The organism is Nonomuraea ceibae (genome assembly GCF_019396325.1).
GTDB lineage: Bacteria > Actinomycetota > Actinomycetes > Streptosporangiales > Streptosporangiaceae > Nonomuraea > Nonomuraea ceibae.
This window is the reverse complement of record NZ_JAHKRO010000011.1, coordinates 1-57,070: the sequence shown is the minus strand read 5'-3', so window position 1 is coordinate 57,070 and position 57,070 is coordinate 1. Positions and strand designations below refer to the sequence as shown.

Annotated in this window: 48 protein-coding genes (1 of these 48 cut by a window edge); 24 read left to right on the top strand and 24 right to left on the bottom strand. The window is 72.8% G+C overall.

The features are described from left to right. Both KME80_RS10415 and KME80_RS10410 read left to right on the top strand, forming a co-directional pair. On the top strand, positions 1-367 hold the end of the coding sequence (locus KME80_RS10415; protein WP_219503343.1) for a LacI family DNA-binding transcriptional regulator. The gene continues 605 nt to the left of window position 1, outside the view; 367 of the gene's 972 nt are visible here — the last part of the coding sequence; the start codon falls outside the window, past its left edge; its stop codon occupies positions 365-367. After that, positions 364-1,305, top strand: a complete 942-nt coding sequence (locus tag KME80_RS10410) for an aldose epimerase family protein (RefSeq protein WP_219503340.1) — start codon at positions 364-366, stop codon at positions 1,303-1,305. The genes KME80_RS10415 and KME80_RS10410 overlap by 4 nt, the downstream gene beginning before the upstream one ends. Here the strand turns inward: KME80_RS10410 and KME80_RS10405 are convergent. Further along, entirely contained in the window at positions 1,287-3,725 is a 2,439-nt protein-coding gene (locus tag KME80_RS10405; protein WP_219503336.1) for a SpoIIE family protein phosphatase, read from the bottom strand. The two genes, KME80_RS10410 and KME80_RS10405, sit on opposite strands and share 19 nt — an antisense overlap. Before the next feature lie 154 nt (positions 3,726-3,879). Between KME80_RS10405 and KME80_RS10400 the strand changes: the two genes are divergently transcribed. From KME80_RS10400 to KME80_RS10375, 6 genes are all read left to right on the top strand, one after another. Continuing rightward, a complete protein-coding gene (locus tag KME80_RS10400) occupies positions 3,880-6,384 on the top strand; it encodes an FtsK/SpoIIIE family DNA translocase (RefSeq protein ID WP_219503332.1) in 2,505 nt (834 codons plus the stop codon). A gap of 77 nt (positions 6,385-6,461) precedes the next feature. Next, complete coding sequence (locus tag KME80_RS10395; protein WP_219503330.1) at positions 6,462-7,226, top strand: helix-turn-helix domain-containing protein; 765 nt, start codon at positions 6,462-6,464, stop codon at positions 7,224-7,226. A gap of 46 nt (positions 7,227-7,272) precedes the next feature. After that, entirely contained in the window at positions 7,273-8,679 is a 1,407-nt protein-coding gene (rimO, locus tag KME80_RS10390) for a 30S ribosomal protein S12 methylthiotransferase RimO (RefSeq protein ID WP_219503328.1), read from the top strand. Continuing rightward, the gene (gene pgsA, locus KME80_RS10385) at positions 8,676-9,248 is read left to right on the top strand and encodes a CDP-diacylglycerol--glycerol-3-phosphate 3-phosphatidyltransferase (protein ID WP_219503325.1); all 573 of its coding nucleotides are present in this window, start codon (positions 8,676-8,678) and stop codon (positions 9,246-9,248) included. Before rimO ends, pgsA begins: the two co-directional genes overlap by 4 nt. A 4-nt stretch (positions 9,249-9,252) precedes the next feature. Beyond that, on the top strand, positions 9,253-9,744 hold the full coding sequence (locus KME80_RS10380; RefSeq protein WP_219503322.1) for a CinA family protein: 492 nt from the start codon (positions 9,253-9,255) through the stop codon (positions 9,742-9,744). A 226-nt stretch (positions 9,745-9,970) separates the two neighbouring features. Beyond that, complete coding sequence (locus tag KME80_RS10375; protein WP_219503598.1) at positions 9,971-10,327, top strand: helix-turn-helix domain-containing protein; 357 nt, start codon at positions 9,971-9,973, stop codon at positions 10,325-10,327. On the opposite strand, the gene KME80_RS10370 is transcribed toward KME80_RS10375, so the two are convergent. After that, positions 10,324-11,103: a DNA-formamidopyrimidine glycosylase family protein gene (locus KME80_RS10370; protein ID WP_219503319.1), complete on the bottom strand. Its 780-nt coding sequence runs from the start codon at positions 11,101-11,103 to the stop codon at positions 10,324-10,326. The two genes, KME80_RS10375 and KME80_RS10370, sit on opposite strands and share 4 nt — an antisense overlap. Positions 11,104-11,112: 9 nt before the next feature. Next, positions 11,113-11,712: a TetR/AcrR family transcriptional regulator gene (locus KME80_RS10365; RefSeq protein WP_219503314.1), complete on the bottom strand. Its 600-nt coding sequence runs from the start codon at positions 11,710-11,712 to the stop codon at positions 11,113-11,115. An 86-nt stretch (positions 11,713-11,798) separates the two neighbouring features. Here KME80_RS10365 and KME80_RS10360 point away from each other — a divergent pair, with 86 nt between their 5' ends. Beyond that, positions 11,799-13,229: an MFS transporter gene (locus tag KME80_RS10360; protein WP_308125695.1), complete on the top strand. Its 1,431-nt coding sequence runs from the start codon at positions 11,799-11,801 to the stop codon at positions 13,227-13,229. 19 nt (positions 13,230-13,248) lie between these two features. Here KME80_RS10360 and KME80_RS10355 read toward each other — a convergent pair whose 3' ends face one another. Further along, positions 13,249-13,698, bottom strand: coding sequence for an RrF2 family transcriptional regulator (locus KME80_RS10355; protein WP_219503311.1), 450 nt, complete (start codon positions 13,696-13,698; stop codon positions 13,249-13,251). Positions 13,699-13,910: 212 nt separating this feature from the next. Here KME80_RS10355 and KME80_RS10350 point away from each other — a divergent pair, with 212 nt between their 5' ends. Beyond that, entirely contained in the window at positions 13,911-15,089 is a 1,179-nt protein-coding gene (locus KME80_RS10350) for an ROK family transcriptional regulator (RefSeq protein WP_219503308.1), read from the top strand. Here KME80_RS10350 and KME80_RS10345 read toward each other — a convergent pair. After that, positions 15,079-16,797 (bottom strand): glycoside hydrolase family 3 protein, encoded by a 1,719-nt coding sequence (locus KME80_RS10345; RefSeq protein WP_219503306.1) that lies wholly within the window; start codon positions 16,795-16,797, stop codon positions 15,079-15,081. The genes KME80_RS10350 and KME80_RS10345 overlap by 11 nt on opposite strands. Positions 16,798-16,959: 162 nt before the next feature. On the opposite strand from KME80_RS10345, the gene KME80_RS10340 reads away from it, so the two are divergent. The 5 genes from KME80_RS10340 to KME80_RS10320 are packed head-to-tail and all read left to right on the top strand — an operon-like array spanning position 16,960 to position 25,392. Then, positions 16,960-21,126 (top strand): non-ribosomal peptide synthetase, encoded by a 4,167-nt coding sequence (locus tag KME80_RS10340; protein ID WP_219503304.1) that lies wholly within the window; start codon positions 16,960-16,962, stop codon positions 21,124-21,126. Next, positions 21,119-22,429: an MFS transporter gene (locus KME80_RS10335; RefSeq protein WP_219503301.1), complete on the top strand. Its 1,311-nt coding sequence runs from the start codon at positions 21,119-21,121 to the stop codon at positions 22,427-22,429. The genes KME80_RS10340 and KME80_RS10335 overlap by 8 nt, the downstream gene beginning before the upstream one ends. Further along, positions 22,407-23,471, top strand: coding sequence for a methyltransferase (locus tag KME80_RS10330; RefSeq protein ID WP_219503298.1), 1,065 nt, complete (start codon positions 22,407-22,409; stop codon positions 23,469-23,471). Before KME80_RS10335 ends, KME80_RS10330 begins: the two co-directional genes overlap by 23 nt. Continuing rightward, positions 23,468-24,739, top strand: a complete 1,272-nt coding sequence (locus KME80_RS10325; protein ID WP_219503295.1) for an FAD-dependent oxidoreductase — start codon at positions 23,468-23,470, stop codon at positions 24,737-24,739. The genes KME80_RS10330 and KME80_RS10325 overlap by 4 nt, the downstream gene beginning before the upstream one ends. Then, positions 24,739-25,392 (top strand): DUF6875 domain-containing protein, encoded by a 654-nt coding sequence (locus KME80_RS10320; protein WP_219503293.1) that lies wholly within the window; start codon positions 24,739-24,741, stop codon positions 25,390-25,392. The genes KME80_RS10325 and KME80_RS10320 overlap by 1 nt, the downstream gene beginning before the upstream one ends. On the opposite strand, the gene KME80_RS10315 is transcribed toward KME80_RS10320, so the two are convergent. The 4 genes from KME80_RS10315 to KME80_RS10300 all read right to left on the bottom strand — a co-directional run bounded on the left by KME80_RS10315 (position 25,393) and on the right by KME80_RS10300 (position 30,119). Further along, entirely contained in the window at positions 25,393-26,835 is a 1,443-nt protein-coding gene (locus tag KME80_RS10315) for a glycoside hydrolase family 3 protein (RefSeq protein ID WP_219503290.1), read from the bottom strand. Positions 26,836-26,926: 91 nt separating this feature from the next. Further along, on the bottom strand, positions 26,927-27,778 hold the full coding sequence (locus tag KME80_RS10310) for a carbohydrate ABC transporter permease (protein WP_219503286.1): 852 nt from the start codon (positions 27,776-27,778) through the stop codon (positions 26,927-26,929). After that, positions 27,775-28,695, bottom strand: a complete 921-nt coding sequence (locus KME80_RS10305; RefSeq protein ID WP_246644444.1) for a carbohydrate ABC transporter permease — start codon at positions 28,693-28,695, stop codon at positions 27,775-27,777. The genes KME80_RS10310 and KME80_RS10305 overlap by 4 nt, the downstream gene beginning before the upstream one ends. Positions 28,696-28,793: 98 nt before the next feature. Next, entirely contained in the window at positions 28,794-30,119 is a 1,326-nt protein-coding gene (locus KME80_RS10300; protein ID WP_219503277.1) for an extracellular solute-binding protein, read from the bottom strand. A gap of 167 nt (positions 30,120-30,286) precedes the next feature. Between KME80_RS10300 and KME80_RS10295 the strand changes: the two genes are divergently transcribed. Together KME80_RS10295 and KME80_RS10290 are read left to right on the top strand one after the other, a co-directional pair. Continuing rightward, positions 30,287-31,456: an ROK family transcriptional regulator gene (locus KME80_RS10295; protein WP_219503272.1), complete on the top strand. Its 1,170-nt coding sequence runs from the start codon at positions 30,287-30,289 to the stop codon at positions 31,454-31,456. A 12-nt stretch (positions 31,457-31,468) separates the two neighbouring features. Then, positions 31,469-32,119 (top strand): M15 family metallopeptidase, encoded by a 651-nt coding sequence (locus KME80_RS10290; RefSeq protein WP_219503269.1) that lies wholly within the window; start codon positions 31,469-31,471, stop codon positions 32,117-32,119. Here the strand turns inward: KME80_RS10290 and KME80_RS10285 are convergent. The 3 genes from KME80_RS10285 to KME80_RS10275 are packed head-to-tail and all read right to left on the bottom strand — an operon-like array spanning position 32,082 to position 35,706. Next, on the bottom strand, positions 32,082-34,214 hold the full coding sequence (locus tag KME80_RS10285; protein ID WP_219503623.1) for a N,N-dimethylformamidase beta subunit family domain-containing protein: 2,133 nt from the start codon (positions 34,212-34,214) through the stop codon (positions 32,082-32,084). The genes KME80_RS10290 and KME80_RS10285 overlap by 38 nt on opposite strands. Continuing rightward, positions 34,211-35,473 carry a condensation domain-containing protein gene (locus tag KME80_RS51760; RefSeq protein WP_219503266.1) on the bottom strand — a complete coding sequence of 421 codons (1,263 nt, stop codon included), beginning with the start codon at positions 35,471-35,473 and terminating at the stop codon, positions 34,211-34,213. The genes KME80_RS10285 and KME80_RS51760 overlap by 4 nt, the downstream gene beginning before the upstream one ends. After that, positions 35,470-35,706, bottom strand: coding sequence for an acyl carrier protein (locus KME80_RS10275; RefSeq protein WP_246644443.1), 237 nt, complete (start codon positions 35,704-35,706; stop codon positions 35,470-35,472). The genes KME80_RS51760 and KME80_RS10275 overlap by 4 nt, the downstream gene beginning before the upstream one ends. A gap of 185 nt (positions 35,707-35,891) precedes the next feature. On the opposite strand from KME80_RS10275, the gene KME80_RS10270 reads away from it, so the two are divergent. The 6 genes from KME80_RS10270 to KME80_RS10245 all read left to right on the top strand — a co-directional run bounded on the left by KME80_RS10270 (position 35,892) and on the right by KME80_RS10245 (position 42,768). Continuing rightward, a complete protein-coding gene (locus KME80_RS10270; protein ID WP_308125694.1) occupies positions 35,892-37,286 on the top strand; it encodes a class I adenylate-forming enzyme family protein in 1,395 nt (464 codons plus the stop codon). 68 nt (positions 37,287-37,354) lie between these two features. After that, on the top strand, positions 37,355-38,698 hold the full coding sequence (locus KME80_RS10265) for a phosphopantetheine-binding protein (protein WP_219503261.1): 1,344 nt from the start codon (positions 37,355-37,357) through the stop codon (positions 38,696-38,698). Continuing rightward, positions 38,695-39,612 carry a thiamine pyrophosphate-dependent dehydrogenase E1 component subunit alpha gene (locus KME80_RS10260; protein ID WP_308125693.1) on the top strand — a complete coding sequence of 306 codons (918 nt, stop codon included), beginning with the start codon at positions 38,695-38,697 and terminating at the stop codon, positions 39,610-39,612. The genes KME80_RS10265 and KME80_RS10260 overlap by 4 nt, the downstream gene beginning before the upstream one ends. Further along, positions 39,609-40,574: an alpha-ketoacid dehydrogenase subunit beta gene (locus KME80_RS10255; protein ID WP_219503258.1), complete on the top strand. Its 966-nt coding sequence runs from the start codon at positions 39,609-39,611 to the stop codon at positions 40,572-40,574. The genes KME80_RS10260 and KME80_RS10255 overlap by 4 nt, the downstream gene beginning before the upstream one ends. Beyond that, entirely contained in the window at positions 40,567-41,601 is a 1,035-nt protein-coding gene (locus KME80_RS10250) for a 2-oxo acid dehydrogenase subunit E2 (RefSeq protein WP_219503255.1), read from the top strand. The genes KME80_RS10255 and KME80_RS10250 overlap by 8 nt, the downstream gene beginning before the upstream one ends. Positions 41,602-41,682: 81 nt before the next feature. Continuing rightward, a complete protein-coding gene (locus tag KME80_RS10245; protein WP_219503252.1) occupies positions 41,683-42,768 on the top strand; it encodes a carboxylate-amine ligase in 1,086 nt (361 codons plus the stop codon). 25 nt (positions 42,769-42,793) lie between these two features. Here the strand turns inward: KME80_RS10245 and KME80_RS10240 are convergent, their stop codons facing one another. From KME80_RS10240 to KME80_RS10190, 12 genes are all read right to left on the bottom strand, one after another. Then, complete coding sequence (locus KME80_RS10240) at positions 42,794-43,543, bottom strand: sulfite exporter TauE/SafE family protein (RefSeq protein WP_219503250.1); 750 nt, start codon at positions 43,541-43,543, stop codon at positions 42,794-42,796. A gap of 65 nt (positions 43,544-43,608) precedes the next feature. Then, entirely contained in the window at positions 43,609-45,456 is a 1,848-nt protein-coding gene (locus tag KME80_RS10235) for a gamma-glutamyltransferase family protein (protein ID WP_219503248.1), read from the bottom strand. Continuing rightward, on the bottom strand, positions 45,453-46,430 hold the full coding sequence (locus tag KME80_RS50175) for an ABC transporter ATP-binding protein (protein ID WP_246644442.1): 978 nt from the start codon (positions 46,428-46,430) through the stop codon (positions 45,453-45,455). The genes KME80_RS10235 and KME80_RS50175 overlap by 4 nt, the downstream gene beginning before the upstream one ends. Next, positions 46,427-47,392: an ABC transporter ATP-binding protein gene (locus KME80_RS50170; protein WP_246644441.1), complete on the bottom strand. Its 966-nt coding sequence runs from the start codon at positions 47,390-47,392 to the stop codon at positions 46,427-46,429. Before KME80_RS50170 ends, KME80_RS50175 begins: the two co-directional genes overlap by 4 nt. Next, the gene (locus KME80_RS10225) at positions 47,389-48,264 is read right to left on the bottom strand and encodes an ABC transporter permease (protein ID WP_219503245.1); all 876 of its coding nucleotides are present in this window, start codon (positions 48,262-48,264) and stop codon (positions 47,389-47,391) included. Before KME80_RS10225 ends, KME80_RS50170 begins: the two co-directional genes overlap by 4 nt. Beyond that, complete coding sequence (locus KME80_RS10220) at positions 48,257-49,216, bottom strand: ABC transporter permease (protein WP_219503243.1); 960 nt, start codon at positions 49,214-49,216, stop codon at positions 48,257-48,259. The genes KME80_RS10225 and KME80_RS10220 overlap by 8 nt, the downstream gene beginning before the upstream one ends. After that, positions 49,216-50,727: an ABC transporter substrate-binding protein gene (locus KME80_RS10215; RefSeq protein ID WP_219503240.1), complete on the bottom strand. Its 1,512-nt coding sequence runs from the start codon at positions 50,725-50,727 to the stop codon at positions 49,216-49,218. The genes KME80_RS10220 and KME80_RS10215 overlap by 1 nt, the downstream gene beginning before the upstream one ends. 197 nt (positions 50,728-50,924) lie before the next feature. After that, positions 50,925-51,608, bottom strand: a complete 684-nt coding sequence (locus KME80_RS10210) for a GntR family transcriptional regulator (protein ID WP_219503237.1) — start codon at positions 51,606-51,608, stop codon at positions 50,925-50,927. Beyond that, a complete protein-coding gene (locus KME80_RS10205) occupies positions 51,601-53,370 on the bottom strand; it encodes a hypothetical protein (protein ID WP_219503234.1) in 1,770 nt (589 codons plus the stop codon). Before KME80_RS10205 ends, KME80_RS10210 begins: the two co-directional genes overlap by 8 nt. Further along, on the bottom strand, positions 53,361-54,110 hold the full coding sequence (locus KME80_RS10200; RefSeq protein WP_219503230.1) for an ABC transporter ATP-binding protein: 750 nt from the start codon (positions 54,108-54,110) through the stop codon (positions 53,361-53,363). Before KME80_RS10200 ends, KME80_RS10205 begins: the two co-directional genes overlap by 10 nt. Continuing rightward, positions 54,107-54,715 carry a TetR/AcrR family transcriptional regulator gene (locus KME80_RS10195; RefSeq protein WP_219503227.1) on the bottom strand — a complete coding sequence of 203 codons (609 nt, stop codon included), beginning with the start codon at positions 54,713-54,715 and terminating at the stop codon, positions 54,107-54,109. The genes KME80_RS10200 and KME80_RS10195 overlap by 4 nt, the downstream gene beginning before the upstream one ends. A 54-nt stretch (positions 54,716-54,769) precedes the next feature. Then, positions 54,770-55,225: an NUDIX hydrolase gene (locus KME80_RS10190; RefSeq protein ID WP_219503224.1), complete on the bottom strand. Its 456-nt coding sequence runs from the start codon at positions 55,223-55,225 to the stop codon at positions 54,770-54,772. A gap of 275 nt (positions 55,226-55,500) precedes the next feature. On the opposite strand from KME80_RS10190, the gene KME80_RS50165 reads away from it, so the two are divergent. Further along, positions 55,501-57,009, top strand: a complete 1,509-nt coding sequence (locus KME80_RS50165; protein WP_246644440.1) for a PQQ-dependent sugar dehydrogenase — start codon at positions 55,501-55,503, stop codon at positions 57,007-57,009. Positions 57,010-57,070 lie beyond the last annotated feature (61 nt).

Sequence of the window (57,070 nt, the reverse complement as noted above, 5' to 3'; positions counted from 1 at the left end):
CGTCACCTTCCTCGGCCCCAACCCACCCACCGAGCTCGGCGGCCTCGCCGCGGTCACCGACGTGATCGCCTCCGGCGCGACCGGCGTGCTCGCCTACAACGACCTGGTCGCGATCGGGCTCATGGAGGGCCTGGCCGAGCGCGGGATCGCCGTGCCGGGCGACATCAGCGTGATCGGCGTCGACGACATCGTCCCCGGCCGGCTGAGCCGCCCCAAGCTCACCACGATCGCCATGCCCACCGCCGCAGCGGGCCGGATCGCCGTGGACATGCTGCTCCAGTCGGTCGACTCCGACTCGACCGGCGGCGTCACCGTGCTGGAGACCAGCCTGATCGTCCGCGAGTCAACGGGAGAGACCCACTCATGATCTTCGGAACGCTGCCGTCGGGGGAGCCCGTCGAGCGCCACGAGCTGTCGTCGGGGCGCCTGCGCGCGGCGGTGCTCAGCTACGGCGCGATTCTGCAAACGCTTGAGGTGTCGGGCGTCAACGTGGTGCTCGGCCTCCCGTCGCTCGACGACTACCTGACCCGCAGCCGCTACTTCGGCGCCGTCGTGGGCCGCTACGGCAACCGCATCGCCCGCGGCCGGTTCACCCTCGACGGCACCGAGCACACGCTGCCCGTCAACAACGGCCCCAACAGCCTGCACGGCGGCGCCGACGGCTTCGACCGCCGGGCCTGGACCGTCGCCGACGTCACCGGCTCGTCCATCACGCTCACGCTGACCAGCCCCGACGGCGACCAGGGCTACCCCGGCACGCTGACCGTCTCGGTCACCTACACGCTCGACGGCGACGCGCTCCGCCTCGACTACGCGGCCGAGACCGACGCCCCCACGGTGCTCAACCTGACCAACCACTCCTACTTCAACCTCGCGGGCGGCGGCGACGTGCTCGGCCACGTGGTGCGCATCGCCGCGGACCACTACCTGCCGGTCGACGACGGCAAGATCCCCACCGGCGAGCGGGCCACGGTCAAGGGCACCGTCTTCGACTTCACCACGCCCCACGCGGTGGGGGAGCGGTTCGGCGGCGCGTACGACCACTGCTACGTCCTCGACGGCGGCGTCACCGTGGTCGAGCCGGTCAGCGGGCGCACGATGGAGGTCACCACCACCGAGCCGGGCGTGCAGTTCTACGCGGGCGGCATGCTCGACGGCGTCGCCACCCCGTTCGGCCCGCACGCCGGGCTGTGCCTGGAGACCCAGCACTTCCCCGACTCGCCCAACCAGCCGGGCTTCCCCTCGACCGTGCTCAGACCGGGCGAGCGCCACGCCTCCTCCACCACCTACGCCTTCCCCGCCTGACGCGCGGGCAGCGCCCGCAGCACGAGCAGCGCCACGTCGTCGCGCGACGGGTGGTCGGCGAAGGACTCGACCGCCTGCCGCACCCGGTCGGCCACCGCGTGCGCGCTCAGCCCCGCGCAGCCCGCCAGCAGCCGCGCCAGGCCGTCGTCGTCGTCCAGCAGCCGCAGGCCGCTGCGACGCTCGGTCACGCCGTCGGTGACGCACAGCAGCACCTCGCCGGGCGCCAGCTCGAACGACTCCACGCTGAACCGGGCGCCGTCCTCGACCCCCAGCAGGAGCTGCGGCGTCGCCACCGTCTCGACCCGGCCGTCGGCGCGCAGCAGCAGCGGCGGCACGTGCCCGGCCGAGGCGACCGTGCACAGCGCGCCGCCGCCCGGCAGCGGCGTCAGCTCGCCGCACAGCAGGCTGAGGAAACGGCCGTCCTCGCCCTCCTCCAGCACCCGCTGGTTGAGCCGGTCGAGGATGTCGGCCACCGTGTAGTTCTCCTTGGCCAGCAGCCGCACCGCGTGCCGGGCCAGCCCCGTCACCGCGGCGGCCTCCGGCCCGCTGCCGCACACGTCGCCCAGCGCGAAGCACCAGTGGCCGGCCACCGTGAACAGGTCGTAGAAGTCGCCGCCGACGTCCGCGCCCTCCTCGGCGGGCTCGTAGACGATGGCCGACTCCAGGCCCGGCATCGGCGCCACCCGCATCGGCAGCAGGCTGCGCTGCAGCACCCGCGACGTGGTCGCCTGCCGGGTGTAGAGCATGGCCGTGTGCAGGTTGAGCGCGATCAGCCGGCACAGGTCGGCCAGCAGGTCGGCCAGCTCCAGCGGCAGCGTCGGCTCCTGGCGCCCGATCACCAGCGCGCCGTGCGCGTTGCCCTGCGTCATCAGCGGGAACGACAGTACCGCCTCCTGGCCGACCGGCCAGGCCACCTCGGCCAGCGGCGTGCCGGGGATGGCCGGCAGCGACTTGCGCAGGCCGGCGTTGTGCCGCTCCTCGCTGTGCCACACGTGGGCCAGCCGCGTCATCCCGGCCAGGTCCGTCAGGTAGACCGCCGCCCAGGTGGCGATCTTCGGCACCACGAGCTGCGCGGACAGCGCCGCGATCACCTCCTCGTCGTGCACGCCCGCCAGCAGCTCGCCCGCCTCGGCCAGGAAGGCGAGGCGGCCCCGGTGCGCCCGGTCCTGCTCGGCCAGCCGCTCGCGCTGCACGGTGACCGCCACCTGGTCGGCGATGTGGCGCAGGCTGACAGTGAGGTCGTGGTCGAAGCGGCCGGGGGCGGCCGAGGTCACCGCCAGGTGCCCGATCACCTCGCCCCCGGCCACCAGCGGCGCGCACGCCAGTGACCTGGCCCGCAACTGCTGGGCCAGCTCCACGTCGACCGCCAGCAGGTCCTCCAGCACCGCCGGGGCCGTGCGGTCGGGCGCGAACACGCCCGCCGCCGGCACGCCCACCACCCCCGCCGTGTCGCCCACGCCCGCCGCGACCCCCAACCGGTTGCCGCTCTCGGCGCGCAGCAGCACGTACGTGGCCTCGCCGCCGCTCGACAGGTGCACGATCTGCGCGATCGTGTCGAGCAGCTCGGCCAGCGGACGGTCGCGGTCGAGCAGGTCCTTGATCCGCCTGCCCGCCTCCCGGCGCACCGGCGCGGGCGGCGCGGCCAGCACGAATCCGTGCTCCCAGCTCGTCACCATCCAGATCGACCGCCGGTCCTCGGCGCGCCCGCCCGTGCGCAGGTGCGACACGTACACGCGGACCGTGCGGCCGTCGCGGTGCCGCATCCGCGCCTCGCCCCGCCAGCGGCCCAGCGCCAGCGTGTCGGCCAGCGGCAGCGCGTACGGGCCTGAGCCGCGCCAGGCGACCAGGTCGGCCAGGGGCCTGCCGACGGCCTGCTCGGCGGTCCAGCCGAGCAGGGTGCGGGCGTCGGAGTTCCACGCGATGACGCGGCCGGCGGCGTCGGCGACGAGCACGGCGACGCGCAGCCGGTCGAGCCCGGCCCCCGGCGGCGGGGGAGCGGGCGCCGGGCTGTCGGACGCGCCCGCGAACTCCATGCGCACCCACACGCGCTTGGCCGTGCGGGTGTAGGTGACGCCCCAGGCGTCGGCCAGCATGCCCGCCAGCGCGAGCCCGCGGCCGTGCGTGGACATCGGCTCCGACGGCGGACGCTCGGCCAGGATCGCCCGCCCGGGGTCGTGGTCGTCGACCTCGATCTCCAGCTTGGCCGGCGCGGCGTCGGCGTCGAGCCGGCAGGTGAGCTCGATGCCGGTGCCCGCGTGCACCACGGCGTTCGTGACGAGCTCGCTGGTCAGCAGCACGGCGTCCTCGGTCAGATGGGTCAGGCGCCACTCGCCGAGCACCTGGCGAACGAACCGCCGCGCGGCTGCCGGGGCATGGGGAGTGCCGTCGAAGGAAGTGCTCGACACCTGCGTCGCGTCCACTGTGCGTCCTAGAACATCACTCGATGTGGCAGTTCGGTCACTCTCAGAGTGGCAGACTGAACGGCTCGGGAACGGCGAGTTACGAAGAAGGGTTTCGCGGGGACACCGGCGAGTCACGGTGATTTCGCCGGGGCTCCGACGTACCTTTGGCATCATGGCCACCCGTACGCCGAAAAGCGCATCGAAGGGACCGGCGAAGCGGTCGGCCCCGTCTCGCTCGACCCCCGCCAAGCGGAGCGCAGGTTCGGCGGGACGGTCCCGGGCCAAGGCTTCGACGCCGGCCCGCAAGGGCTCGATGACCCACCAGGACCCGATCAGCTGGGTCTTCACCATGATCGGCAAGCTCGTGGTCGGGCTGTGGATGCTGCTGGCCAACGGCATCGGCAGCACCGCGCGGGCGCTCGGCAAGAACGCCCGCGAGCTCGACCCGGCGCACCGGCGCGACGGCGTGGGCCTGGCCGTGCTGGCGGGCGCGATCGTGCTGGCCGCGATGACCTGGCGCGACACCGGCAGTGGCGTATCCCAGGCGGTCAACACCGTGGTCCACGCGGTGTTCGGGTCGCTGGCGTGGGCCATGCCGCTGCTGCTCGGCCTGCTGGCCTGGCGCTACCTGCGCCACCCCGACCAGAACGCCGACACCGGCCGCATGGTGATCGGGTGGAGCGCGCTGCTCGTCGGCATCCTCGGCGTCATCCACGTCGCCAACGGCACCCCGTACCCGGCGGGCGACGCGAACAACACGATGGACAAGGTGTCCCAGGCGGGCGGCATGGTCGGCTTCATCGTGTCGGCGCCGCCGATGAGCATCCTGCCGTCGTGGATCACGATCCCGCTGCTGCTGCTCCTGTCGGGGTTCGGCGTGCTGGTGATCACGGCGACGCCGGTGCACCGCATCCCGGAGCGGCTGGCCGAGCTGCGGCACATGCTGTTCGAGCGGCAGGGCGGCGAGGGCGCCCCCGCCACGGCGCCGAAGAAGCGCGTCAAGAAGCCCGCCGCCAATCCGGAAGACCTCGTCAAGCCGTACGACACGCCCGTCATCGCGGAGAAGGACAAGCGGGGCGAGCACTCGCCGGAGATCGTGCCCGGCCTCACGGAGGAGGACGAGGAGCCGCCGGCCCCGGCCAGGAAACAGCCCGAGCCGCCGGAGCCGACGCCCGCGCCGCGCAAGGTCGAGCAGCTCGTTCTCTCCCCGCAGGCGGGCCCCTACCACCTGCCCGACCTCAAGTTCCTCAAGCCGGGCAGCGCGCCAAAGCCGCAGACCAAGGCCAACACCGTCGTCGTCAACGCGCTGACCAGCGTGCTGGAGCAGTTCGCCATCGACGCCCAGGTGATCGGCTTCACCCGCGGCCCGACCGTGACCCGCTACGAGATCGAGCTGGGCCCGGCGGTCAAGGTCGAGAAGGTCACCGCGCTCACCAAGAACATCGCCTACGCCGTCAAGTCCGCCGACGTGCGCATCCTGTCGCCGATCCCCGGCAAGTCGGCGATCGGCGTGGAGATCCCCAACGCCGACAAGGACCTGGTGGCCCTGGGCGACGTGCTGCGCTCGCAGGTGGCGCAGGCCGACCACCACCCGATGATCGTCGGGCTCGGCAAGGACGTCGAGGGCCGCACGATCGTCGCCAACCTGGCCAAGATGCCCCACCTGCTCATCGCGGGCGCCACCGGCGCGGGCAAGTCCGTCTGCGTCAACGGCCTCATCACGTCGATCCTGATGCGGGCCACCCCGGACGAGGTACGCATGGTGCTCGTCGACCCCAAGCGGGTCGAGCTCAGCGTGTACGAGGGCATCCCCCACCTGATCACGCCCATCATCACCAACCCGAAGAAGGCCGCCGAGGCCCTCGAATGGGTCGTGGGCGAGATGGACCGGCGCTACGACGACCTGGCCGCCAGCGGGTTCCGGCACGTCAACGAGTTCAACGAGGCCGTGCGGGCCGGCAAGCTGCAGCCGCCGCCCGGCAGCGAGCGCGTCTACCAGCCGTACCCGTACCTGCTGGTGATCGTGGACGAGCTGGCCGACCTCATGATGGTGGCGCCGCGCGACGTCGAGGACTCGATCGTGCGCATCACCCAGCTCGCCCGCGCCGCCGGCATCCACCTGGTGATCGCCACCCAGCGGCCCTCGGTCGACGTGGTCACCGGGCTCATCAAGGCCAACGTGCCGTCGCGGCTGGCGTTCGCGGTGTCGTCGCTGACCGACTCCCGCGTCATCCTCGACCAGCCGGGCGCCGACAAGCTGGTCGGCCAGGGTGACGCGCTGTTCCTGCCGATGGGGGCCAGCAAGCCGATCCGCATCCAGAACGCGTTCGTCTCGGAGAAGGAGATCGCCGAGATCGTCGCGCACTGCAAGACGCAGATGCAGGTCGAATACCGCGACGACGTGGCCGCCGCGCCGGTCAAGCGGGAGATCGACGAGGAGATCGGCGACGACCTCGACCTGCTGATCCAGGCGGCCGAGCTGATCGTGACCACGCAGTTCGGCTCCACGTCGATGCTCCAGCGCAAGCTGCGCGTCGGCTTCGCCAAGGCGGGGCGGCTGATGGACCTGCTCGAAAGCCGCAACGTGGTCGGCCCGAGCGAGGGGTCGAAGGCCCGCGAGGTGCTGGTGAAACCGGATGATCTGCCCGGATTGCTAGCCGACCTGCGTGGCGAATGACCCCAATGCACGTTTCCCGGAGCGTAGCTGGTTGAATATATCTGACTACGCTCCGTTGTGGTCGGGAGGCGTTTGCGATGCAGGAACAGAGCACGGGTGCCATGTTGGCGGCCGCCAGGGAGGCGGCGGGCCTGACGGTCGCGCAGCTGAGCGCGAACACGCGCATCCGCGAAGTGATCATTCAGGCGATCGAACGGGACGACCCCGCGGAGAACGACTTCTACACCCGGGGGCACGTCAAGGCGATCGCCAAGGCGGTGGGCCTGGACCCGGAGGCGGTCGTCCACCTCTACGACCAGCAGCACGGCGGTGCGCCGCCGCCGGTCCGGGCCTCTGACGTCTTCCGGGCCGACCGCGGCGTCCGGCTGGGCGAGCGGCGCGGCCCGAGCTGGACGACCGCGCTGGGCGTGGCGCTGGCCGTGGTCGTGGTGTTCGGCGTGGTGCGGGTGATGGGCGGCGAGTCCGACCGGGTCCGCTCGGCCGGGGTCCAGCACGCCACGTCGGCGCCGAGCGTGCCGCCCAACCGGCCCTTCACCGAGGCGCCGGCCAGGCCGCCGCGCCAGGCGATGGCCATCGCCAAGGGCGACCTGGTCGTGGTCAAGGTCAAGGCCAAGCGCTCGTCCTACCTCAACGTGCACGACGCGCAGGGCCGCAAGCTCTTCTCCGGCACGCTCAAGGCGGGCGCGAGCTCCACCTGGCGGGCCGCCTCGAAGGTCAATCTGCTGCTGGCCGACGCGGGCGCGGTGTCACTGCAGGTCAACGGCAAGGAGCTGGGCCGGATCGGCGACCGGGGGGAGGTCGTGCGCCGCTCGTTCGGGCCTGGGAAGCCGCGAGCCAGGTAGCCCCTGCATCGGGTGGTGGCCAACTCCCGATACCGTAGTGTTCACCATGTCATCCCGCCGAACCGCATCGCTGATCACCCTGGGCTGCGCGCGCAACGAGGTCGACTCCGAGGAGCTCGCCGCGCGACTTGAGGCTGCCGGTTGGCAGCTCGGCGACGACGACCCCGATGTCGTCGTCGTCAACACGTGCGGCTTCATCGACTCGGCGAAGAAGGACTCCATCGACACACTGCTGGCCGCCGCGGACTCGGGGGCCAAAGTGGTCGCCGCGGGCTGCATGGCCGAGCGCTACGGCAACGAGCTCGCCGAGGCGCTGCCCGAGGCCAGTGCGGTCATCTCCTTCGACGACTACGCCGACATCGGTGGCCGCCTCGACGACGTCATCGCAGGCAGGCGGCTCGTCCCGCACTCGCCGCGCGACCGCCGCACCCTGTTGCCCATCTCACCCGTCGAGCGCGCCGGGTCCCGATCCTCCATCCCCGGCCACGGCGACCTGCCCTCCGGGGTGGCTCCCGCCAGCGGCCCCCGCGTGCTGCGCAAGCGGCTCGACGAGAGCCCGGTGGCCTCGCTCAAGCTCGCCTCCGGCTGCGACCGGCGCTGCACGTTCTGCGCCATCCCGGCCTTCCGGGGGGCGTACGTGTCCCGCGACCCCGACGAGCTGGTGGCCGAGGCCGACTGGCTCGCCCATCGCGGCGTCCGCGAGCTCGTCCTCGTGAGCGAGAACTCCACCTCCTACGGCAAGGACCTCGGCGACCTGCGGGCGCTGGAGAAGCTGCTGCCGCGCCTGGCCGCGGTCGAGGGCGTCGACCGGGTGCGGGCGAGCTACCTGCAGCCGGCCGAGCTCCGGCCGGGGCTCATCGACGTGCTCGCCGGCACCGAGGGCGTCGCCGCCTACTTCGACCTGTCCTTCCAGCACGCCAGCGGGCCGGTGCTGCGCCGGATGCGCCGCTTCGGCGACCCCGAGCGCTTCCTCGGGCTGCTGGAGACGATCCGCGAGCGGGCCCCCGAGGCCGGTGTGCGCTCCAACTTCATCGTCGGCTTCCCCGGCGAGACGGAGGAGGAGTTCGGCGAGCTGGTCTCCTTCCTGGAGCAGGCCAGGCTCGACGTGATCGGCGTGTTCGGCTACTCCGACGAGGACGGCACCGAGGCGGCCGGCTTCGACGGCAAGCTCGACCAGGAGGTCATCGACGAGCGCGTCCGCGTGCTCACCGAGCTGGCCGAGGAGCTCACCTCCCAGCGGGCCGAGGAGCGCATCGGCACCGAGGTCGACGTGCTCATCGACGAGGACCTGGGCGACGGCGGCTATGAGGGACGGGCCGCCCACCAGGGGCCCGAGGTCGACGGTTCGGTCACGGTTCAGGGCATCGGTCTGGTCAAGGGGCAGATCGTCCGCGCGGTCGTGGTCGACGCCGAGGGCGTCGATCTCATCGCGCGGATCAAGGCCGGTCCATGACCAGGGACGAGCGCCGCGTGGTGAGCCCGTGGAACATCGCCAACGTCCTCACGGTCCTCCGGTTGGCGCTCGTCCCCTTTTTTGTGGTGTGTCTCTTCGTGCCGGGCACGGGCTGGCGGCTGGCCGCGCTGGCCGTGTTCGCGGTGGCCTCGCTCACCGACCATCTCGACGGTGAGCTGGCCCGGCGTTACGGGCTCATCACCGACTTCGGCAAGATCGCCGATCCGATCGCGGACAAGGCGCTGACCGGCGCCGCGCTGGTCTGCCTGTCGATCCTGGGCGAGCTGCCATGGTGGGTGACGATCCTGATCCTGGGCCGCGAGCTCGGCATCACGCTGCTCAGGCTGCTGCTGATCCGGCACGCGGTGATCCCGGCCAGCTATGGCGGCAAGGTCAAGACGGTCCTGCAGATCGCCGCGATCGTCCTGTACATCCTGCCGGGCGTGCCCGACCCGCTGCGCTGGGCGGTGATGGGGGCCGCCCTGGTCGTCACCGTGGGCACCGGCGCCGATTACGTGATCAGGGCGGTCAAGCTGCGCAAGGTGGCCAGGCAGGCACGCGGGGAGTGAGAGCATGGCGGACGTCGCCGAGGTCGTGGCGGAGCTGGTGCGGCAGGGGGCCACGCTGGCGGTGGCCGAGTCGCTGACCGGCGGGCTCATCGGGGCGGCGGTCACGTCCGTCCCGGGGGCGTCGCGGGTGTTCAGGGGCGGGGTGATCTCGTACGCGACCGAGCTGAAGCAGGAGCTGCTGGGGGTGCCGGCGGAGCTGTTGCGGCGGGAGGGCGCGGTGCATCCGGACGTGGCGGCGGCGATGGCGGCCGGGGCGGCCCGGGTGTGCGGGGCCCGCTACGGGCTGGCGGTGACCGGGGTGGCCGGGCCCGAGCCGCAGGACGGGCAGCCGGTCGGCACGGTCCACGTCGCGGTCAGCGGTCCCGATGGTCAGGTGTGGGGGCGCCGGTTGAGCCTTTCGGGGGAGCGGGCGCGTATCAGAGAGGGGACGGTGGACGAGGCCATCGATCTTCTGGCAAGTGTGCTGAGGGCCAATAAAGGGGAACATTCCGGATGATTACCGTGTTACGTCCCGAGCGAACATGCGAGGCACGGTCTGACGCGGTGTCGGTTGATACGGGTACGGTGGAGCTGTGAGTGATGAGCCACGAGCGGCGGCCCAGGGGCGGAGACGCCCGATGATGACGGCGAGGAGTATGTACGAAGCGAAGAAGAACAATGGGCGGCACGATCCGATCGCGCGGGGCGTGGTGAAGACATCCACGCCGGGGAGGGAGCGACAGATGATTCTGCTGCGTCAGCTGCTCGGTGATGTGCTGAGGCGGCTGCGCGTGCGGCAGGGACGCACACTTCGCGAGGTTTCCACGCTGGCGCGTGTCTCGCTCGGCTATCTGTCCGAGGTCGAGCGTGGCCAGAAAGAGGCATCCTCCGAGCTGCTCGCGTCCATCTGCGGGGCACTGGGAGTGCCGTTGTCGCAGGTGCTGCGTGAGGTTTCCGACCAGTTCGCGCTGGCGGAGCTCCAGGCTGCCCCTGTGCTCGCCGAAGCCCCCGAGCACGAGCGCATCCCCCTTGCCGATTCGGTCCCCGGGTCGATCTCCGATTCCGTCTTCCCCGAAGTCAAGGACATGGTGGCGGCCTAGCCCGGCTGGCAGCCGCCGCACCACAGGATCAGCCGCTCCTGTGACTGCGCCCCCATCTCCCCGCGGCTGATGCGGGTGCCGCATCGACGACAGGGCCTGCCCGCCCTGCCGTAGACCCAGGTCTGGTTCGCCGGACGGCGGTCACCTGTGGTCACCGTGCCCGCATGGAGTTTGTTCGCGTCGAGCAGCCGCCGCGCGAGCGTGACGACCCCCTCCAGATCCTCGACGTCCCCGACCCGGCGCCACGGCCAGATCCCGCGCAGGAAGAGCGTCTCGGCCCGATAGATGGTGCCGATGCCCGCGAGGTTGCGCTGGTCCAGCAGCGCCTCGCCGATGGTCGCGTCCGGGGTGCGGCGCAGCCGCCGCACGGCCTCGGCCGGATCCCAGTCGTCGCCCAGCAGGTCGGGCCCCAGATGGCCGACCACCCGGCTCTCCTCCGCCGTCTTCAGCAGGTCGACCATCCCCAGCCGCACGCCCACGGCCTGCCACCGGCTGTTGGCCAGCACCAGCCGCACCTGGTCGCCGCCCGCGACCCGCCGGCCCGCGGGCGTGATCTGCCAGCTTCCGTCCATCCGCAGGTGGGTGTGGACCGTCAGGCCGCCCTCCACCCGGGTCAGCAGGTGCTTGCCGCGCGAGACGGTCTCCAGGACCGTCCGGCCCGTCAGGTCGGCGGTGGCGTGGCGGGGCACCCGGAAGTCGGAGCGGGTCAGCACCTGCCCGTCGAGCGCTCCCCGCAGCCGCGCGGCCGTACGGTAGACGGCATCTCCTTCCGGCATGCCCCCAGTCTAGTCCTTGGGATGATCTTGGGCGGCTTCGGCGACCCACCCGTCCACCAGGGTGACGAGCTGGTCGAGCGCCTGCTCCACGCGCTCCCGCTCGCCCGTCGTGAGCAGGTCGGCCTGCAGTCCCGCGTAGGCGGCGTTGGCCAGCGTCGAGATGCGCACGGCGTCGGCCTCCGGCACGCCGCGCTCGCGCAGCAGGCCCGCCACGAACTCCGACCGGTCCGCCAGCAGCCTCGGCACCTGCCCCGCCAGCCGGCCGCCCGCCGCCAGGCCCTCGATCTCGTGGACCAGGCGGGCGATCGGCAGGTTCTCCTCGCGCAGCTGCCAGTCCCAGGTGGCGCGGATGATCGTGCCCACGCTGTCGGCGCCGGTCCGGCCGGGCTGGGCGCGCAGCCAGGCGCGGTGGCGCTCGTCCAGGCGTTCCATCGTGGCCGACAGCAGGGCCTCCTTGTCGGCGAAGTGGTGAGTGAGCACCCGCGTGGTCTTGCCCAGGTGCTCGGCCAGCGGGCGCATGGACAGCGTGGACAGGCCGTGGCCCGCCAGGTAGTCCACGATCTGGTCGAGCAGCTCGGCGCGGCGGGCCGGGTCGGCGGTCCTGGCCATCGGCGAATCCCCTTTGACGGCGATGGGGTGACGACTGTTACCTTATTTTGGGTAACGACTGTTACCTTTATTGAGGGGGTCTCCTCGTGTTCCGTGCGCCCGGGTGGCTGCTCGCGCTGACGTTCACCGCGTTCGCGTTCGCCACCGACGACTACGTGATCGCCGGCGTGCTGCCCGCCATCTCCGGCGGGCTCGGCGTCAGCGAAGCGGCGGGCGGGCAGCTCGTCACCGCGTTCTCGCTCGCCTTCGCGCTCACCGCGCCGGTCGCCTCCGTGGTCACCGCCTCTTGGCCGCGGCGGCGGCTCATCACCGGGGCGCTGCTGCTGTTCGTCGCCGCCAACTGGGCGTCCGCGCTGGTCAGCAGCTATCCCGTGCTCATGGGGCTGCGCGTGCTCGCCGCCGTGGCCGCCGCCGCCGTCGTGCCCGCCGCGTACGCCATCGCCGCCTCCCTCGCGCCCGAAGGCCACCAGGGGCGCTACCTGGCGCTGGTCATGGGCGGGCTCACCGGGTCCCTCGTGCTCGGCGTGCCCATCGGCACCTGGGTGGGCGGGGCGTTCGGGTGGCAGGCCACGTTCGTCCTCGGCGGGCTGCTCGGGCTGGCCGCCCTCGTCGCCGTCCACCGCACCCTCCCCGACGTACGCGACCTCGTACCGGCAGAAACCCACCCGACCACCGAACCCGAGCCCAAAACCCCGACCGGTACGGCCACCGGGTCCGTCCCGGGCGACGCGACCGCCGTGGGCTACGGGACTGTCCGGGACCCCGCAGCCTCCCGGTCCGCGTCCGCCTCTGCATCGGCTCCCGCCTCGGGGGGCGCGTCCGCCTCCGACTCTCCGTCCGGGTCGGCCGCCCTCGCGTCTGCGGGCGTGCGGGATTCTGGGTCTGGGGGTGCGGATGCGCCTGCGGGTGTGCGGGATTCCGGGGGAGGGGTGTGGTGGCGGGTGCGGCCGTTGGGGCGGCCGCGGGTGCTGCTCGGGTTGCTGGGGATGGTGGCGATCGTGACCGGCAGCATGATGCTGCTGACCTACCTCGCGCCGTTCCTGCGGGATCTGGCCGGGGCGGGGCCCAGGGAGCTGGGGTGGGTGTTCGCGCTGGCGGGGGTGGCGGGGCTGGCCGGGGGGATGCTCGGCGGGCGGGCCGCAGACCGGTGGGGGCCGGACCGGGCGCTGCTGGCCGGGATCGGCGGGTTCACGGCGGTGATGGCGGTGTTCGTGGGGAGCTGGTTCCTGCGGCCGGTGGCGCTGCTGTGGCTGCTGCCGGTGCTGCTGGTGTGGGCGGGCGTGTCGTGGTGGATCCCGCCGCCCGCGCAGACGCGCCTGCTCGCCCTGGCGGGCACGGCGGGCCCGCAGGCGCTGGCGCTGAACAGCAGCGCGGTCTACGTCGGCGTGTCGGCCGGTGGCGCGCTCGGCGGCCTGGTCCTGGAGACGTACGGCAGCGGCGTGCTGCCGGTTGTGGCCGCCGTCGTCGAGCTGGCCGCGCTGGCGCTGTTCTGGGCGGCGGCCAGGCTGGGCCGCTGACGGGGCGCCGCCGGGCGGGTCAGTCCCAGGCGGCGGGGTCGGAGGCGAGCTGGCGGACGCGGTCGGGCAGCGCCCCGGTGGCGACCTGCTCCAACGTGACCTCCTCCAGGATGGCCCGCTCGGTGGCGCGCAGGGCGATCCACACCTGCTGGAGGGATTCGGCGGGCCCCCGGTAGCCGACGTGCTCCGGGCGTTCGCCGCGGACGTTGGCGAGCGGGCCGTCGACGGCCCTGATGACGTCGGCCAGGGAGATCTCGGCGGCGGGCCGGGCCAGGACGTAGCCGCCCTCGGGGCCGCGCTGACCACGGACGAGACCGGCGCGGCGCATCTGCAGCAGGATGTTCTCCAGGTACTTGGGCGGCATGTCCTGCTCCTTGGCGAGCTCGCCCACTGTGGTCGGGCCGGCACCGGCAGCGGCGAGTTCGGCGGCGGCGCGGAGGGCGTAGTCGACACGAGCGGAAAGGCGCATGTTCTCGATTATCCCTCCTGGTCAACACTGGTTCGCCGCAAGGTCGCCGAAAACCGGCAGTCGGACGTATCCGGGCGAGCCGGACATGCCTAGTGGCATAGGGGAGCGCGGGAGCGGGGAATGAGATCCAAGACCGCTCCTGACCACTGGAGAGGAGTGGTGAGAGCGCTAAACTTCCAGCAACCCTTTTCTATGTGACGGTGGGATTAAGCGTGGAGCGACGGCCTGGTGTGCCCAGACTTCTTCGGGAGATCAACGATCGGGCCGCGCTTGAGCTCTTGCTGGCCACCGGTCCGATGACCCGTGGCCAGATCGGCGAGCTGACCGGGCTGTCCAAGGTGACCGCCTCGCAGACGCTCGCCCGGCTGGAGGAGCGCGGGCTGGTCGAGGTGGTCGGCAGCCAGGGCGGCGGGCGCGGCCCCAACGCGGCCCTCTACTCCGTGATCCCCTCCAGCGCGTACGTGGCCGGGCTGGAGATCGGCCCCGAGCTGATCTCCGCGGCCATCGCCGACATCAACGGCCGCACGGTCGCGCAGGCCGCCGTCGACCCCAACGGGCACGACGACCCGGTCGCCGCCGTGCACGAGGCCGTGATGAAGGCGTGCCGCAGCGCCAAGGTGAGCGTCGCCAAGCTGCGCGGCGTGGTCATCGGCACCCCGGGCGTGGTCGACCCGCGCAGCGGCGACGTGCGGTTCTCCTTCGACCTGCCCGGCTGGCACGAGGGCATCCACGAGGCGCTCGCGGGCGACCTCAAGCGCGAGGTGACGATCGAGAACGACGTCAACCTCGCCGCCATCGCCGAGCGTTCCGACGGCGCGGCCAAGGGGCTCGACGACTTCGTGCTGCTGTGGTCCAGCCGGGGGCTGGGCATGGCGGTCATGCTCGGCGGCAAGCTCCACCGGGGCCGCTCGGGCAGCGCGGGCGAGATCGGCTACCTGCCCGTGCCCGGCGTGCCGCTGCCCGAGGACATCCGCACCTCGCCGGGCAGGCTCCCGTCGCTGGCCGGCGGCCTGCAGTCGCTCGTCAGCGCCGAGGCGGTGACCGAGCTCGCGCGCAGCCACGGCTTCGAGGCCGCCAACGCCGGCGAGTGCGTCGAGGTCGCCATCGCGGCGGGCACCGAGGGCGAGCCGCTGCTCGACGAGATCGCCCACCGGCTCGCGCTGGGCGTGGCGGCCGTGTGCGTGATCCTCGACCCGGGGCTCGTCGTCCTCGGCGGCGAGGTCGGCCACGCGGGCGGGCGCACGCTCACGTCCCGGGTGGAGGAGGCGGTCGCCAGGATCTGCCCGGTGCGGCCCCAGGTGGCCACCAGCACGGTCGAGGGCAACCAGGTGTTGCGCGGCGCCGTCCTGGCGGCCCTCGATCAGGCCCGCGAGGAGCTGTTCACGTCCTGATCAGGTGCGCGATGGCGGTGGCCGCCGCCTCGCTGCACGGGTTCGTCGCGCCGTGGGTGGCGATGTGGACGGCGCCGGGGCGTTCGTGGCCCGGGGTGCCCAGCTCGACGACGACGCTGCCCGGGCGGCGGGCGAGGATGGCGTCCACCGTCGCGGTCACCCAGGTGTGGCGGTAGGCGGTGCGGATGACGACCACCAGGAGGCGGTCCTCGGCCGCGTCCACGGCCTTGGCCAGGTCTTCGGGCTCCGGGTCGGCCAGGCGGGCGCTCGTCGTGCCGGGGAAGAGCCGGGTCAGCGGGGTGACCAGGCCCCACGGGGTGGCGCGGTCCACGGCGAGGTTGACGGGGGAGTCGAGCTCGACCACGTGGGGCGGGCCGTCGCCGGCGGGGCGCTCGTGCACGGTCACCCGCAGCGCGCGGCGGGCGGCGAGCAGGGCCGCGTTGCGCGGGGCGGACTCGGGGTAGCCCACGGCCAGCGGGAGCGCGGCGGGGAGGTGCGGCGTGACCGGCGACTGCGTAGGCGAGGCGCCGGCGGCCGTAGGGGCGTCGGCGGGCTCGACCGGCGCTCCCGGGCCGGCGGGCGCTGCGGGGGGCTGGACGGTGGACTCCGGCGCGCTGGGCGCTGTGAGGGACGTCTGGGGGCTCGTGAGCGGGGGCGGGGTGAGGTGGACCGCTTGGGCGTGCGGGCGCATCGGGAGGTGCGTGGCGGTCCAGTGGGTGAGGGCGCGGACGCGGGCGGCGGCCTCGGCCAGGCGCTCCTCGGGCAGGGTGCCGTCGGCGACGGCGGCCATGATGGCGTTGCGCAGCAGCCCGACGACGCCGGGCGTGGCGTTCTCGCCGCCGACGCAGATGGCGTCGGCCCCGGCCGCGAGGGCGCGGACGGTGGCGCCGCCGAGGCCGTACGGGGCGGAGACGGCCGGCATCTCGATGCCGTCGGTCACGATGAGCCCGTCGAAGCCGAGCTCCTCGCGCAGCAGCTGGACCATGAGGCGGCGGCTGGTGGTGGCGGGCTCGGACTCGTCGTACGCGGGGACGAGCAGGTGGCCGGTCATGACGGCGCGCACCCCGGCGGCGATGGCGGCGCGGTAGGGGAGCAGGGCGGTGGCGGCGAGCTCCTCGCGGGAGAGGCGGACGACGGGCAGGGCGTCGTGGGAGTCGACGGAGGTGGCGCCGTGGCCGGGGAAGTGCTTGGCGCAGGCGGCGACGCCCGCTGACTGGAGGCCGGTCACCCAGGCGGTGGTGTGGCGGGCGACGAGCTCGGGGTCGGAGCCGAAGGCGCGGGTGCCGACGACGGGGTTGTCCTCGGCGTCGATGTCGACGACGGGCGCGTAGTTGAGGCTGATGCCGGCGGCGGCGAGGTCGTGGCCGATGCCCTGGGCGACGGCGCGGGTGAGAGCGGGGTCGCCGGCGGCGCCGAGGGCGAGGTTGCCGGGGCGGGAGCTGCCGGTGAAGGCCTCCAGCCGGGTGACGTCGCCGCCTTCCTCGTCGAGGGCGATGACCACTTCCGGATTCTCTGCCCGAATTGCGGCGGTTAGGTCACGTATTTGACTACTTGTCACGAGGTTGCGCGAGTACAGGGCGATGCCGCCGAGCCCCGTCGAGAGTCGTTTGCGCACCCAGTCCGGCAGGGTCGTGCCCTTGAACCCCGGCTGCAGCACGGTGTCGGCGAGCCCGGCCAGTACGGGACTCCTGACGATCGACGCGCCCATCGTGCCTCCCCTTGCGCCCGGCTCGGATCTTCGCCGGGTGGTCCTTGTCTGTGGTCGCCCCATGTGTATAGCATCAACCCCAGTCAATAAATAGGAAACTTTCCTAAGAGTTATTGAGTCAAACCTCCCAGTCAGACATCCGCGGTTAGGGGACTCGTCACCATGCAGCTGGCAGGCCGTGCCGCGGTCATGTCGAGGGGCCAGGAACGCCTGTGGTTCCTCGACCGGCTCTCCGGCGGCGACGCCTCGTACAACATCGCCGTCGCCGAGAGGCTCACGGGCGAGCTGGACGTGGCGGCGCTGGAGCGGGCGCTCACCGAGCTGACCGCCAGGCACGAGGCTCTGCGCACCGTCTTCCCCGAGGTGGACGGCGTGCCGACGGCCGTCGTACGCCCCTGCGAGCCGGTCGTCGCCGAGCGCGTCGAGGCCGCCGGGGAGAGCCTGCCCGGGCTGCTGGCCGAGCGCTCCAACCGGCCCTTCGACCTGGCCGCCGGGCCGCTGTTCCGGGTGAGCCTGCTGCGCGCCGGGCCGCGCGAGCACGTGCTGCTGATGGTGCTGCACCACATCGTGAGCGACGCCTGGTCGCTGGAGCGCATCCTGTACCCGGAGCTGTCGGCGCTCTACGCCGCGTTCGCCGCGGGCCTGCCCGCGCCGCCGCTGGAGCCGGCCGTGCCCTATTCGGAGTACGCCCGCCGCCAGCGCGAACAGGATCACGGCGCCCACCTGGAGTTCTGGCGCACCGAGCTGGCCGGGGTCCCGGCCCTGGAGCTGCCCGCCGACCGGCCCAGGCCCGCCACCCCGAGCGGCCACGGCGACCTGGTCATCCAGCGGATGCCGGTCGAGCTGTGGACCCGGGTGCGCGAGCTGGCCAGGGCGCAGCGGTGCACGCCGTTCATCGTGCTGATGGCCGCCTACCAGGCGATGCTGTCGCGGCACTCGGGCCAGGACGACTTCTGCGTGGCCACGGCGGTCGCCGGGCGCGACGAGGAGGAGTTCGAGCGGGTCTTCGGGCTGTTCATCAACACGCTGGCCGTCCGCGCCGACCTCGGCGGCGACCCGACCGTGCAGGAGCTGATCAAGCGGACGCGGCGCCGCCTGCTGAAGTCGTTCACGCACGCCGCGGTGCCGTTCGACGAGGTGGTGTCCGAGCTGCGGCCGTCCCGGGGGCAGGCACCGCTCGTCCAGACGCTGCTCAACCTGGACAACCCCGGCGAAGGGCTGAAGGAGGGCCCCGACCCGCTGCACCTGGCCGGGCTGGAGCGCACGCCGGTCGTGTCGGGGCTGGCCCCGGCCAAGTTCGACCTGGCCGTGGACGTGGTGGTGTTCGAGGAGCACCTGCAGTTCATGCTCACCTACAGCACCGACCTGTTCGAGCGCCCCACCGTGGAGCGGATGGGCGGGCACCTGCGGCGGCTGCTGGAGGAGATGACGGCGCGGCCCGAGGCCCGGCTGTCCGAGCTGCGCATGCTGCCGCCGGAGGAGCTGGCGCTGGTGCTGCCCGACCGGCTGGACGGGCTGATCGCCCGGCAGGTCGCCAGGACGCCCGCCGCTCCCGCCGTCGTCACGCCCGGCGGCGTCCTCACCTACGGCGAGCTGGCCGCCCGCGCCCGCGTGCTGGCCGGCGAGCTGCGCGAGGCCGGGGTGCGGGCGGGCAACCTGGTCGCGGTCCGGCTCAAGGCGGGGCCCGACGCCATGGTGGCCGTGCTCGCCGTGCTGATGTGCGAGGCCGCGTACGTGCCCGTGGACCCCGCGCAGCCGGGGCACCGCACGCGCGCAATGCTGGCGGGCTGCGCGGCGGTGATCGGCGAGGACGGCGTGGCGCCGGTCCCGGGCGAGGTGCACGAGCCCGTCCCCGGGGACGTCCTGGACGTCACCGGCGGGGGCGCGGGCGAGCTGGTGTCCGGGCGGGTCACCGCCGACGGCGCCGCGTACGTGATCTACACCTCGGGCTCGACCGGGACGCCGAAAGGAGTGGTCGTCAGCCACCGCAGCGCCGCCCGGCTGGCGGTCTCGTTCCGCGACGCGCACGGGTTCGGGCCGGGGCAGCGGGTGCTGATGGTGCCGCCGCTGAGCTTCGACGCCTCGGTGGGCGACATCTTCCCGGCGCTGATCAGCGGGGCCGCGCTGGTGCTGCATCCCGACCCGGTCTCGCTCAGCGGGCCCGAGCTGATGCGCCTGTGCTCCGAGCTGGGCATCACCATGGTCGACACGGCCTCGGCGCTGTGGCAGCAGTGGGTGGAGGACCTGGCGGAGGCCGGGCCGGTCGACCCGGGGCCGCTGACGACGATGATGGTCGGCGGCGAGAGCGTCCCCCTCGAACGGCTGCGCACCTGGGCCCGGCTCACCGGCGGCAAGGTCGCCTTCTACAACCACTACGGCCCCACCGAGGCCACCGTCTGCGCGACCGTCTGCCGCACCGTCGACGGCGGCGAGCTGGGGGAGCGCACGCACCTGCCGATCGGCGTCCCGCTGCCGCACGTGCGCGCGTACGTGCTGGACCGGCACGGCCGGCCCGCGCCCGCGGGCGTGCCCGGCGAGCTGCACCTGGGCGGCGAGTGCGTCGCCGAGGGCTACCTGGGGCGGCCGGACCTGACCGCCGAGCGCTTCCGCGACGACCCGTTCCTGCCGGGCGGCCGGATGTACGCGACCGGCGACCTGGTGCGGATGCGCGCCGACGGGACGCTGGACTTCCTCGGCCGCACCGACAGGCAGCTCAAGGTCAACGGGGTGCGGATCGAGCCCGGCGAGGTGGAGGCCGCCTGCCTGGCCCACCCGGCCGTCAGGGAGGGCGTGGTCACCGCCGTGGGCGGGCGGCTGGTCGCCTACCTGACCGGCGAACCGGTCGGGCTGGCCGAGCTGCGCGGCTTCCTGGCGGGACGCCTGCCGTCGTCGATGATCCCGGCGGCCGTGGTCACGCTGGACGCGCTGCCGCTGACGCCGCACGGCAAGGTCGACTTCCGGGCGCTGCCCGAGCCCGCCGCCGCGGCGACGCCGTACGAGAGCCCTCGCACCGGAACCGAGCGCGTGGTCGCGGCGGTGTGGGAGGAGATCCTCGGGGTGCGGGCCGGACGCCGCGACGGCTTCTTCGAGCTGGGCGGCCACTCGCTGCTCACGCCCCGGGCGGTGGCCCGGCTGGCGGAGGAGACCGGGGTCCGGGTGCCGCTGCCGGTCTTCTTCGCCTGCGCCGACCTGGCCGAGCTCGCCGCCGCCCTCGACGGGCACGCCCCGGAGGGGCCGCCCGACCTGCACGCCGAGGCGACGCTGCCGGCGGACTTCACGGTGGCGCCGGGCGGCGGCCGGGGCGAGCCGCGCCGGGTGCTGCTCACCGGGGCGACCGGGTTCCTCGGCGCGCACCTGCTCGCCGACCTGCTCACGCACTCCGACGCCACCGTGCTCTGCCTCGTCAGGGGCGATCAGCCGCAGGAGCGGGTGCGGCGCAACCTCGCCGCGCACGGGCTGTGGCGCGACGACTTCGCCGGCCGCATCGCCTGCGAGCCAGGGGACCTCGCCGGGCCGCTGCCCGACGTCGACTGCGACCTGATCGTGCACAGCGGCGGGCAGGTCGACTTCACCCGCCCGTACCGCGCGCTCAAGGCCGCCAACGTGGACGGCACGCTCGCCCTGCTCAGGCTCGCCGCCCGCCGCGGCACGCCCGTGCACCTGATCTCGACGCTCGGCGTCCACCTGACCCCGGGCGAGCGGGTGGTGCGCGAGGGCGACCCGCTGCCCGACCCCGCCGGCCTGCACCTCGGCTACGACCAGAGCAAGTGGGTGGGCGACCGGCTCGCCACGGCGGCCCGCGAGGCCGGGCTGCCCGTGACCGTGCACCGCCCGGCGCGCATCTCCGGCGACAGCCGCACCGGCGCCGGGCCCTCCGACGACTTCCTGCGCCGTCTGATCGCCACCTGCGCGCTGCTCGGCACGGTCCCCGACGGCGAGGAGCTCGACCTGGCCCCCGTCGACCACGTCGCCGCCGCCATCGGGCACCTGGCCAGGACCGGCGCCACCGGCGACTTCCACTACCGCAACCCGCGCACGCTCGGCGCCGCCGACCTGGCGGCCGGCCTGGCCGCGCACGGCGTCGCGGTGCGGCTCGCGCCCGCCGCCGAGTGGCGCGCCGAGGTGCGGCGCAGGCTCGACGGCGGCGAGAGCCTGCCGCTCGCGCCCTTCCCCGCGTTCTTCGCCGAGTACGGCGACGACAGCACCGGCCCCACGTTCGACTGCACGGCGACCGAGCGGCTGCTGGCCGAGGCGGGGCTCGTCTGCCCGCCCGCCGCCGACCTGCTCGGCGTGTACCTGCCCCACCTGATCGGAGACCGCGATGCCTAGGACGTTCCTGGCCATCTGGTCGTCCCAGCTCCTGTCGATCATCACCTCCAGCGTCACCGGGTTCGTCCTGGGCGTGTGGGTGTTCCAGAAGACCGGCTCGGCGACCCAGTTCGTCACCATCACGCTCTGCGCGGTGCTGCCCGAGGTGCTGTTCGCGCCGCTCGCCGGGTCGCTGGCCGACCGGTGGGACCGGCGGCGGATGATGCTGGCCGCCGACCTGGGGGCCGCGCTGGCCACCGGCGCGCTGGCCCTGCTGCTGACCACGGGCGAGCTCCAGGTGTGGCACATCTACGTGGTCACCGCCGTGAGCGCCGTCTTCGGGACCGCCCAGATGGCCGCCTACCACTCGATGCTGCCCAGCCTGGTGCCCAAGGAACAGCTCGGCCGGGCCAACGGCCTCATGCAGGTGGCCGACGCCGTCCGCGTCGCCGCGCCGCTGCTCGCCGGGGCGCTGCTCGTCGGCGTCGGCCTCACCGGGGTCGTGGTGATCGACCTGGTGACGTTCCTGGCCTCGCGGATCGTGCTCCACCTGGTGCCGCTGCCGCGCGAGGCGACCCGGCCGGGGGAGGGGCGGCCCGCCGAGCCGTGGCTGCGCGACCTGGCCTTCGGGCTGCGCCACCTGCGGACCCGGCGCGGGCTCGGCTGGCTGGTCGGGCTGCTGGCCGCCTACAACCTGTTCTTCGGCATGGCCGGGGTGCTCGTGCAGCCGCTCATCCTGTCGTTCGGCTCGGCGGCGCTGCTCGGCGCGCTCATGGCCGCGGGCGGCGCGGGCCTGTTCGTCGGCGGGCTGGTGCTGAGCGCGTGGGGCGGGCCCAAGCAGCGGGTGCGCGGGCTGCTCGCCTTCGTCGCCGCCGGCGGCGTGCTGCTCATGCTGCACAGCCTGAGCCCGTCGGCGCTGCTCATCGGCCTGGTCGCGCCCGCGTTCCTGTTCACGATCCCGTTCGTGCAGGGCACCGGCATCACGCTGATCCAGCTCAAGACCGCACCGGCCGAGCTGGGCCGGGTGCTCGGCGCCGTCCGCATGCTCACCCAGGCCGCGACCGTGCTCACCTACCTGGCGGCCGGGCCGCTCGCCGACCAGGTGTTCGAGCCGATGCTCGCGCCGGGCGGCGCGCTGGCCGGCAGCCTCGGCCAGCTCATCGGCACCGGGCCCGGCCGCGGCATCGCCACGATCTTCCTGCTCACCGGGGCCGCGCTGGTCGTGCTGGCGCCCCTGGCCTACCTCCAGCCGCGCCTTCGCCGGGTGGAGACGGAACTGCCCGACGCTGAGGAGTCATCCGATGCCGCTCTATCTCGATCCTGAAGAGTTACGCATATTTCGTGACCTGAACCAAGCGCCCGGAGGGTTCATCGACCTCGTGGGCGCGATGGCGTTCCGCGCGGCGGGAACCGCGCAGCGGCTCGGCGTCTTCGACGCGCTCGCCGCCGGAGCGCGCACCCCGGCGGAGCTCGCCACGAAGCTGGACGTCGCCGAGGGGCCGCTCACCGTGCTCCTCGACGCGCTCGCCGGCTTCGGGTACGTGCTCCGCGACGACGACGGTTACGCCCCGGGCCCGGCCGCCGACCCCTGGCTGGCGAACGGGCCACGCGACTGGTTCGCGCCGACGCTGGCACTGTGGCACGAGCTGATCGGCGAGTTGTGGACCGGCCTGGAGGAGGCGGTGCGCACCGGCCGGCCGCCCGAGCCGTACTACGCCTGGCTGGAACGCCGGCCCGGCACGTTGCGCACCTTCCAGGGGATGCTGGCCGGGATGGCGCGGGGCCTGGCCCCGGCCGTCGTCGCGGCGGTGCCCGGCCCGTACGGGAAGCTGCTGGACGTCGGCGGCGGCCACGCGATCTACAGCGCCGCCTTCTGCGAGGCCGCGCCCGGGACGACCGCGACCGTCGTGGACCTGCCCGGAGCCCTGGACGAGGGCCGGGCGCGGGTCGAGGAGGCCGGGCTGGCCGGGCGGATCACGCTCGTGCCCGGCGACCTGACCGTGCCCGCCGACTCGGCCGCGCTCGACAGCGCGTACGACACGGTCCTGCTGTTCAACGTGGTGCACGGGCTCGACCCGGACGGCGCCGCCGGCCTGGTCGCCAGGGCGGCGCGGGCGCTGCGGCCCGGCGGGCGGCTGCTCGTGCTGGAGCCGTACAGCGACCCGCCCGCCGGCACGCAGGGCCACACGGCCGCCTTCCTCGGCGGCTTCAGCCTCAACCTGGCCGCCACCCAGGGCGGACGCCTCTACACGTTCGCCGAGGTGGCCGGCTGGGCCGAGGCGGCCGGGCTGGGCGGGATCGAGCGGCTCCCGCTCGACGCCCCCGGCTCCGACGAACTGCTCGTGGCAAGACAGGAGACGGTGTGAAGATCCTCATCGCGGGCGCCGGTCCCGCCGGCAGCCTGCTGGCCTGCTACCTGGCCAGGCGCGGCCACCGCGTCGCCGTCTACGAGCGCCGCGACGACCCCAGGCTGCGCGACGACGAGGAAGGCCGCTCGATCAACCTGGGCCTGTCCGCCCGGGGCGTGCGCGCGCTCACCGACGTCGGGCTCATGCACGAGATCTGGCCGAGCACCGTGCCCATGCGCGGACGCGCGGTGCACGCCCCCGACGGCGCCGTCACCTTCCACCCCTACGGCAGGCGCGAGGAGGAGATCCTGCACTCCGTGCGCCGCCGCGACCTCGTCGTCAGCCTCATCGGCCACGCCGAGGCGCAGGGCGTCGCCTTCCACTTCGGCCACCGCGTCGTCGACCTCGACAAGGAGGCGCCCACGCTGACCGTCGAGCACGAGGACGGCAGGAGCACCGTCGAGGCCGACGCCGTGGTGGGCGCCGACGGCGCGTTCTCCGCGGTGCGCACGCTGATGCACCGGGGCACGCGCGCCGACCTGCACCAGGAGTTCCTGCCCTGGGGCTACAAGGAGCTGACGATCCCCAAGGTGCCCGAGCACCACGAGGCGCTGCACGTGTGGCCCGGCGGCGACGACGGGCTCATCGTCACCCACCCCAACCTCGACGGCTCGATGACGGCCACGCTGTTCCTGCCGTTCGAGCGGTTCGAGGAGATCGACGACCCGGAGGCGTTCTTCGCCGAACGCTTCCCCGACGCGCTCGCGCTCATGCCGGACCTGGCCAAGGAGTACGCCGACCGGCCCGTGGGCCACCTGGTCTCGATCCGCACCACGCCCTGGCACGACGGCGGCAAGGTCGTCCTCATCGGCGACGCCGCACACGCCGTCTACCCGTTCTACGGGCAGGGCATGAACTCCTCCCTCGAGGACTGCACGGTCCTCGACCGATGCCTCGGACTCGGCGATACGCGTGCGGCCTTCGCCGAGTTCGAGCGGACCCGCCGGCCGCACACCGACGTCCTGGACGAGCTGTCCAGGCAGAACTTCGTCGAGCTGCGCGACCGGGTCCGCTCGCCGCTGCACCTGGCCCGCAAGCGCGCCGACCTGGTGCTCTCGGGCCTCTTCCCGGACCGCTGGGTCCCGCTCTACACGATGATCTCCCACACCACCACCCCGTACGCCGACGCGCTGGCCCGTGCCAGGCGCCAGGACGCCCTGCTGCGCTGGTCCGCCCTGGGAGCCGCCGGGCTCGCCGCGTTGTTGCTCGCCAGGAAGGTTCGCTGATGCTCACGGATCCCACCGATCCCTCCCGCGTGCTCATCGAGGTGAGCGATCTCGACGGCGGCCACGAACTGGTGCGGCGGTACGCGGAGCCGCTCGGCCACATCGTGACGTGGGCGCGCGAGTATCTGTGCCGGCCGCACCCGGAGCTCGGCAGGAAGGGGCCGGTCTGCCCGTACGCGCAGACCTCGCTCGACCGCGGCACCTTCTACCTGGCTGTCTGCCCCGGGGAGCCGGACGCGGCGCAGGTCGCCGAGGTGCTCGACGGCTACCGCTCGTGGTTCCAGCGGCTGGTCGCCCCTGAGGGGGTCTCGCCGCAGTTCCGCACCATCCTGGTGCTGCTGCCGGACCTGCCCGTCGATCGCGCCCCTGCGGTGATCGACGCGGCCCAGCTCGCGCTCAAGACCCGGTACGTGGAAGCCGGGCTGATGGTCGGCGAGTTCTACCCCGGCCCGCCGCCCAAGCACGGCCTGTGGAACCCGGACTTCCTGCCGCTGGGCTCCCCGGTCCCGTTGCTGGCCGTTCGGCACATGGTGGCCTCCGACTTCCCGTTCCTCAAGGACGACCCCGCGCACGCGGCGGCCTACCTGGAACGGTTCGGCGAGCGGCCGCCCGCCCCGCTGAGGGAGGCGGTGGCGGCCGCCCGCCAGGGCTGATCAGGCGGTCAGCAGCTCCATCGCGGCCTGGGCGTTCGCCCGGGCCGCGCCGTATGTGGCGATGTAGGCGGCGCTGCCGGGACGCCACACGGGCAGCCCCATCTCGATCACGATGGTGTCGGGCCGGCCCGTGACCAGCGCGGACACCAGGGTCCGGCTCTCGGCGTAGCGGTGCGCGTCCTTGACGACGACGAGCAGCGAACGCCCCCCGGCGCGCTTGAGCAGCTCGTCGGGGCAGGCGTCGGCGGGCTTGACCCGGACGACCTCGGCGTGCGGCAGCCACGGCGACACCCCCCACGGCACGTCGCCCACGGCGATCGTCGGCGGCGTGTCCACCTCGACGACCAGCGGCACGTCCGACAGCGGCGCCGGCGCCCCGTCGAGCCGGACCGCGCGGCGGGCGGCGTCCAGGCCGACCCGGGTCAGCTCGGGCAGCGAGCCGGAGCTGTGGCCGGCCCAGGCGCGCAGCGCGGCCACGCGGGCGGCGGACCGCTCCAGCCCCTCCACCGACAGCACCCCGTCGGCGACGGCGTCCATGATCGCCGCGATGATCTTCTGGATCTCGTCGTAGCCCGGCTTGGGGCCCAGGCAGAGCAGGTCCGTCCCGGCCGCCAGCGAGGCGACGGCGCCACCGGCCAGCCCCACGCTGTCGGTGATCGCCTGCATGTCGAGCGCGTCGGTGACGACGACGCCGTCGTAGCCGAGCTCGCCCCGCAGCAGCCCGGTCAGCGCGGCCGGCGACATGGTGGCGGGCGTCTCACCGGTCAGCGCCGGGACCGCCACGTGCGCCGTCATGATCGACTTGGTGCCGGCCTGGACGGCCGCCAGGAACGGCGCCAGCTCCCTGGCCCGCAGCACCTCCAGCGGCACGTCCACCACCGGGATCGCCAGGTGCGAGTCGACCGTGGTGGCCCCGTGGCCCGGGAAGTGCTTGACGCAGGCGGCCACGCCCGTCGCCTGCAGCCCCTCGACCGCGGCCACCGTGTGCCGGGCCACCAGGTCCGGGTCCGAGCCGAACGCCCGGGTGCCGATCACCGGGTTGTCCTCGGCCGTGTTCACGTCGGCGTCCGGCGCCATGTCGAGGTTGATGCCCGCCGCGGCCAGCTCCGAGCCGATCGCCCGGTAGACCTGGCGGGTCAGGTCCACGTCGTCCACCGCGCCGAGGGCCGCGTTGCCGGGATACGGGCTGCCGACGTGGTAGGCGAGCCTCGTGACGTCGCCGCCCTCCTCGTCGAGGGAGATGACCGGCTCACCGGCGGCACGCAGCGCGGCGGTCAGCTCGCCGAGCTGGGCCGGGTCGCCGACGTTGAACCCGAAGAGTGTCACGCCGCCGAGCCCGCCCTCGAGCTCCCTCAGCACCCAGGCGGGCGCGCTCAGCCCGTCGAACGCGACGAGCAGCGTGCCCGCCGCGAGGCGGCGTAGCCCCCGATCACTCTGGCTCATGAATCCTCATCGTTGTCAGGGCAGGACATGGGTACGGCCAGCGCACGGTGGAGCGCGCTGGCCGTACCGGAACCCGCGGGAAGGGAAGGGGTCAGCCCTTGACGGCCCCGGCCACCAGGCCGGAGACCATGCGGCGCTGGACCAGCAGGAAGAAGACGATGACCGGCAGGGTCATCAACGTGGAGGTCGCCATGATGGCTCCCCAGTCGGTGCCGCGCTGCCCGAAGAAGAACTGCAGCGCCACCGGCATCGTGTAGCCCGTGCTGTCGTTCATCAGGATCAGCGCGAAGATGAGATCGTTCCACGCGGTGATGAACGAGAAGATGCTCGTCGCGACCAGGCCCGGAGCCACCAGCGGGAACAGGACCTTCCAGAACGTGGTGAACCGGCTCGCGCCGTCGATCCACGCGGCCTCCTCCAGCGACTTGGGCACCGCGGCGACGAACGTGCGCAGCATCCAGATGCCGAACGGCAGCGTGAGACCGACCTGGATGACGATCAGCCCGAGCAGCTGGTCGTACAGGCCGAGCCGCTTGACGTTCAGGAACAGCGGGATGAGCAGCGCCTCCGACGGGATCATCTGCACGACGAGCAGCGTGATCAGGAAGCTGGTGCGGCCCTTGAACCGGAAGCGGGCCACCGCGGTGGCCGCCAGCAGCGCGAACACCGAGCCGATGAGCACGGTGCCGAGCGCCACGATCGCGCTGTTGCGCATGTAGAGCCAGATGGAGTTGCCCGCCACGCCCTCCGTCAGCACCTTCTCGACGTGCTCGAAGGTGAAGTGCGTCGGGAACGGGATGAAGTCCGTGGTGAAGATCTGGTCGTTGGCCTTGAACGACGTCGAGACCATCCAGTAGACCGGGAACATCGCGAACAGGAAGACCAGGACCCCGGCGGTGTTCAGCCCGATCTTGGCGAAGCGCTTGCGCGCCAGCGGCGTCATTGGACCTCCTCCGACTTGACCATCTGCCGGGTGTAGAACGCGGTGACGATGAGCAGGATGACCGTCAGCACCACCGCGATCGCGGCGCCCTGACCCATCTTGGGCGGCGCCTTGAACGCCTCGGCGAAGGAGAAGAGCGACAGGTTGAACGCCTCACGGTTCGTCGGTCCGTTCATCAGCACGTAGAGCTGGCTGAACACCTTGAAGTCCCAGATGATCGACAGGATCGTCAGGACGGCGAAGACCGGCTTGAGCAGCGGGAAGGTGATCTTCCTGAACGTGCGCCACGGCGTCGAACCGTCGACCCGGGCCGCCTCGTACAGCTCTGCCGGGATGCCGCGCAGGCCGGCCAGCACCGACACCGCCACGAACGGGAAGGACGACCAGACGACGGTGAGGATCAGCACCAGGTAGACCGACCAGGCGTCGTTGAGCCACGGCTGCCCCGTCCAGTCGGCGCGGCCGAAGAGCAGGTTGGACAGCCAGTCAGGCAGCAGGTTCAGCGCCCAGTTGATGATCCCGGCCTCGGCGTCGAACAGCCAGCGCCAGATGGTGCCCTGGGCGACCGGCGGGACGGCCCACGCCGACATGATGCCGATGATCACGAAGCTGGACATGCCCTTGCTGAGCCGGTTGAGCAGGACGCCGACCGCGGTGCCGAGCACCAGCGTGAGCGTGACGGTCACGACGGCGAAGACGACCGTGTTGCGCAGTGAGGACCAGAAGATCGAGTTGCCGAAGATCTCTTCGAAGTTGCCGAACCCGACGTACTCCGGCTCGGCGGCCCCGCGGATCACCCGGAGGGTGACCTTCTGGAAGGACATGATGAACATCTGGACCATCGGGTAGAGCAGCAGACCCGTGATGACCAGGATGCCCGGGATGAGCAGGGCATAGGGGACGAGCTTGGGGTTCATCCCGCTGGCCTTGCCCGGCTTGCGGGAGCTACGGCGGCGCCGCCCAGGGGCGGAGGAATTTCCTCCGCCCCTGGCGAGCGTTGACGTGTTCGTCATCGTTACTGCGCGTTCAGGATCTCTTCGAGTTCCGTGTTGGCCTTGGCGAGCGCCTCGTCGGCCGTGGCCTTGCCCTCGATGACCGAGCGGGCCGCGTTCTGCAGGACGGCCTTGGTCTCGTTGGCCTCGGTCCAGTTCGGGTCGGCCGGGAACGCCTTGGCCTTGGCGAAGGCAGCCGCGAACGGAGCCTGGGCCGGGTCACTGGCGAGCGAGGCCAGGGTGTCCGGGTAGACGGGCAGCAGGCCGCCGTCCATCGCGTAGCGGTCCGCCCACTTCTTGCTGGTGGCCAGCTTCACGAAGTCGGTGGCGAGTTCCTTGTTCTTGGCGTCGTTCCAGACGGCGATGTCGTTGCCGCCGAAGAACGCCGGGGTCTCACCGCCGGCCTTGGAGGGCAGCGGGAAGAAGGCCATCTGCTCCTCCTTCACCTTGCCCTTGCTCTCCTCCTTGATCGTGGCGATGTCCCACGACGCGGTGAGGTACATGCCGACCTTGCCGTTGGAGAACCGGGTACGGATGTCGGTCGTGTTCTGCGTGAGGCGGGACTTGCTGGACACGCCCGAGGCCACGATGCCCGTGTAGGTCTCGAAGCCGGTCTTGAAGGCGGGGTCGGTGAGCTTGCCGACCCACTTGTCGCCCTCCTTCACCGCGTACTCGCCGCCCTCGGACCAGGCCAGCGCGCCGAGGAGGTGGTTGGCGTCGGAGCCGCCGTTGAAGGCGAAGCCGTCGACGTCCTTGCCCTTCTCCTCCTGGATCTTCTTGGCGGCCGCGATGAGCTCGTCCCAGTTCTTCGGCACCTCGATCTTGAGGTCCTCGAACCAGTCCTTGCGGTACATCACCGCGCGGGTGCCCGCGCCCCACGGCATGGCGTAGACCTCGCCGTCGATGGTCTCCAGGCCGAACAGGTTCTTGGGAATGTTCGCCTGCTCACCGGAGGTGGTGATCGAGGTGACCGGCGCGAGGGCGTCCTGGCTCTGCCAGAGCGGCACCTGGTCGTTGCCGATCTCGGTCACGTCCGGGCCCTCGCCACCGGCGGCGGCGGCGGTGAACTTGTCGTTCACCTGCGGCCACGGGATCCACTCGACCTTCACCTCGGCGCCCGTGGTGGCCTTGAACTCGGCGACCAGCTCGTCGGTGTACTTCTGGGACGGCTCGTTCGGGACGCCAAGCCGCCACATGGTGAGGGTCTGCCCCGCCCACTTGGGGCCGGAGGCGCTGGCGGAGGCCGCCGGCTCGTTGGCGGCCGGCTCGGCGCCGCCGCCGCAAGCGGCCAGGCCCAGGGCCAGGGCGGCCGTGGTGACCGTGGTGGCCGTGATCTTAGAGATCCTCACTGGGATGCTCCCTTCCCGGCTAAATCGCATCGGGTCTCTGCGTCATCGGGTGCTGGGCCTGTGGTCCGCACCTGGCTGATCGTCAGTCTTGAATGGTGATAAACTAACAAGAAACTTTCTTAAAAGAAACTGGCGTTAGCGGATCGTGACGAGAGGGGAGAATGCCCGTGACACGGAACCCGGGGGTCCCGCGGCTGCTACGCCGGCTGAACGATCGGACCGCCCTGGAGCTGCTGCTCTCCGAAGGCCCCCTCACCCGCTCCGAGCTGGGTGAACGCACCGGACTCTCCAAGGTCACCGCAGGCCAGCTCCTCGCCAGACTGGAGGACCGCGGCCTCGTCGAAGTCACCGGACGCAGGGCCAGCGGACGCGGCCCCAACGCCGCCCTCTACGGCGTCGTGCCCACCAGCGCGCACGTCGCCGGGCTCGAAGTCCTGCCCGACGCCATCACCGTCGGTGTGGCGGACATCACCGGCAAGGTCGTCGTCGAGGTCGTCGTCGACCCCGCCGACGGGCGCGACCCCGTCGCCACCGTCCACGCCGCCGTCCAGCGCGCCTGCGCCTCCGCCCGGATCACCCTGCCCCAGCTCAAAGCCTTCGTCATCGGCACCCGCGGCGTCGTCGACCCCGCCAACGGCGACGTGCGCTTCTCCCACGACCTCCCCTCCTGGCACGTCGGCGTCCTCGCCAGCCTCCGCCGCACCCTCGGCGCCTCCGTCACGATAGAGAACGACGTCAACCTCGTCGCACTCGCCGAACACCGCTACGGCGCCGCCGCAGGGCAGGACGACTTCGTCGTCGTCTGGACCGGCATCGGCCAGGGCCTCGGCGTCATGCTCGGCGGCCGGCTGCACCGCGGCATCACCGGCGGCGCCGGCGAGATCGGCTGGCTGCCCGTCCCCGGCGAACCACTGCCCGCCGACGTCACCCGCCCCCAATCAGGCTCCTACCAGCGGCTCGTCGGCCTCGACGCCCTCACCGGACTCGCCCAGGAACACGGGCTCACCGCCCGGCCCGGCGCCACCGGACCCGAGATCGTCAGAGCCGCCGTCGCCGGCGCCCGCACCGGCTTCCTCGCCGCCGTCGCCGCCCGCCTCGCCGTCGGCGTCGCCGCCGTCACCGTCGTCCTCGACCCCGGCCTCATCGTCCTCGCCGGCGACGTCGGCCGCGCCGGCGGCACTGAACTCGCCGCCATGGTCGAGGACGCCGTCGCCAAGGTCTGCCCCAGCCGCCCCCAGGTCGTCACCACCGGCATCACCGGCAACCCCGTGCTGCGCGGCGCCCTCGTCGCCGCCCTTGAGCAGGCCCGCGAGCAGGTCTTCTCCGACACTGTGTGAGAATTCTTGCCCATGTGGCTTCCTCCCGGTGACATCGTGCTCATCTCCGATCCGCGGGTGGCCGCCATCCCCGTCACCGACACCGGCGAACCCCTCGCCGAGGTACGCGGACGGCTGCGGCTCGACGACCGGATGGCCGACCCCGACGGCGCCTACGCCCGCCTGCGCGCCGGCCTCCTCGACCGGCTCGAGACCGCCGAACGGCGCCTGCCCGACGGCTTCCACCTGCTGATCGTCGAGGGCTACCGGCCCATCGCCGTCCAGCGGAAGATCTTCGACGACTACCGCGCCGAACTCGCCGCCCGCTTCCCCGGCCTCACCCCCGGCGAGCTCCACGCCGCCGCCAGCCGCTACGTCTCACCCGTCGACGTCGCCCCCCACACCGCCGGCGCCGCCGTCGACCTCACCCTCTGCGACCCCGACGGGGCCGAGTACGACATGGGCACCGCCGTCAACGACACCCCCGAGACCAGCGGCGGCGCCTGCTACACCGCCTCGCCCGACATCTCCGAGGACGCCCGGCGGCACCGCAAGATCCTCGCCGCCGCGCTGGAGCCCGCCGGGCTCGTCAACTACCCCACCGAGTGGTGGCACTGGTCGTACGGCGACCGCTACTGGGCGTTCGTCACCGGAGCCGGCCGGGCGTCGTACGGTCCCATCTGAACAGGCGCAACGGCAGATCCCTGCCGCCCGCCACCAGCATCCCCGCATGCGCGGCGAACGCCGTCCCGGGCACCGTCACCTCCAGCGGCTCCCACCCCTGACCCGGCACCCCGCTCCACAACCGCCTCCGGCCGTCCAGGACGAACAGCCGCCCGTTCATCGCCCCCAACCCCCGAACCCCACCCGCAGCCCCCTCCCCGCGCGGGGCGGCGGCCCCTTCGGCGTCCCCCGGAGCCGGCCCGGCACCGTCCCCCAGTGGCCCGCCGTTGGTGGTGGCGGTTTCTTCGGGAGAGGCGGTCCGGATGGTGGCGGTCTCCTGGGGGGAGGTGGGCCGGGTGGGGGCGGTCTCTGCGAGGGAGGGCGCCCCGTCCTTAGCCCGCTCCCCGTACGTGGCGATCCCCTGGGTGGGGAGGGTGGCCCCGGGAGCCTGCCTGGCGCTGTCCCCCAATGCCCCGCCGTAGGTGGTGGTCTCCTGGGGGGTGGGGGTGGGGTGCCAGGTGGTGGTGCCGAAGGTGAGGCGCCAGAGGAGGTCCGAGGCGGTGGTGACGTAGAAGGTGCAGTCGGCGATGGCGAGGCCCGTGGCGTCGGCCGGGGCGGCGACGAGGTCGTGCCAGTGGGCGCCGTCGAAGTGGAGCAGGCGCCCGGTGCCGGTGACGCCGTAGAGGGCGACGGGCACGCCGGCGGCGGCCTCGCGGGGTGCGGCGAGGGCGCGGACCCCGGGGGTGGGCCCGACGGGCTCCCAAGGCAGGTTCTGGCCGCAGAGTTCGCGGCGCAGCAGGTCGCCGGAGGCGTCGACGGCGTAGAGGGTGCGGCCGAGCGCGGCGAGGGCGCGGATGTCGGCCTCGGGCCCGATGACCTCCCACGGGTCGCCGGCGCCGGTGGAGAGCCGGTCGATGACGTTGCGGGTGATGCGGTCGACGACGGGGTCGTGCAGGGTGTTGCCCCAGTTGACGGTGGCGGCGGTGAAGACGGTGCCGAGGCCGCTGGTGTAGACGCCCATGGTCGCCATCCCGCCCTGCCCGTAGCCGGCCCAGTGGCGCAGGTCGGCGGTGGCGAGGACGACGAAGGTGGGCGGGGTGCCGTCGCGGCAGGTGGCGCGCGGGACGCCGCCGATCTCCTCGAACTCGGCGGCGTCGGTCTCGTAGCCGAGGCAGCCCTGGCCGAACTTGTCGCCGTCGGTGAGCCCGGTGCCGTCGAAGACCCAGTGGGAGGCGAAGCGCGCGGTGTAGGACTCTTCGAGCATGCGCGGCATGTGCGGGCCCCAGGTGCCGGCGCCTGCGCGGAAGCTGACGCCGGTGAGGGAGTTCTCGGGGCGGCCGGCGGCCGACCATTCGACGGTGGCCAGGCGGGGGTCCTCGACGGGGTCGGAGACGGGGTCGCGGTGGCAGACCATGGTCCGTCCGCCGTCCTCCAGCCGGATCTGCCACCAGCAGGTGTTGCCGGAGAAGAACGCGACGTTGCCGCCGCGGCGGACGTACTCCTCGACGGTGTCGCGCATCCCGGCGGACCAGTATTCGTCGTGGCCGTTGACGATGAGCATCCGGTGCCGGGTCAGCAGGTCGAGCCCGTCGTGGAGGTCGAGGTTGGAGCAGTAGGCGACGTCGTACCCGGCGGGGCGCAGCCATTCGATGAGGCCCTGTTCCCAGCGTTCGGGGGGCGGGCCGCAGCCGGGCCGGTCGAAGGTGACGCGGGCGGCGCGGTCGGGCGCCTCGGTCCAGTAGACGCTCTCGCCGGGCACGCCTGCCCGGTTGTACGCCTGCCAGGTGGTGAAGGGGACGCTGAGGAGGATCGGCGCGGCCGGCACGGCTTCCCGTACGACGAAGAAGACCTCGTTGTCGGGGCACGGCGTGTCGCCGGGCAGGCCGGGCGGCCACGGCTGTTCGGGGCCGAACCGGGCGCGGTAGAGGGAGCTGGGCCAGTCGGCGCCGATCGGCAGTTCCCAGCCGGGGGCGGCGTCGCCGGTGTGGACGACGCGGCCGTCGGCCATGTCGGTGACCTCGACGGGCGCCGGTCCGGACAGGACGAACGGCAGCCGTGCGCCCTGGGGGCAGGAGGTGGCGGTGGCGTAGGCGCGGATGCCGGTGGGCGGGGTCATCGGCGGGCGGCCTCGACGAGCAGGTCCTCCAGGGCGTGCAGGTAGCGTTCGATGGCGTCGCTCGACAGGTGGCGGGTGTCGGCGGTGAGGGAGACGCCTTCGGTGGTGACGTGCACGCAGAAGCGGCAGTTGAGCTTGTCCTGGCTCATCTGCCATTCGAGCGCGGTGGCGGGCAGCGCGGCGTCGAGGTCGGCGGGGGTGCAGGCGGCGGGGCCCGGGTCGGCGAAGCGCATGTCGTTGAAGCAGCAGTTGGGGTGGACGGCGGTGCCGCGGCGGTCGCTCTCGTCGCGGACGATCCTGGCGCGGTCGGCGGGGTCGTGGTAGGCGCTGCGGTAGGCGCGCATGGCGGCGGGGGCGGCGGCGCGGAGCACGTCGGGGAAGTCGCCGTCGACGTCGAGCGTGAACAGGCCCTCCTGGGAGAGGGTGCTGACGATGCCGAGGGTGTCACGGCGGAACCGGTTGCCGACGATGGGCAGCATGGCGCACCGGCCGGAGCCGGAGAAGCGTCCGGCGAGCGTGGCGGTGGCGGCGAGCAGCACGGTGGAGGTGCTGGTGCGGTTGGCGAGCGCGACGGCGCGGGTGGCCAGTTGCAGGGCGGGGGAGCGGAGGAGCGCGCGCCGGATGGGCGGGTCGGCGGGGTCGCCGCTCGGCCCGGCGAACATGGTGTCGGGCATGCGGGCGTGCTCGTCGGCCCAGTGGGCGGCGGCGGCGTCGGCGACCTGCCGTCCTTGGGGGCCGGCCTGCCAGTGGGCGAGGTCGAGCGGGCGGGGCGCGGGCGGGCCGGAGACGCGGCCGCGCAGCAGCAGGGTCCGCAGGTCGCGCAGGGCCACGTCGCTGCCGAGCCCGTCGGTGGCCAGGTGGCAGAAGACGAGCACGACGTGGGTGACGGTGTCGCCGTCCAGGACGAGCGCCACGCGCAGCGGCCATTCGGCGTGGTAGTCGAACCGGGTGGCGGCCAGTTCGGCCATCACCTTGTCGGGGTCGCCGGTGGTGACCTCGACGGGCATCCGCCCGGTGGCCTCCAGCCGCTGGCCGACGGGGTCGGCGAGCAGGGTGCGCAGGGAGCCGTGCCGTTCGACGAGGGCGGTGAGCGCGACGGTGACCTCGGCGACGGTCCGCGTGCCGGGGACTTTCAGCACCCGGCCGAAGTTGAAGTAGTGGTCGTCGGGCGCGGTGCGTTCGACGGCCTCCCAGATCGCCCGCTGGCCCCAGGTCAGTGGGGCGGTGCCGGAGTCGGGCGCGGAGAACCGGATCGTCATCGTCCGGCCAGGTGCCCGGCCAGCCGGTCGAGGTCGTCGAGCAGGTCGAGGCCGTCGCCGGTCAGGTCGACGGTGACCCCGAACTCGGTCTCGATGGCGTCGACGAGCCGGAGCTGGCCGATCGAGGTCAGTCCGAGCGCGGTGAGCGGCACCGTCGCCGTCAGGGCCTCGTGCTCGCTGATCGCGCCGTCGGACGACTCCGCGACGAGCGCGGCGAGCCGCTCTCTGATCATCACACGCTCCCCCGCCGAAACTGGAAAGAATCCTAACTGTTCGAGTGTTCCACGGATCTTCCGAGTCTCGCAAGGCCGTGGAATACGGCCTTGTGTGCGTCGCCGGTGCATGCCACACTGAACGCCCACCCATAAAAAGTAAAGTTTCCTATTAGAAACGCCGATGGCTGTTCCGGGGGCCGATCGTGAGCGTTACCCTTCCCGGCCTGCTCAGGCAGCGGGCCGCAGCAGACCCCGGCCGCGTGGCGATGACCGTCCACGGCTCGGGCTCGATCACGTTCGATGAGTGGGAGACCAGATCCGACCGCGTGGCCGCCGGGCTCACCGCTCGCGGCGTGCGCCCTGGAGACCGGGTGGGGCTGGTCTTCGGAAACAGCAACTGGCTGGAGTATGCCATCGCCTTCTTAGGCGTGGCCAAGGCGGGCGCGGCGGCGGTGCCGCTGTCGGACCGCCTGGCCGCCCCCGACGTCGACGCGATGCTCGCGCACTGCGGCGCCGCCGCCGTGCTGAGACCCGGCGAGCTGCCCGACGCGCCCGGCGAGGTGACACTGCCCGAGCCCGGCGCCCTGGCCCAGATCCTCTACACCTCCGGCACCACCGGCCGCCCCAAGGGCGTCAGCGCCACCCACGCCAACCTGGCCCACGGCTGCGGGGGCAGGCGACGGCCCTTCGCGCACAGCCGCCACCTCGCGCACGCCTTCCCCATCGGCACCAACGCCGGGCAGTGGATGCTCGTCAACGCCGTGGACGCCCACCCCGAGGTGGTGACGCTGCCGGTGTTCACCCCCGCCAGGTTCGCCACGCTGATCGAGCACTACCAGGCCGGCACCGTCTTCCTCGTGCCCGCGATGGCCATCGAGATGCTCGCCGCCCGCGTCCACGAGCGGCACGACCTGTCCAGCGTGCTCCTGCTCGGCTCGGCCGCCGCGCCGCTGCCCGGCCGGGTGGCCGCCGGACTGTCCGACGCCTTCCCGAACTCCACGATCACCAACTACTACACCTCCACCGAGGCGGCGCCCGCCCAGACCGTGATGATCTACGACCCGGAACGGCCGACGAGCGTGGGCCGGGCCGCCGCCGGCGGCGCGGTGCGGATCGCCACCGCCGAGGGCGAGCCGCTGCCGCACGGCGTCACCGGCGAGGTGTGGATGCGCTCCCCGGCGGCCGTGCGCGCCTACTACGGCGACGCGACGGCGACCGGCGAGGTGTTCCGGGACGGCTGGGTGCGCATGGGCGACCTCGGCTACCTGGACGGCGACGGCTACCTCTACCTGGTCGACCGGGAGAGCGACGTGATCAAGTCGGGCGCGTACAAGGTGTCCACGATCCACGTCGAGGACGCCGTCTACCAGCATCCGGGCGTGACCGAGGCGGCGGCGTTCGGCGTCCCGCACCCGACGCTCGGCAAGGCGGTCGCCGTCGCCGTCGTCGGCGGCGTGGCGCACGAGGACCTGCGGATCTTCCTGAAGGGCCGGCTGGCCCCGCACGAGCTGCCCGTACGGCTCGTGACCGTCGACGTCTTGCCCCGCAATCACGGAGGCAAGGTGGACAAGCGCGCACTGCGAGAGGTTGTTCGATGACCGAGGTTTCGTACGCCCAGCACGGCATGTGGATCACGGAAAGGATGGGTGCGGGGTCCGCTTACCACATGCCGATCGTGATCCGGTTCGCCGTGCCACCGGACCGTGGCGCGCTCGCCAAGGCCGTCACCGCCGTGGTCGAGCGCCACCCGCTGCTGGGCAGCGCGTTCGAGGACCGGGGCGGCGAGCCGCACTTGGTGCCGGCCGACGTCCAGCCCGCGCTGACCGACCAGCCCGTGGCCCTGGACCTGGAGCGCGGCCCGCTGGCCCGCTTCCAGCTCGACGGCGACACGCTGACGATCGTCGCCCACCACCTGGTGTTCGACGGCCAGTCCAAGGACGTGCTGGTGGCCGACCTGGCCGCCGCGCTCGACGGCACGATCGCCGAGCCGCTGGAACGTGCCGACCACGCCGCGCTCCAGCGCGAGCGCGTCGAGGCGCGGCTGGCCGAGGCCGGGGCGTTCTGGGCCGGGCGCTGGCGCGAGCCGGGCGAGGTCGTGGTGGCCGGTGACGTGCTGCGCTCGCGCCGCGCCGGGACCGGCGCGCTCGCCGAGTTCGACCTCGACGTGCCCGAGCTGCCCGGCCTGACCAGGTTCGAGGTGGTGGTCGCCGCGCTGCACGCGCTCCTGCGCTCCTACGGCAACGCCGACGTGGTGACCGCCGTGGACCTGTCCACCCGGACCGCCGTCGAGACCGGCCACGTCGGCCCGTACGTCAACGAGCTGCCCGTCTACTCCACGCCCTCGCCGGACGCGCCGTTCGGCGAGTTCGCCGCCGGGCTGCGGGCCGAGCTCAGGCGGGTGTACGAGGTCCGCGAGGTGCCCATCGCCCGCGCCGTGCCCGGCATCAGGCCGCACGCCGCGCTCGCCCCGATCTCCGTCAGCTACCGGCGCGGCGGGACCGCTCCCGCCGGGTGGGACGTCGACTGGCTGGCGTTCAACGGGGCGGTGCGCGGCGCGCTCCAGCTCCAGCTCCTGGACGGGCCCGGCGGCCTGTCGGCGAGCCTGCGCTACGACCCGGCCGAGCTGCGCGACCCCGGCCGGTTCGCCGCCGACCTGATCGCGGTGCTGGGCCGGGTCACGCCCGAGCGCCCGCTGCGCGAGCTGGCCGCCTTCCAGGAGACCGTCACGGCGGAGGCGCAGGCGCCCGCCGCGGAACCCGCCCAGGTGGACGACGGGGGTGCCGACCTGGGCGGGGACCCGCTGATCGGGGAGATCACCGCGATCTGGGAGGAGGTGCTCAAGCTCTCGCCGATCCAGCCCGAGGACGACATCTTCGACCTGGGCGGCCACTCGCTGAGCATCACGCAGATCATCGCCCGCATGCGCAAGCGCCTCGGCGTGGAGATCGACCTGGACGACTTCTTCGACAACCCGACCGTCGCCGGCGTCGTCGAGGTGATCAGGAGGTGACCTCGCTCCTCGAACGGGCCGCCGGGCCCATCCTGGACGACGCCGACCTGTCGCTCATGCTCACCATCCGGGCCTTCGAGCTCAAGCTGCTCGACCTGTTCGGCGAGGGGCGGCTCAACGGCACCACGCACACCTGCCTCGGCCAGGAGTACGTGCCCGTGGCCCTGGAGCCGCTGCTCGGCCCGGCCGACCACGTCTTCAGCAACCACCGGGGCCACGGCCACTACCTGGCCCGCTTCCGCGACCCGCACGGCCTGCTGGCCGAGATCATGGGCCGGGAGGGCGCCATCTGCCACGGCGTGGGCGGCAGCCAGCACATCCGGCGCGGGCGCTACCTGTCCACCGGCGTGCAGGGCGAAAGCCTGCCGGTGGCCGCCGGGGTGGCGCTGCGCCTGCGGCGTGCCGAGCCGGGCGCGCTGGCCTGCGTCTACATCGGCGACGGCACGTTCGGCGAGGGCGCCGTGTACGAGGCCCTCAACCTGATCGCGCTGTGGCGGCTGCCGGTGATGGTCGTCGTCGAGCACAACGGCATCGCCCAGTCCACGCCCACGACGGCCCACATGGCGGGCACGATCGCGGGCCGGGCGGCGGCGTTCGGCATCGCGCACGAGCGCGTCGAGGGGTTCGACCTGCCTGCGATCCGGCGGCGGCTCGCCCCGCCGGTCGCGCGGGTGCGCGAGGGCGTCCCGCTCGTGGTGGAGTTCGCCACGCACCGCCTGGGCCCGCACAGCAAGGGTGACGACACCAGGAGCGCGCAGGCCGTACAGGAGGCGAGGGACGCCGACTGGCTGGAGCGCTGCCGCGCGGCGCGGCCGGAGCACGTCGGCCGGCTGGAGCGGGAGGCGCGCGAGCACGTCGACGCCGTCGCCGAGGAGGTCGCGGCCCGGCCGCCGTCCAGGTGGGTGCGCGCATGAGGGTCGCGGAGAACCTGAACGCGGCGCTGCACGCGGTGATGGACCGGCAGCAGGACCTCTACCTGCTGGGCGAGGACGTCCTCGACCCGTACGGCGGCGCCTTCAAGATCACCAAGGGGCTGTCGACGGCGTTCCCCAAGCGGGTGCTGTCCACGCCGATCAGCGAGGGCGCGATCACCGGCGTGGCCGCCGGGCTGGCGCTGGCGGGCGACCGGGCGATCGTCGAGATCATGTTCGGCGACTTCGCCGCGCTGGCCTTCGACCAGCTCCTCAACTTCGCCGCCAAGTCCGTGTCCATGTACGGCGAGACGGTGCCGATGCGGATGGTGGTGCGCTGCCCGATGGGCGGCGGGCGCGGCTACGGGCCCACGCACAGCCAGAGCCTGCAGAAGCACTTCATCGGCATCCCGGGACTGGCGCTGTACGAGATGTCGCCCTTCCACGACAACCTCGCCGTGTTCGAGGAGATGCTGGCACGCGCCGAGCCGTGCGTGCTGTTCGAGGACAAGGTGCTCTACACGCGGCAGATGCACCAGGTGGACGCGCCCTTCTCGGTCGAGGTGGCCGGCGGGGTGGCCCGGGTGTTCCTGGACGACACGCCCGACTGCGTGATCGTCGCGCCGGGCGGCGTGGCGCACCGGGTGGTGGCGGCGATGCGCTCGCTGCTCCTGGAGGACGAGATCGGCTGCACGCTGCTGGTGCCGTCGCGGCTCTACCCCTTCGACGTGGAGGTGCCCGCGGCCCGGCACGTGTTCGTGGTGGAGGAGAGCACGGCCGGAGGCACCTGGGGCGCGGAGGTCGCGCACCACGTCCACCAGCGGCACTGGGACCGGCTGGCCGGACCGGTGACGCTCGTCCACTCCGCCGGCTCCGTCATCCCCACGGCCTCCCACCTGGAGCGCGAGGTGCTGGTGGACGAGGCCGACATCCACCGCGTGATCAGGAAGGTCGTCCGTGGCTGAGCTGCGCCTGCCCAAGCTGAACAACAACGACACCGAGTACCTGCTGGTCGAGTGGCTCGTCCCCGACGGCACGCCGGTGCACGAGGACGACGCCGTCGCCGTGGTGGAGACGTCCAAGGCGGCCGAGGAGCTGCCCGCCGACGCCACCGGCACGCTGCGCCACGCGGTCAAGCCGGGCACCTGGTGCCGCCCCGGCGAGCTGCTGGCGACGATCGGCGACGAGCCCGCCGCCGAGCCGGCGCCCGCTACCGCCCCTGCGGCGAGCGCGGCGTCGCAGGCCGGGCCGCTCGTCACCGCCCCCGCGCAGGCGTTCGCCGACGAGCACGGCATCACCGCCGAGCAGCTCGCCGGGCTCGGCGTCGACGTGGTCCGGCGGGCCGACGTCGAACGCCTCCTCGACGGCCCCGCCCGCCGCGAGCTGCCCCGCGTCCAGCGGGCCGTGGCCAGGGCCGTGGAGCTGTCCCACCAGAGCATCCCGGCCGCCTACCTGGTCGTCAGGATGGACCTCGGCCCCGCGCTCAAGCGGGCCGAGGCGGCCACCCGCGAGGTGCGCAGGCCCGTCGGGCTCGCCGAGCTGTTCGTCCAGGCGGTGGCCGGGCTGCACGAGAAGCACCCGCTGTTCTTCGCCACCTACGAGGGCACGCACGCGCTGCTCTCCGACGAGCCGAACATCGGCGTCACCCTCGACGTGGGGGAGGGCCTGTACGTGCCGGTCGTGCGCGACGCGGCCCGCCGCCCGCTCAAGGAGATCGCCACCGCGCTGATGAAGCACCGCCTGGCCGCCGCGTCCGGCGACTTCAAGGAGGCCGACCTGGCCGGCGCCAACTTCGTCGTCACCCTGCACACCGAGGGCGACGTCGTGCTGGCCGTGCCGTTCGTCTTCCCGGGCACCGCGTGCGCGCTGGCCGTCACCGGGCCGTCCGACGGCACCGTCGCGCACATCGGGCTCGCCTACGACCACCGGCTGGTCAACGGGCGTGACGCGGCGCTGTTCATGGCCGCGCTGAAAAGCGCTATCGAAGGCTAGTTTGCCCACATACTTTTCCCGCCGACACTGCACGGGCACAAACAGTAAGGAGGCTCCTGACTTCCCCTGCGAGGTGTGGGCATGGTTCCGTTGATCGGGATCGAGGAGGAGTACCTCGTCGTCGATCCCCGCACCCGCCACGTCACTCCCCGGGCGGCCGACGTGCTGGCCGCCGCCACGGACATGCTCGACGTGGCGCACGAGATCACCCGATTCCAGGTGGAGGCCCGGACAGCGCCGTCCGCGGACCTAACCGAGCTGGGCACACAGCTGCGCGCCGCGCGCAAGGAGGTGGCCGGGGCGGCCCGCTCGTGCGGGCTGGCCGTCGTGGCCAGCGGCATCCCCGTGCTCGGCAACGTCATGCCGCCGCCGCTGACCGAGGACGCGCGCTACGAACAGGGCCGCGTCCTCTACCGCGCGTTACAGGACGAGATCAGCATCTGCGCCCTGCACGTGCACGTGGACGTGCCCGACGAGGAGCACGCCGTCTACGTGGGCAACCATCTGCGCCCCTGGCTGCCCACCCTCATCGCGCTGGCCGCCAACTCGCCGTTCTTCGTCGGCCGCGACACCGGCTACGCCTCCTGGCGGGTCATCTCGTGGGGGCGCTGGCCGGTGTCGGGCGCGCCGCCGTACTTCCCGACGTTCGCCGACTACGAGCTGGCGCTGCGGGCGCTGGCGGAGTCGGGGGCGCTGATGGACCCGAAGACGGTCTTCTGGGACGCCAGGCCCTCGCCCAAGCTGCCGACGGTCGAGGTGCGCGTCGCCGACGTGCCGCTCGACGTGAGCGACAGCCTCACCATCATCGGCCTGGTCCGCGGCCTCGTCGTCACGGCGCTGGCCGCCGTGGCGCGCGGCGACCGCGGGCTGCCCGTTCCCGGCGAGGTGCTGCGCGCCGCCTACTGGCGCGCCGCCCGCGACGGGCTCGCGGGCGACAGCCTGGACGTGCGGCACGGCACGCTCGTGCCCGCCCCGGTGCTGGTCGGCCGCCTGCTCGACCACGTACGGCACGCCCTGGCGGAGGCCGGTGACCTGCCGTTCGTCGAGGAGGGGCTGGACCGGCTGCTCCGCAAGGGGTCCGGGGCGGCGCGGCAGCGCCGGGTGCACGCCCGGGGCCACGACCTGGCGGAGGTGGTGGACGACCTCATCGAGGCAACCGTCGCCTGACCCGGGTCGGCTCAGTCGGCGCAGGTCAGCGCAGGGCGAGCGCCATCGCGACGCCCAGCCCGAAGACGACCACGACGCCGCGCAGCACCGCCGGTGACATGAGGCGGGCCAGGCGGGTGCCCAGCAGGCCGCCCGCCAGGCTCGCCGGCGCGATGACCGCCACCGCCGTCCACTCGACCGGCCCGAACAGCGCGAACGCCACCACCGACACCGTGCAGATCGCCAGCGACAGCACCGCGCGCACGGCGTTGACCCGCTGGAGGTGGTCGTGCAGGAACATGCCGAGCACCGCCAGCAGCAGCACGCCCATGCCGCCGTTGAAGTAGGCGCCGTAGCAGCCGCCGAGGAACACCCCGGCGTACACGAGCCTGCTGGGCCGCTCCCCGTCGCCGCCGCCGAACCGCTTGCGCAGCCACGGCTGGGCCAGCAGCGCCAGGCTGGCGAAGGCCACCAGCCACGGCACCAGCGCCTCGAACGTGTCGCCCGGCGTGTTCAGCAGCAGCGCGCTGCCCGCGACCGCGCCCAGCACCGCCACCCCCGCCAGCCCGGCCGCCCGGCGCCGCCGCCCGCGCAGCTCGGCGCGGTAGCCGAAGGCCCCGCCGAGGTAGCCGGGCCACAGCGCCACCGCGTTCGTCACCGTGGCGGTCACCCCCGGGTAGCCGAGCGCCATCAGCGCCGGGAACGAGACCAGCGTGCCGCCTCCGGCGAGCGCGTTCACCACGCCGGCCAGCAGACCGGCCCCGGCCAGGAACAGGACGTCACCCAGCGGGATCATGCGAACTCCTTACGTGCGGATCCCGCTGCTGGGGAAACGGGGAGAACCAGTGGAGAAGGGAACGGTCAACGGCCGACCGCGTAGCCCTGGGCGCCGCGCGGGTTCGCGCCGGCCTTCAGGAAGCCGCCGTCCCGGGCCACCGCGCTGAGGCGGCCGAGCGACCACGGCCCCTGCACCTCGACCTCGTGCCCGCGCCGCCGCAGCTCCGCCACGACCGCCGGGTCCAGCCGCTCCTCCACGTGCACGACCCCCGGCCGGGAGCCGCGCGGGAAGAACGAACTGGGGAAGTGCTCGGTGTGGAACGTCGGGGCGTCGATGGCCTCCTGGAGGTTCAGGCCGCCGTGGACCAGCGCCAGGAACAGGTTGACGCTCCACTGGTCCTGCTGGTCGCCGCCCGGCGTGCCGAACGCCAGCCACGGCCGGCCGTCACGCAGCGCGAACGACGGCGACAGCGTCGTGCGCGGGCGCGCCCCCGGCCGCAGCGAGGCGGGCAGCCCCTCCTGCAGCCAGAACATCTGCGCCCGGGTGCCCAGGCCGAAGCCCAGCGACGGGATGACCGGCGAGCTCTGCAGCCAGCCGCCGCTCGGCGTGGCCGACACCATGTTGCCGTGCCGGTCGACGACGTCGACGTGGCAGGTGTCGCCGCGCACGGCGCCGTCGGAGCTGACGATCTCGTCGCCGGTGTCCTCGGCCGGGACGACGAGCCTGCTCACGGTCGGCTCGCCCACCCCGGCCCGCCGCCCGGAAGCGCCGGGCGCCGGACCGGCGGCGCCGGCCGAGGGCAGCACCGGCAGCCGGGGCTCGCGCCCGCCGGGGGAGCCGGGCCGCAGCTCCAGGCTGGCGGTGTCGCCGATGAGCGCGCGCCGCCCGGCGTTGTACGGCTCGGACAGCAGGTCGGCCAGAGGCACGTCGGTGTCGCCGTACCAGGCCTCGCGGTCGGCGAAGGCCAGCTTGGCCGCCTCGGTCACGGTGTGCACGTAATCAGCGCTCAGCACGCCCATGCCGGTCAGGTCGTACCCGGACAGCAGCGCGAGCTGCTGCAGGAACACCGGCCCCTGGCCCCACGGCCCGGTCTTGCACACGGTGTGCCCGTGGTAGTCGAAGGTGACCGGCTCCTCCACCGACGCCGACCAGGAGGCCAGGTCGTCGCCGGTGAGCAGGCCGCCGTGCCGCTCGCCGGAGGTGTCCAGCCAGGAGGTGGTGGCGCTGAACTCGGCGATCGCCTCCGCCACGAACCCCTCGTACCAGGCGCGGCGGGCGGCCTGGAGCTGGCCCTCGCGGGAGGCCGACGCGGCCTCGGCCTCGGCCACGATCCGCCGGTAGGTGGCGGCCAGCACCGGGTTGGCCAGCTTCGAGCCCGGCGCGGGCACGTCGCCGCCGGGCAGCCAGGTGGCCGCCGACGTCGTCCACTCGTCGGTGAACAGCTCCTTGACGGTGGCGATCGTGGTGGCGATCCGCTCCAGCACCGGCACCCCGCGCTCGGCGTAGTGGATCGCCGGGGCCAGCACGTCGGCCAGCTTCCAGGTGCCCCACCGCTCCAGCATGAGCATCCAGCCGCCGAACGCGCCCGGCACCGTGGCCGCGAGCAGCCCGGTGCCCGGCACCACGTCCAGGCCCAGCTCGGCGAAGCGCTCCAGCGTCGCGGCGGCCGGGGCCACGCCCTGCCCGCACACGGTGGACACGCGCTGGTCGGCCTCGCTCCACAGCAGGATCGGCACCTCGCCGGCCGGCCCGTTCAGGTGCGGCTCGGCCACCTGCAGCACGAACCCGGCCGCCACCGCCGCGTCGAACGCGTTGCCGCCGCGCTCCAGCACGCCCATGCCCGTCGCGGAGGCCAGCCAGTGCGTGCTGGCCACCATGCCGAAGTCGCCCGTCAGCTCGGGCCTCGTGGTGAACAAGTGCGGTCCTTTCATGAGGCGGCGGCCGCGTCGGGGAGGCGGTCCGCCGTGACGAGGTGGCAGGCGGCCGGGTGGCCGCCCGTGCGCGGGTCGGCCAGCTCGGGCTCGCGGGTGCGGCACTCGTCGAACGCCAGCGGGCACCGGGTGTGGAAGCGGCAGCCGGACGGCGGGTCCACCGGGCTCGGCACGTCGCCGCCCAGCACGATCCGCCGCCGCTCGCGCTGCCTGGCCGGGTCGGCGACCGGCGCCGCCGACAGCAGCGCCTGCGTGTACGGGTGGCGCGGCTCGGCGAACAGCCGCGCCGTCGGCCCCGACTCGACGATCCTGCCCAGGTACATGACCGCGATCCGGTCGGCCAGGAACTCCACCACCGACAGGTCGTGCGTGATGAACAGGCAGGAGAAGCCCAGCTCCCGCTGCAGGTCGGTGATCAGGTTGAGCACCGACGCCTGCACCGACACGTCCAGCGCCGACACCGGCTCGTCGGCCACGACCAGCTTCGGGTTGAGGATCAGCGCGCGGGCCAGCCCGACCCGCTGCCGCTGCCCGCCCGACAGCTCGTGCGGGAACCGGGTGGCCATCTCCGGCCGCAGCCCCACCTGCTCCAGCATCTGCGCGACCCGGCAGCTCACCTCCCGCCTGGCCACCGCCTTGTGGTGGATCAGCGGCTCGCCGACGATCTGCTCGATCGTGAAGCGCGGGTTCAGCGACGAGAACGGGTCCTGGAACACCATGTGCACGTCCCGGCGCAGCGGGCGCATCGAGCGCCGCGACAGGTGCGTGATGTCGGTGCCGCTCAGGCTGATCCGGCCCGACGTGGGCTCGATCAGCCGCAGCACGCACTTGCCGACGGTGGACTTGCCGCTGCCGGACTCGCCGACCAGGCCGAGCACCTCGCCCTTGCCGATCTCCAGCGACAGGCCGTCCACCGCGCGCACCTGGCCATAGTGCATGACCAGGTCGTCGATCTTCAGTACGGGTTCGGTCATGGCTGCTCTCCAGGGTGGAAGCAGGCCGCCAGGTGGCCGGCCGCCTGCCGTACCAGAGGGGGCCTGGAGGTGGCGCAGTCGTCCTGGGCGCGCGGGCAGCGCGCCCGGAACGCGCACTCGTCCGGGTCGGACATCGGCGAGGGGACCATGCCGGGGATCTCCGCCAGCCGCCCGTTCACCGCCGCCGACGGCAGCGCCTTCATCAGGCCCAGCGTGTACGGGTGCCGGGGCCGGGCGAACAGCTCGGCCACGGGCGCCTGCTCGACGGCGCGGCCCGCGTACATGACCACGGCCCGGTCGGCGATGTCGGCGACGACGCCGAGGTCGTGCGTGATCAGGATGATCGCGGTGCCGAGCCGGTCGCGCAGGTCGCGGAAGACGTCCAGGACGCCCGCCTGGATCGTCACGTCCAGCGCGGTCGTCGGCTCGTCGGCGATGAGCACACGCGGCGAGCACGCCACCGCGATCGCGATCATCACGCGCTGCCGCATGCCGCCGGAGAGCTGGTGCGGATACTCCTTGACGCGGCGGCGCGGCGCCGGGATGCCGACGAGCTCCAGCAGCTCGACCGCGCGGTCCATGGCGGCCCGGCGCGACAGCTTCTCGTGCCTGCGCAGGACCTCGGCGATCTGGTAGCCGACCGTGAACGACGGGTTGAGCGAGGTCATCGGCTCCTGGAAGACGACGGACACGTCCTTGCCGCGCACCTTGCGCAGCTCCGGCTCGGGCAGCGTGGTCAGCTCGCGGCCGTCCAGCCTGATCGAGCCGCTGAGCTTCGTCGTGCCGGGCGGCAGCAGCCTGGGCACCGACATCGCGGTGACCGACTTGCCGCAGCCCGACTCGCCGCACAGCGCCAGGATCTCGCCCTCCTCCAGCGTGAGTGAGATGTCCCTGACCGCCTGGACCAGGCCGTCCTCGGTGTCGAAGTGCACGGCCAGGTCGGTGATCTCCAGCAGGCTCATCTGCCGCTCCTCGGGTCGAGCACGTCACGCAGCCCGTCGCCCAGCAGGTTGAAGCCGAGCGTGGCCAGCGCGATCATCACGCCGGGCCAGATGGCCAGCCAGGGCGCGACGTCCAGGTACTGCTGGGCGGTGGTGAGCATGACGCCCCACGACGGGGTCGGCGGCTGCACGCCCAGGCCCAGGAACGACAGCGTCGACTCGCCGATGATCGCCGCCGGGATCGCCACCGTGGCCTGCACGATCAGCGGGTTGGCGCAGTTCGGCAGCACGTAACGGAACAGGATGTGCCGGTCGCCCGCGCCGTCGGCGATGGCCGCGGCGACGTAGTCCATCTCGCGGATCGCCAGCACCTCGCCCCGGGTGATCCGGATGATCGCCGGAAGCTGGGAGAAGCCCAGCGCGAGCACCACGCCCTTGAGCGACGGCCCGATGATCGCGGCCAGGCCGACCGCGAACACCAGGAACGGGAACGCCAGCGTCACGTCCACCAGCCGCATCACGACCGGGTCCAGCCAGCGCCGGTAGAACCCGGCCACCAGCCCGATCGGGATGCCGATCACCATCGCCAGCAGCGTCGACAGCACGCCCGCCTGGAGCGACACCTGCGCGCCGTGCGCGATCCTGGCCAGCGCGTCGCGGCCCAGGTCGTCGGTGCCCAGCGGGTGCGCGCCCGACGGCGGAGCCAGCGTCGCCGCGTAGTCCTGCGCCGACGGATCGCCCGTCACCAGCGGCCCGGCCAGCGCCAGCAGCAGGAACGCCGCCACCAGCACCAGGCCCGCCATCGGCATCGGCCGCCGCCGGAAGCGCCGCCACAGCCTGCGCCGCCGGTCGGCCCGGCCCGACCTCACGGGTACGGCCAGCGTCTCAGCCATGACCGCCTCCCGAGAGCCGGATGCGCGGGTTCAGGTAGGCGTAGGCGATGTCGACCAGAAGGTTGACCACCACGTAGCCGATCACCGTGACCAGCACCACCGCCTGGATGACCGGGTAGTTGCGGGTGAGCACAGCGTCCACGGTCAGCTTGCCGAAGCCCGGAATGACGAAGATCTGCTCCGTCACCACCGCGCCGCTGATGAGCGCGCCGAGCTGCAGGCCGAGCACGGTCACCACGGTCGTCAGGCTGTTGCGCAGCGCGTGCGCGCCCACCACCTTGGCCTCCGCCAGGCCCTTGGACCGGGCGGTGCGCACGTAGTCGGCCGACAGCGCGCCCAGCATCGCCGAGCGGGTCTGCCGCATGAGGATCGCGGCGAACCCGGTGCCCAGCACCAGCGCGGGGAGCAGCATGCGTTGCAGGTTCTGTCCCGGGTCCTCGGTGAACGGCACGTATCCCGAGGCGGGCAGCCAGCGCAGCGTCACCGCGAACAGCAGGATGCCGAGCAGCCCCAGCCAGAAGTGCGGCACCGACAGCCCGGCCAGGCCGAACCCGGTCGCCACGTAGTCGGCGAGCTTGCCGCGCCGTACCGAGGCCACGATGCCCGAGCCGACGCCCACGACGATCGCCACCAGCATGGCCAGCGCGGACAGCTCCAGCGTCACCGGCAGCCGCTCGGCGAGGATGTCGGCCACCGGGATCTGGTCCTGGGTGGACCGGCCGAGGTTGCCCGACAGCGTCTGGGCCACGTAGTCGACGTACTGGGCGGGCAGCGGCTTGTCCAGGCCGAACTCGTGCCGGATGGCCTCGACCACGGCGGGCGAGGCCTCCTCGCCGGCCATGACCACGGCCGGGTCGCCGGGCAGCGCCCTGACCCCCAGGAAGATCAGGACGCTGGCCACGAACAGCACGATCACCGCCGAGCCGCAGCGCCGAAGGATGAACCAGACCATCAGGCGACGAATCCGGCGGTGGCGAAGCGGGGCAGGCCGTCCTTGAAGTACTGGACGCCGGCGACGTTCTTGCTCATGCCCAGGTAGTACTTGTTGTGGTACAGGTACACGACGCCGCGCAGCTCGGCGGCCCGCTTCATGGCCTTGCTGTAGAGCTCGGCGCGCTCGGCGGTGTCCTGGGTGGCCGCCGCCTGCTTGATCGGCTCGTCGATGCCCGGGTCGGCCATGCCGGCGAAGTTGTTGCTGCCCTGGCTGGTGACCAGGTTCGTCAGGTTGCCGTCCGGGTCGACGCGGCCGGACCAGCCGCTCAGCATGGCCTGGAAGTCGCCGGACTTGCCCTGCTCCAGGGTGCTGACGAACTCGGCGGTCTCCACCGTGACGGCGAACCCGGCCTCCTTGGTCATCTGCTGGACGACCTGTGCGAGCCGCTGGTTGGTGGCGTCGTTGGGTGAGGTGAGCTTGACCGGGACGGGCGTCGGCACGCCGGACGCCTGCACGAGCTGCTTGGCCTTGGCCAGGTCGCGCTTGGGGCACTGCAGGTCGGGGGTGCGGTAGGCGCTGTCGACGGGCACCGGGAAGCAGTCGACCTCGTGCAGCCCGTTGTAGACGGTCTTGTTGATCTGCTCGCGGTCCAGGGCCAGCTCGAACGCCTCGCGCAGCTCGGGGCTCTTGGCCAGCGGGCTGTCGACGGGGCCGGCCTTCTCGGTGGAGCCGGTGGCGTTGCCGACGTTGATCTGCAGGCCGTAGTAGCCGAGGCCGCCGCCGGAGACGACCTTCAGGTTCGGGTCGGCCTGCACGCCGGCGACGGTGGTGGTGGCGAGCTGGTCGGCCACCTGGACGTCGCCGGACTTGAGGTTGGCGGCCCGCACGTTCGGGTCCACGATGATTTTGTATACGAGCTTGTCGAGCTTGACCTTGGCGGCGTCGTAGTAGTCCGGCGCCTTGTCCAGCACGATCTGGCTGCCCGAGGTCCGGGCGGAGAACTTGAACGGCCCGACGCACACGGGGGAGGCGCCGAAGTTGTCGCCCGCGCCGTCGAGCGCCTTCGGCGACATGATCATTCCGGCCCGGTCGGCGAGCTGCGCGGTCAGCGGCGTGAACGCGCGCTTCAGCGTGAGCTTCACGGTGGCCGCGTCGACGACCTCGACCTCGGAGATGGCCTCCAGGTCGGCCTGGCGGGAGGACTTCTCCCAGGTACGGTGCCGGTCCAGCGACTTCTTGACCGCCTCGGCGTCGAAGGGCGTGCCGTCGTTGAACTTCACGCCGTCACGCAGCTTGATCGTGACTTCCTTGCCGTCCTCGGAGACCTCCGGGAGGGCGGCGGCGAGCTGGGGGACCAGCTCGGACGCGGCGTCGATGTCGTAGAGCTTCTCGCACATGTTGGCGAAGACCTCGCGGCCGACGAGCGTGGTGGAGGTGCTCGGGTCGAGGGCGTCGGGGTCGGCGTTGAGCGCCACGTTCAGCGTGCCGCCGCTCTTCACGGCCCGGTTGTCCGCCGAGGCGTCGGCCACGGAGGGAGCAGCCGACGGACCGCTGGAACCGCCTCCGCCGCACGCTGTCAGTGCGAGGGGCAGCACGGCGAGTGCCGCGACGATTCTGGGGGACGGTCTCATGGTGCCTCCGAGGGGAACGGGCAGTTCGGACACTGTATACAAGACCTAACATTGCAATTGCACGCTGTTAAGAGCGGTTGTTACCTGAGTGTTTTCTAATTGATTGCGTGCTTTGTCCTGTTAGCCCGCCCGACGGCTGTCAGGAACGACCGCCTGGCGGCCGCCACGTGCGCCACCGCCCTGGCCTGCGCCTCGTCCTCGTCACCCGCCGCGATCGCCTCGTACAGGCTCAGATGCTCCGACCACGAGTGCGGGCCGCGCGCCGCCGCCGTCTGACTGAACACCCACTGCGCCCGCTGGAGCATGGGCGTCATCATCAGGTTGAGGTAGGAGTTGCCCGCCGCCTCGCCCACGGCCAGGTGGAAGGCGGTGTTGAGATCGGCCACCGCGTCCAGCCTGCCCTCGTCCACGGCCTGCCTGGCCTCCTCGAGCACCCGGCGCAACCGCTCGGCCGACGCCGTTGTGCGCTTGCGGGCCGCCAGCCGCGCCGCCAGCCCCTCGACGGCCATCCGCACGTCGAAGAGCTCGTCGCCCTCCTCGGCCGACAGCGTCGCCACGGTCGCCCCGAACCTCGGGACGACCTGGACGAATCCCTCGGCGGCCAGCACCCGGATGGACTCGCGCACCGGGTTGCGCGAGACCCCGAGCAGGGCGGCCAGCCGGTCCTCGACCAGCCGCTCGCCCTGCCCGAACTCGCCGGACATGATGCGCCGGCGAAGCTCTGCGGTGACCTCGTCGCGCAGGGTCCGGTGGGTTGCGCCGAGGGATACATCAGACATTAGGTGATTTATCGTATACAACCTTCTTCTTGTACCTGTACATGATCCCGAGCCCGGTCCCGTACATCGCCAGCCCCAGCGCGATCATCACGGCCGCCGTCGGGTAGCGCAGCCCCGGCGCCATGTGCGTGGCCAGGAACCAGCTGTGCCCGAGCTGCCCGTTGGCCACGAACACCGCCGCCAGGATGCCCTGCGGGATGAGCGGGATCGCCCCCAGCGACACACACGTGATCACCACCGCCCGCTGGACCTTCGGCATGTCGGGCAGTGCGAAGGCCGACGACGCCTTTCCCGCGGCGGCAGGCCGGCGGCCGGTGCGCATCATGTGCAACAGCTCCGGCCCCTGCGCCGCCAGCCGCCGCTCGGCCAGCGCGCCGAACCACCACAGGCACGCCGCCCCGGTCGCCGCCCCCACCGCCACGCCCGGCCAGCCCCACAACGCCGCCGCCACGCCCGCCGGCACCCCGGACGCCGCCACGAGCACCATCATCAGGTACGCCAGCCCGGTCAGCGCCCCGTCGTCCTCGCTCGTGCGCAGCGGGTTGCCGCCGCGCTTCTGCGGATCGGTGCCCGGCACCAGCGCGTACACCGACACCAGCGGCACCAGCCCCGCGCCGCCGCCGAGCAACGCCACCGACAGCGCCACGATCATCGGCCACGGGCCGCCGTTGACCGCCGTCAGCGCCACCACGAGCACCGCCGCGACCGGCGTCACCGTCACCAGCCACGCCAGCTGCCTGCCGCGCACGTCCGACGAGCCCGGCGTCATCACCGACAGCCAGAGCGCGGTGCCGTCGGCGCCGTAGAGGTTGGCCGTCATCGCCGCCGCCATCACGATGAAGATCGGCGCCGCCCACGGCAGCATCCCGGTCCACCCCAGCACCAGCGGCGCCGCTGCGAAGAACACCCCGTAGGCCAGGGCGAACGTGAGCTGATGGGTGCGCACCAGGTCCCGCGACCACGTCCGCAGCTCCTTGGCCAGCACCGCGTCCAGCGCCGTGGCCGCCCGCATCGGCCTGCGGCCCCGCGCCGACGCCCGCTCCGCCCCGGCCCGCCTCGACAGCAGCGCCGCCCACGCGCCCAGCAGCAGCGCGATCAGCACCGCCATCGCCGCCAGCGCCAGATAGTCGCCCTGGACGGCCAGCACCCCCCACCCGGACGGCAGGTAACGCACGATCGGCGGGATGCCCTCGGCCTGCCCGAGCGCGACCGCGAACACCCAGCCCTGCCCCAGGAACGCCAGGATCGCCCCGTTGACCAGCCCCGCGCCGATCGCCCCCACGCGCGAGCGCAACGCGATGCCCAGCACCCCCACCGCGACCCGCGACAGCAGCACGAACACGGCCAGCTGCAGCACCATCGCCGGCACCGCCACCAGCGCCGGCCCGGCCCCCTCCCGGACGCCGAGCACCACCAGCCCCGTCAGGGCCAGCAGGCTGACCGCCGGCGCCACCCCGACGAACGCCGACACCAGCAGCCCCGCCGCCAGCCGGTGCGGCGGCAGCCCCAGGAGCGAGAAGAACTCCGGCCGCAGCGTCTCGTCACCGCCGCCGGAGAAGACCGGGCCGATGATCCAGCCCAGCATCCACACCGCGAACGCGGCCGCCAGCCAGTCACCGTCGAGGAACGCCAGATAGATCGTGCCGGCCGCGAGCAGCGCGCCCACCGAACCCGCCGAGACCGCCATCGTCCCCCGCTGGCCGGTCAGCGAATGGCGCAGGATCGCCACCTTCATCCGCACCAGCGTCACCGCTACAGCCACGACAGCCCCTTCGTGCCGGTGGTGGCCGAGCCGACCAGCTCCACGAACCTGTCCTCCAGCGTCGCGTCGCCGCGCACCTCCTTGAGCGGCCCGGCCGCCGCCACCCGGCCCCCGTCGATCACCGCCACGTGGTCGCACAGCTGCTCCACCAGCGCCATCACGTGACTGGACAGCACGATCGAGCCGCCGCTCGCCACGAACCCGCGCAGGATCGTCTTGATCGTCGCCGCCGACACCGGGTCCACCGCCTCGAACGGCTCGTCCAGCACGAGCAGCTTCGGCCCGTGCAGCAGCGCCGTCGCCAGGCCGATCTTCTTGCGCATGCCCGTCGAGTACTCGACCACGAGCGTCTTCTCCGCCCCGTCGAGCTCCAGCACCGACAGCAGCTCCTCGGCCCGCGCCGCCACCACGTCCTTCTCCAGCCCGCGCAGCAGCCCCAGATAGGTGAGCACCTCCCGCCCGGTCAGCCGCTCCGGCATGGCCAGCCCGTCAGGCAGCACCCCCACCAGCCGTTTCGCCCCCGACGGGTCCGCCCACACGTCCGCGCCGAAGATCCGCGCGCTCCCGCCGTCGGGCCGGAGTAACCCCACCGCCATCGAGAGCGTGGTGGTCTTTCCCGCGCCGTTCTGCCCGACGAGCCCGTAGAACGATCCCTGCGGAACCGTCAGCTCGACGTGATCCACCGCGACCTTCTCGCCGAACGACTTCGTCAGACCGGCGATGTCCAGCGCCGCTGTCATGGCTGCCTCCTCGTGGCAAGCGTGAAAAGGGTGACGAACTCGCCCGCGAGCCCGCCCAGATCGAGCTCCGGATCGTGAAGCAGGCGCGCCGGCACCGCGTCCACGGCGCCGCGGATCGCGATCGCCATGCTCCGCGAGTCGAAGTCGCGGAACTCCCCGGTCGACTTGCCCCACTCGAGCAGCCTGACCACGTCGTCGATCGCCGTCTCGTGCTGCTCCGCGTACGGGCCCGGCCCGCGATCGTCCTCGCCCCGGTTGTACGTGACGATCTCCACCAGCGCCAGCAGCGGCTTGCGGTGCAGGCGCATGAAGTCGAGATTGCTCTCGAAGTAGACCCGCAGCATGTCCGTGGCCGTGGGCTGCGCCAGGATGCGCGGCACCATCAGGTCCGTCGCCACCTTGGCGACCGAGCTCACGACCGCCTCCAGAAGCTGCCGCTTGCCGCCGAAGTGGTAGGAGATCACGCCGGTGCTGATGCCCGCCCGCTGCGCGATCCTGGCCATCGACGCCCGCGCGTACCCCTCCGAGGCGAGCACGTCGATCGCGCACTCGATGATCTGCGCCCGCCGTGCTTCCTCGATGAACGACCGGCCTTCTGACGGCACGGTCAAAACTTTAAACGGCCGTTCAGATTCTGGGAAGCCGCAGGACTTCCCGCCCTACGGGAGCGACGACTCGATCAGCAGCCGGTGCGACTCCAGCAGACCCTCAGGAAGATCGTCCGGAGCGCACCAGCGGGCCTCCAGGATCTCCAGCGAGTTCAGCCGCAGCGTCCCCCCGCCCACGTAACGGGCCGCGTAGGCGATCTCGACCCGGAGCCGGAACCCGCTGCCCACCCGCACCACCTCGCCGACCTTCACCTCCAGGCCGGTCTCCTCCATGACCTCGCGGACCACCGTCTGCTCGAACGTCTCGCCCCGCTTCGCCCCGCCCGTCGGCAGACCCCACTGCCGCCCCTCCGGCCAGAACCGGTGCCGCAGCAGCAGCACGTTCCCGTCGAGGTCACGCACCACGCCGGTCACCCCGACGACGAACTTGGCCTGCGACAGATAGAGCAGCCGCCACTGCACCGGCCCGCTGATGCGACGCCAGAGCCCGGCCATCAGCTTCTTCACCGGCGTCCTCCTGACCACGTCCCGTTACGAGCAGCGTAGCGATCACGGACGCCACGCGACGGCCATGTACGTTTCATCCGTCCACGCCCCAGGCGACCCCCGGTCATCCCAGGTCATCGACCTAGAGGCCGTCCACCACGGCCCCACCCGGCCCCGAGCGCTGGCCGGACGGCCGCCCCGCCGGTACCGTCCGGCCGGGCGCGCCGCATGCCCGCCGCGCCCCGGTCCCGGAGAACCCCCCGGACCCCGGACGAAGCCCCGCCTCTGGAGCCCGCATGCCAGCACGACGCTGGGCAGCCCCCGCCCTGCTCGCCCTGTCCCTGCTCGCCCCCTTCACCCCGGTCACCCCGGCCGCCGCGGCCGAGGCCGCCCCTCCACCCCTGGAAGAGATCCGCGCGACCACCACCCAGGTCGCCTTCGGGCTGCGCCGCCCCACCGCCATCGCCGCCCCCGACGACGGGACCGACCGGCTCCTCATCACCGAGAAACGCGGCACCGTACGCGTCTACCACCCGGACACCGGCCTCGCCCAGACCCCGATCATCGACATCACCGCCTCCGTCGACGAATCCGGCAACGAACGCGGCCTGCTCGGCATCGCCCTCGCCCCCGACTTCCCCCAGAGCCAGGACCTGTACCTCGCCTACACCGCGCTCCCCGACGGCGCCGTCACCCTCGCCCGCTACCGGCTCGACGACGCCCGCCTCGAACCCCTCCTCGCCCAGGAGCACGCCGAACACAGCAACCACAACGGCGGCCAGCTCACCTTCGGCACCGACGGCCACCTCTACTGGAGCATCGGCGACGGCGGCGGCGCCGGCGACCCCTTCGACTCCGGGCAGCGCCTCGACACCCTCCTCGGCAAGATCCTCCGCATCGACGTCAGCCGGACCTGCGGCGACCTGCCCTACTGCGTCCCCGACGACAACCCCTTCACCGGCGTCCCGGGCGCCCGGCCCGAGATCTGGATGTACGGGGGCCGCAACCCCTGGCGCTTCTCCGTCGACCACGCGGACGGCTCCCTGTGGATCGCCGACGTCGGCCAGGGCCGCTGGGAGGAGATCAACCACGTCAAACCCGGGCACCAGGCCGGCGCCAACCTCGGCTGGTCCTGCTACGAGGGCCTCGAAGTCTTCGACGAGACCCAGTGCCGCCCCGACGCCCAGTACACCCAGCCGATCTTCACCTACTCGCCCTACACCGGCGGCTGCGCCGTCATCGGCGGCCAGGTCTACCGCGGCCGCCAGTACGCCGACCTCGTCGGCGGCACCTACATCGCCACCGACTACTGCTCCTCCACCGTGTGGGCCCTGCGCGAGGACGGCGCCGGCGGCCACGACCAGGCCGAGATCGGCGAGATGCCCACCCAGGTCACCGCCTTCGGCAGCACCCCCCAAGGCGAGCTCTACGTCGTCAACGACCTCCCCGGCGGCCTGCACCGCGTCGCCTTCGAACGCGCCCGGCCCACCTGCTCCATCAAGCCCGTCACCCAGGTCTGGGGCACCGGCATGACCGTCGACCTCACCATCACCAACCTCGCCGACACCCCGGTCGACGGCTGGACCCTCACCTTCCCCCTCACCCCCGGCCAGAAGATCATCTCCGACTGGAACACCACCCTCACCCAGGGCGGCGACATCGTCCAAGCCGTCAACGCCCCGCACAACCGCACCATCGCCCCCGGCGCCGCCGTCACCCTGGGCTACCTGGCCGGCCACACCGGCGACCCCTCCCTCCCCACCCGCTTCACCCTCAACAACACCCCCTGCACAATCACCCCCTAACCCCCCACGAAGTCCCGCCCCCGGCCCAACGGAGTCCCGCACCCCGAAGGCCCCTCACCCC

Excerpts from the sequence above, each read along its gene's own strand:
- KME80_RS10410 (WP_219503340.1), top strand. The coding sequence starts at position 364 with ATGATCTTCGGAACGCTGCCGTCGGGGGAGCCCGTCGAGCGCCACGAG.
- KME80_RS10400 (WP_219503332.1), top strand. The coding sequence starts at position 3,880 with ATGGCCACCCGTACGCCGAAAAGCGCATCGAAGGGACCGGCGAAGCGG.
- KME80_RS10395 (WP_219503330.1), top strand. The coding sequence starts at position 6,462 with ATGCAGGAACAGAGCACGGGTGCCATGTTGGCGGCCGCCAGGGAGGCG.
- rimO (WP_219503328.1), top strand. The coding sequence starts at position 7,273 with ATGTCATCCCGCCGAACCGCATCGCTGATCACCCTGGGCTGCGCGCGC.
- pgsA (WP_219503325.1), top strand. The coding sequence starts at position 8,676 with ATGACCAGGGACGAGCGCCGCGTGGTGAGCCCGTGGAACATCGCCAAC.
- KME80_RS10380 (WP_219503322.1), top strand. The coding sequence starts at position 9,253 with ATGGCGGACGTCGCCGAGGTCGTGGCGGAGCTGGTGCGGCAGGGGGCC.
- KME80_RS10375 (WP_219503598.1), top strand. The coding sequence starts at position 9,971 with ATGATTCTGCTGCGTCAGCTGCTCGGTGATGTGCTGAGGCGGCTGCGC.
- KME80_RS10370 (WP_219503319.1), bottom strand. The coding sequence starts at position 11,103 with ATGCCGGAAGGAGATGCCGTCTACCGTACGGCCGCGCGGCTGCGGGGA.
- KME80_RS10365 (WP_219503314.1), bottom strand. The coding sequence starts at position 11,712 with ATGGCCAGGACCGCCGACCCGGCCCGCCGCGCCGAGCTGCTCGACCAG.
- KME80_RS10355 (WP_219503311.1), bottom strand. The coding sequence starts at position 13,698 with ATGCGCCTTTCCGCTCGTGTCGACTACGCCCTCCGCGCCGCCGCCGAA.
- KME80_RS10345 (WP_219503306.1), bottom strand. The coding sequence starts at position 16,797 with ATGGGCGCGTCGATCGTCAGGAGTCCCGTACTGGCCGGGCTCGCCGAC.
- KME80_RS10340 (WP_219503304.1), top strand. The coding sequence starts at position 16,960 with ATGCAGCTGGCAGGCCGTGCCGCGGTCATGTCGAGGGGCCAGGAACGC.
- KME80_RS10335 (WP_219503301.1), top strand. The coding sequence starts at position 21,119 with ATGCCTAGGACGTTCCTGGCCATCTGGTCGTCCCAGCTCCTGTCGATC.
- KME80_RS10330 (WP_219503298.1), top strand. The coding sequence starts at position 22,407 with ATGCCGCTCTATCTCGATCCTGAAGAGTTACGCATATTTCGTGACCTG.
- KME80_RS10320 (WP_219503293.1), top strand. The coding sequence starts at position 24,739 with ATGCTCACGGATCCCACCGATCCCTCCCGCGTGCTCATCGAGGTGAGC.
- KME80_RS10315 (WP_219503290.1), bottom strand. The coding sequence starts at position 26,835 with ATGAGCCAGAGTGATCGGGGGCTACGCCGCCTCGCGGCGGGCACGCTG.
- KME80_RS10310 (WP_219503286.1), bottom strand. The coding sequence starts at position 27,778 with ATGACGCCGCTGGCGCGCAAGCGCTTCGCCAAGATCGGGCTGAACACC.
- KME80_RS10305 (WP_246644444.1), bottom strand. The coding sequence starts at position 28,695 with ATGAACCCCAAGCTCGTCCCCTATGCCCTGCTCATCCCGGGCATCCTG.
- KME80_RS10290 (WP_219503269.1), top strand. The coding sequence starts at position 31,469 with ATGTGGCTTCCTCCCGGTGACATCGTGCTCATCTCCGATCCGCGGGTG.
- KME80_RS10285 (WP_219503623.1), bottom strand. The coding sequence starts at position 34,214 with ATGACCCCGCCCACCGGCATCCGCGCCTACGCCACCGCCACCTCCTGC.
- KME80_RS51760 (WP_219503266.1), bottom strand. The coding sequence starts at position 35,473 with ATGACGATCCGGTTCTCCGCGCCCGACTCCGGCACCGCCCCACTGACC.
- KME80_RS10275 (WP_246644443.1), bottom strand. The coding sequence starts at position 35,706 with ATGATCAGAGAGCGGCTCGCCGCGCTCGTCGCGGAGTCGTCCGACGGC.
- KME80_RS10265 (WP_219503261.1), top strand. The coding sequence starts at position 37,355 with ATGCCGATCGTGATCCGGTTCGCCGTGCCACCGGACCGTGGCGCGCTC.
- KME80_RS10255 (WP_219503258.1), top strand. The coding sequence starts at position 39,609 with ATGAGGGTCGCGGAGAACCTGAACGCGGCGCTGCACGCGGTGATGGAC.
- KME80_RS10245 (WP_219503252.1), top strand. The coding sequence starts at position 41,683 with ATGGTTCCGTTGATCGGGATCGAGGAGGAGTACCTCGTCGTCGATCCC.
- KME80_RS10240 (WP_219503250.1), bottom strand. The coding sequence starts at position 43,543 with ATGATCCCGCTGGGTGACGTCCTGTTCCTGGCCGGGGCCGGTCTGCTG.
- KME80_RS10235 (WP_219503248.1), bottom strand. The coding sequence starts at position 45,456 with ATGAAAGGACCGCACTTGTTCACCACGAGGCCCGAGCTGACGGGCGAC.
- KME80_RS50175 (WP_246644442.1), bottom strand. The coding sequence starts at position 46,430 with ATGACCGAACCCGTACTGAAGATCGACGACCTGGTCATGCACTATGGC.
- KME80_RS50170 (WP_246644441.1), bottom strand. The coding sequence starts at position 47,392 with ATGAGCCTGCTGGAGATCACCGACCTGGCCGTGCACTTCGACACCGAG.
- KME80_RS10225 (WP_219503245.1), bottom strand. The coding sequence starts at position 48,264 with ATGGCTGAGACGCTGGCCGTACCCGTGAGGTCGGGCCGGGCCGACCGG.
- KME80_RS10220 (WP_219503243.1), bottom strand. The coding sequence starts at position 49,216 with ATGGTCTGGTTCATCCTTCGGCGCTGCGGCTCGGCGGTGATCGTGCTG.
- KME80_RS10210 (WP_219503237.1), bottom strand. The coding sequence starts at position 51,608 with ATGTCTGATGTATCCCTCGGCGCAACCCACCGGACCCTGCGCGACGAG.
- KME80_RS10200 (WP_219503230.1), bottom strand. The coding sequence starts at position 54,110 with ATGACAGCGGCGCTGGACATCGCCGGTCTGACGAAGTCGTTCGGCGAG.
- KME80_RS50165 (WP_246644440.1), top strand. The coding sequence starts at position 55,501 with ATGCCAGCACGACGCTGGGCAGCCCCCGCCCTGCTCGCCCTGTCCCTG.